The 57671-nt window shown below is 74.1% G+C and carries 52 protein-coding genes, 1 tRNA gene and 1 riboswitch (2 of these 54 cut by a window edge); of the genes, 19 read left to right on the top strand and 34 right to left on the bottom strand.

Annotated elements, in window-relative coordinates:
- From treS to glgB, 3 genes are all read left to right on the top strand, one after another.
- Positions 1-62, top strand: the final stretch of a protein-coding gene (treS, locus tag LG379_RS06360; protein WP_370634449.1) for a maltose alpha-D-glucosyltransferase. It extends 1738 nt beyond the left edge of the window; 62 of the gene's 1800 nt are visible here — the last part of the coding sequence; the start codon falls outside the window, past its left edge; it ends in the stop codon at positions 60-62.
- Positions 63-118: 56 nt separating this feature from the next.
- The gene (locus LG379_RS06355) at positions 119-1534 is read left to right on the top strand and encodes a phosphotransferase (RefSeq protein WP_225753742.1); all 1416 of its coding nucleotides are present in this window, start codon (positions 119-121) and stop codon (positions 1532-1534) included.
- An 88-nt stretch (positions 1535-1622) separates the two neighbouring features.
- Complete coding sequence (glgB, locus tag LG379_RS06350) at positions 1623-3839, top strand: 1,4-alpha-glucan branching protein GlgB (protein ID WP_225753741.1); 2217 nt, start codon at positions 1623-1625, stop codon at positions 3837-3839.
- A gap of 132 nt (positions 3840-3971) precedes the next feature.
- On the opposite strand, the gene LG379_RS06345 is transcribed toward glgB, so the two are convergent.
- From LG379_RS06345 to LG379_RS06335, 3 genes are read right to left on the bottom strand one after another with little or no spacing between them, the layout of a single operon-like run.
- Positions 3972-4922 carry a tetratricopeptide repeat protein gene (locus LG379_RS06345; RefSeq protein ID WP_225753740.1) on the bottom strand — a complete coding sequence of 317 codons (951 nt, stop codon included), beginning with the start codon at positions 4920-4922 and terminating at the stop codon, positions 3972-3974.
- Positions 4923-4948: 26 nt separating this feature from the next.
- Positions 4949-5956 carry a hypothetical protein gene (locus tag LG379_RS06340; RefSeq protein ID WP_225753739.1) on the bottom strand — a complete coding sequence of 336 codons (1008 nt, stop codon included), beginning with the start codon at positions 5954-5956 and terminating at the stop codon, positions 4949-4951.
- Positions 5953-7179, bottom strand: a complete 1227-nt coding sequence (locus tag LG379_RS06335; RefSeq protein WP_225753738.1) for a hypothetical protein — start codon at positions 7177-7179, stop codon at positions 5953-5955. The genes LG379_RS06340 and LG379_RS06335 overlap by 4 nt, the downstream gene beginning before the upstream one ends.
- A 212-nt stretch (positions 7180-7391) precedes the next feature.
- On the opposite strand from LG379_RS06335, the gene LG379_RS06330 reads away from it, so the two are divergent.
- Both LG379_RS06330 and LG379_RS06325 read left to right on the top strand, forming a co-directional pair.
- Complete coding sequence (locus LG379_RS06330) at positions 7392-9680, top strand: hypothetical protein (protein WP_225753737.1); 2289 nt, start codon at positions 7392-7394, stop codon at positions 9678-9680.
- Positions 9681-9705: 25 nt separating this feature from the next.
- Complete coding sequence (locus LG379_RS06325) at positions 9706-10116, top strand: hypothetical protein (RefSeq protein ID WP_225753736.1); 411 nt, start codon at positions 9706-9708, stop codon at positions 10114-10116.
- A gap of 57 nt (positions 10117-10173) precedes the next feature.
- Here the strand turns inward: LG379_RS06325 and LG379_RS06320 are convergent, their stop codons facing one another.
- The 26 genes from LG379_RS06320 to argS all read right to left on the bottom strand — a co-directional run bounded on the left by LG379_RS06320 (position 10174) and on the right by argS (position 36007).
- On the bottom strand, positions 10174-11001 hold the full coding sequence (locus tag LG379_RS06320; protein WP_225753735.1) for an alpha/beta fold hydrolase: 828 nt from the start codon (positions 10999-11001) through the stop codon (positions 10174-10176).
- A gap of 103 nt (positions 11002-11104) precedes the next feature.
- Positions 11105-11404 carry a hypothetical protein gene (locus LG379_RS06315; RefSeq protein ID WP_225753734.1) on the bottom strand — a complete coding sequence of 100 codons (300 nt, stop codon included), beginning with the start codon at positions 11402-11404 and terminating at the stop codon, positions 11105-11107.
- A 99-nt stretch (positions 11405-11503) separates the two neighbouring features.
- Complete coding sequence (locus tag LG379_RS06310) at positions 11504-12985, bottom strand: GH1 family beta-glucosidase (protein ID WP_225753733.1); 1482 nt, start codon at positions 12983-12985, stop codon at positions 11504-11506.
- 85 nt (positions 12986-13070) lie between these two features.
- Complete coding sequence (gene pdxH / locus LG379_RS06305; protein ID WP_225753732.1) at positions 13071-13778, bottom strand: pyridoxamine 5'-phosphate oxidase; 708 nt, start codon at positions 13776-13778, stop codon at positions 13071-13073.
- Between the two features lie 32 nt (positions 13779-13810).
- On the bottom strand, positions 13811-14506 hold the full coding sequence (nucS, locus tag LG379_RS06300; protein ID WP_225753731.1) for an endonuclease NucS: 696 nt from the start codon (positions 14504-14506) through the stop codon (positions 13811-13813).
- Complete coding sequence (locus tag LG379_RS06295; protein ID WP_225753730.1) at positions 14506-14931, bottom strand: DUF2550 family protein; 426 nt, start codon at positions 14929-14931, stop codon at positions 14506-14508. The genes nucS and LG379_RS06295 overlap by 1 nt, the downstream gene beginning before the upstream one ends.
- Positions 14932-14956: 25 nt before the next feature.
- Positions 14957-15238, bottom strand: coding sequence for a F0F1 ATP synthase subunit epsilon (locus LG379_RS06290; RefSeq protein WP_225753729.1), 282 nt, complete (start codon positions 15236-15238; stop codon positions 14957-14959).
- Between the two features lie 119 nt (positions 15239-15357).
- Positions 15358-16836 (bottom strand): F0F1 ATP synthase subunit beta, encoded by a 1479-nt coding sequence (gene atpD, locus LG379_RS06285; RefSeq protein WP_225753728.1) that lies wholly within the window; start codon positions 16834-16836, stop codon positions 15358-15360.
- 64 nt (positions 16837-16900) lie between these two features.
- Positions 16901-17791: a F0F1 ATP synthase subunit gamma gene (locus LG379_RS06280; RefSeq protein WP_225753727.1), complete on the bottom strand. Its 891-nt coding sequence runs from the start codon at positions 17789-17791 to the stop codon at positions 16901-16903.
- Positions 17792-17793: 2 nt separating this feature from the next.
- Complete coding sequence (atpA, locus tag LG379_RS06275) at positions 17794-19425, bottom strand: F0F1 ATP synthase subunit alpha (RefSeq protein ID WP_225753726.1); 1632 nt, start codon at positions 19423-19425, stop codon at positions 17794-17796.
- Between the two features lie 88 nt (positions 19426-19513).
- Positions 19514-20332: a F0F1 ATP synthase subunit delta gene (locus LG379_RS06270; RefSeq protein ID WP_225753725.1), complete on the bottom strand. Its 819-nt coding sequence runs from the start codon at positions 20330-20332 to the stop codon at positions 19514-19516.
- Positions 20332-20940, bottom strand: a complete 609-nt coding sequence (locus LG379_RS06265) for a F0F1 ATP synthase subunit B (RefSeq protein WP_225753724.1) — start codon at positions 20938-20940, stop codon at positions 20332-20334. The genes LG379_RS06270 and LG379_RS06265 overlap by 1 nt, the downstream gene beginning before the upstream one ends.
- A 5-nt stretch (positions 20941-20945) precedes the next feature.
- Positions 20946-21176 carry an ATP synthase F0 subunit C gene (atpE, locus tag LG379_RS06260; RefSeq protein WP_225753723.1) on the bottom strand — a complete coding sequence of 77 codons (231 nt, stop codon included), beginning with the start codon at positions 21174-21176 and terminating at the stop codon, positions 20946-20948.
- A 93-nt stretch (positions 21177-21269) separates the two neighbouring features.
- Entirely contained in the window at positions 21270-22067 is a 798-nt protein-coding gene (gene atpB, locus LG379_RS06255) for a F0F1 ATP synthase subunit A (protein WP_225753722.1), read from the bottom strand.
- A 194-nt stretch (positions 22068-22261) separates the two neighbouring features.
- Positions 22262-22735, bottom strand: coding sequence for a hypothetical protein (locus LG379_RS06250; RefSeq protein ID WP_225753721.1), 474 nt, complete (start codon positions 22733-22735; stop codon positions 22262-22264).
- A 10-nt stretch (positions 22736-22745) separates the two neighbouring features.
- Positions 22746-23945, bottom strand: a complete 1200-nt coding sequence (locus LG379_RS06245; protein ID WP_225753720.1) for a glycosyltransferase family 4 protein — start codon at positions 23943-23945, stop codon at positions 22746-22748.
- Positions 23942-24670: an L-threonylcarbamoyladenylate synthase gene (locus LG379_RS06240; RefSeq protein ID WP_225753810.1), complete on the bottom strand. Its 729-nt coding sequence runs from the start codon at positions 24668-24670 to the stop codon at positions 23942-23944. The genes LG379_RS06245 and LG379_RS06240 overlap by 4 nt, the downstream gene beginning before the upstream one ends.
- Positions 24671-24675: 5 nt before the next feature.
- Positions 24676-25617 carry a peptide chain release factor N(5)-glutamine methyltransferase gene (gene prmC, locus LG379_RS06235; RefSeq protein ID WP_225753719.1) on the bottom strand — a complete coding sequence of 314 codons (942 nt, stop codon included), beginning with the start codon at positions 25615-25617 and terminating at the stop codon, positions 24676-24678.
- A complete protein-coding gene (gene prfA / locus LG379_RS06230) occupies positions 25614-26699 on the bottom strand; it encodes a peptide chain release factor 1 (protein ID WP_225753718.1) in 1086 nt (361 codons plus the stop codon). Before prfA ends, prmC begins: the two co-directional genes overlap by 4 nt.
- A 118-nt stretch (positions 26700-26817) precedes the next feature.
- The gene (rpmE, locus tag LG379_RS06225) at positions 26818-27036 is read right to left on the bottom strand and encodes a 50S ribosomal protein L31 (RefSeq protein WP_225753717.1); all 219 of its coding nucleotides are present in this window, start codon (positions 27034-27036) and stop codon (positions 26818-26820) included.
- 140 nt (positions 27037-27176) lie between these two features.
- Complete coding sequence (gene rho, locus LG379_RS06220; RefSeq protein ID WP_225753716.1) at positions 27177-29207, bottom strand: transcription termination factor Rho; 2031 nt, start codon at positions 29205-29207, stop codon at positions 27177-27179.
- Positions 29208-29540: 333 nt separating this feature from the next.
- A complete protein-coding gene (gene thrB, locus LG379_RS06215; protein ID WP_225753715.1) occupies positions 29541-30488 on the bottom strand; it encodes a homoserine kinase in 948 nt (315 codons plus the stop codon).
- A 9-nt stretch (positions 30489-30497) separates the two neighbouring features.
- Positions 30498-31568 carry a threonine synthase gene (gene thrC / locus LG379_RS06210; protein WP_225753714.1) on the bottom strand — a complete coding sequence of 357 codons (1071 nt, stop codon included), beginning with the start codon at positions 31566-31568 and terminating at the stop codon, positions 30498-30500.
- 1 nt (position 31569) lies between these two features.
- Complete coding sequence (locus tag LG379_RS06205) at positions 31570-32868, bottom strand: homoserine dehydrogenase (protein ID WP_225753713.1); 1299 nt, start codon at positions 32866-32868, stop codon at positions 31570-31572.
- A gap of 92 nt (positions 32869-32960) precedes the next feature.
- Positions 32961-34331 carry a diaminopimelate decarboxylase gene (gene lysA / locus LG379_RS06200; RefSeq protein WP_370634448.1) on the bottom strand — a complete coding sequence of 457 codons (1371 nt, stop codon included), beginning with the start codon at positions 34329-34331 and terminating at the stop codon, positions 32961-32963.
- A complete protein-coding gene (gene argS, locus LG379_RS06195) occupies positions 34328-36007 on the bottom strand; it encodes an arginine--tRNA ligase (protein WP_225753712.1) in 1680 nt (559 codons plus the stop codon). Before argS ends, lysA begins: the two co-directional genes overlap by 4 nt.
- Before the next feature lie 111 nt (positions 36008-36118).
- Here argS and LG379_RS06190 point away from each other — a divergent pair, with 111 nt between their 5' ends.
- Both LG379_RS06190 and LG379_RS06185 read left to right on the top strand, forming a co-directional pair.
- Positions 36119-36781 carry a FadR/GntR family transcriptional regulator gene (locus tag LG379_RS06190; protein ID WP_225753711.1) on the top strand — a complete coding sequence of 221 codons (663 nt, stop codon included), beginning with the start codon at positions 36119-36121 and terminating at the stop codon, positions 36779-36781.
- Between the two features lie 47 nt (positions 36782-36828).
- Positions 36829-36901 (top strand) — tRNA-Arg (locus LG379_RS06185).
- 200 nt (positions 36902-37101) lie between these two features.
- Here the strand turns inward: LG379_RS06185 and LG379_RS06180 are convergent.
- Positions 37102-38028 carry an SDR family oxidoreductase gene (locus tag LG379_RS06180; RefSeq protein WP_225753710.1) on the bottom strand — a complete coding sequence of 309 codons (927 nt, stop codon included), beginning with the start codon at positions 38026-38028 and terminating at the stop codon, positions 37102-37104.
- Between the two features lie 217 nt (positions 38029-38245).
- Between LG379_RS06180 and LG379_RS06175 the strand changes: the two genes are divergently transcribed.
- The gene (locus tag LG379_RS06175; protein WP_225753709.1) at positions 38246-39370 is read left to right on the top strand and encodes a hypothetical protein; all 1125 of its coding nucleotides are present in this window, start codon (positions 38246-38248) and stop codon (positions 39368-39370) included.
- 79 nt (positions 39371-39449) lie between these two features.
- Here the strand turns inward: LG379_RS06175 and LG379_RS06170 are convergent, their stop codons facing one another.
- Positions 39450-39674, bottom strand: coding sequence for a BldC family transcriptional regulator (locus LG379_RS06170; protein ID WP_225753708.1), 225 nt, complete (start codon positions 39672-39674; stop codon positions 39450-39452).
- Positions 39675-39692: 18 nt separating this feature from the next.
- A riboswitch (cyclic di-GMP riboswitch) is annotated at positions 39693-39768 on the bottom strand.
- 283 nt (positions 39769-40051) lie between these two features.
- Here LG379_RS06170 and LG379_RS06165 point away from each other — a divergent pair.
- The gene (locus LG379_RS06165) at positions 40052-40507 is read left to right on the top strand and encodes an SRPBCC family protein (RefSeq protein WP_225753707.1); all 456 of its coding nucleotides are present in this window, start codon (positions 40052-40054) and stop codon (positions 40505-40507) included.
- Between the two features lie 65 nt (positions 40508-40572).
- Positions 40573-41832, top strand: a complete 1260-nt coding sequence (locus LG379_RS06160) for an aminotransferase class I/II-fold pyridoxal phosphate-dependent enzyme (protein ID WP_225753706.1) — start codon at positions 40573-40575, stop codon at positions 41830-41832.
- 68 nt (positions 41833-41900) lie between these two features.
- On the opposite strand, the gene LG379_RS06155 is transcribed toward LG379_RS06160, so the two are convergent.
- Positions 41901-42365 (bottom strand): Hsp20/alpha crystallin family protein, encoded by a 465-nt coding sequence (locus LG379_RS06155; protein WP_225753705.1) that lies wholly within the window; start codon positions 42363-42365, stop codon positions 41901-41903.
- A 306-nt stretch (positions 42366-42671) separates the two neighbouring features.
- Between LG379_RS06155 and adhE the strand changes: the two genes are divergently transcribed.
- The 3 genes from adhE to LG379_RS06140 all read left to right on the top strand — a co-directional run bounded on the left by adhE (position 42672) and on the right by LG379_RS06140 (position 47154).
- Positions 42672-45392, top strand: a complete 2721-nt coding sequence (adhE, locus tag LG379_RS06150; protein WP_225753704.1) for a bifunctional acetaldehyde-CoA/alcohol dehydrogenase — start codon at positions 42672-42674, stop codon at positions 45390-45392.
- A 251-nt stretch (positions 45393-45643) separates the two neighbouring features.
- On the top strand, positions 45644-46153 hold the full coding sequence (locus LG379_RS06145; protein WP_225753703.1) for a hypothetical protein: 510 nt from the start codon (positions 45644-45646) through the stop codon (positions 46151-46153).
- Positions 46154-46182: 29 nt separating this feature from the next.
- Positions 46183-47154, top strand: a complete 972-nt coding sequence (locus LG379_RS06140) for an aldose 1-epimerase family protein (RefSeq protein ID WP_225753702.1) — start codon at positions 46183-46185, stop codon at positions 47152-47154.
- Between the two features lie 41 nt (positions 47155-47195).
- On the opposite strand, the gene LG379_RS06135 is transcribed toward LG379_RS06140, so the two are convergent.
- Positions 47196-48044, bottom strand: a complete 849-nt coding sequence (locus tag LG379_RS06135) for a M15 family metallopeptidase (RefSeq protein WP_225753701.1) — start codon at positions 48042-48044, stop codon at positions 47196-47198.
- A 372-nt stretch (positions 48045-48416) separates the two neighbouring features.
- Here LG379_RS06135 and LG379_RS06130 point away from each other — a divergent pair, with 372 nt between their 5' ends.
- The 6 genes from LG379_RS06130 (at position 48417) to LG379_RS06105 (ending at position 56855) form a co-directional block, all read left to right on the top strand.
- Positions 48417-49154, top strand: a complete 738-nt coding sequence (locus tag LG379_RS06130; RefSeq protein WP_225753700.1) for a response regulator transcription factor — start codon at positions 48417-48419, stop codon at positions 49152-49154.
- On the top strand, positions 49154-50227 hold the full coding sequence (locus LG379_RS06125) for a HAMP domain-containing sensor histidine kinase (protein WP_225753699.1): 1074 nt from the start codon (positions 49154-49156) through the stop codon (positions 50225-50227). Before LG379_RS06130 ends, LG379_RS06125 begins: the two co-directional genes overlap by 1 nt.
- A gap of 112 nt (positions 50228-50339) precedes the next feature.
- Entirely contained in the window at positions 50340-51299 is a 960-nt protein-coding gene (locus LG379_RS06120) for an ABC transporter ATP-binding protein (RefSeq protein ID WP_225753698.1), read from the top strand.
- The gene (locus LG379_RS06115) at positions 51296-52120 is read left to right on the top strand and encodes an ABC transporter permease (RefSeq protein ID WP_225753697.1); all 825 of its coding nucleotides are present in this window, start codon (positions 51296-51298) and stop codon (positions 52118-52120) included. Before LG379_RS06120 ends, LG379_RS06115 begins: the two co-directional genes overlap by 4 nt.
- Positions 52121-52291: 171 nt before the next feature.
- Positions 52292-56158 carry a multifunctional oxoglutarate decarboxylase/oxoglutarate dehydrogenase thiamine pyrophosphate-binding subunit/dihydrolipoyllysine-residue succinyltransferase subunit gene (locus LG379_RS06110; RefSeq protein WP_370634459.1) on the top strand — a complete coding sequence of 1289 codons (3867 nt, stop codon included), beginning with the start codon at positions 52292-52294 and terminating at the stop codon, positions 56156-56158.
- A gap of 91 nt (positions 56159-56249) precedes the next feature.
- The gene (locus LG379_RS06105) at positions 56250-56855 is read left to right on the top strand and encodes a GDSL-type esterase/lipase family protein (RefSeq protein WP_225753695.1); all 606 of its coding nucleotides are present in this window, start codon (positions 56250-56252) and stop codon (positions 56853-56855) included.
- 9 nt (positions 56856-56864) lie between these two features.
- Here the strand turns inward: LG379_RS06105 and LG379_RS06100 are convergent, their stop codons facing one another.
- Positions 56865-57671: the 3' portion of a type IV pilus twitching motility protein PilT gene (locus LG379_RS06100; RefSeq protein WP_225753694.1), read on the bottom strand. 282 nt of this gene lie beyond the right edge of the window; only the last 807 of its 1089 coding nucleotides appear in the window; the start codon falls outside the window, past its right edge; it ends in the stop codon at positions 56865-56867.

Here is a 57671-nt window from a genome sequence, read left to right as displayed (position 1 = left end):
TCGGCTCGCGCGACTTCTTCTGGCTGACCGTCGACCCGCCGGGGACGCCCACGGACGGCTGACCGGCTCCCCACGCGCCCCGTCAGCCCTCGGGCGCGCACCGACCACCGGAGGTGGCATGACCCCGCCCAGCACCACGGACCACCCGCTCACCGCCCGCCCCCCGGCAGACGACGGCGTCATGGCGGCGCTCGAGTCGTGGCTGCCGGGTCGGCGCTGGTTCCCGGCGAAGGGCACCGCCGGCTCGTTCCAGCGCGTCGCCGTCCTGGACCTCGAGGACCCCGAGGGGCAGGGGCGCGTGGGGCTCCACCTGCTGCGCCTCCCGTCCGGCGCCCTGCTCCAGGTCCCTCTCGTCCTGCGGGCGGACGACGGCGGGCTGCCCGAGGCCGCCGTCGTCGGGCGCACGCCGGACGGCACGGTGGTCGTGGACGGCTGCCACGACCCCGCGTTCGTGCGGGCGTGGCTCGCTGCCGCGGAGCGGCCGGAGCCCGGGGACGCCGTGGGCACGCCCGACCTGACCGGCATGCGGGTGCTCTCCGGCGAGCAGTCCAACACCTCCGTGATCCTGCCGACGCTGGACCCGCCGGCCATCCTCAAGGTGTTCCGGGGCGTCAGCACCGGTGCCAACCCGGACGTGGAGGTGCCGCTGGCGCTCAGCGAGGCGGGGTGGCGCGGCGTACCGCGACCGCTCGCCTGGCTCACGGGTGCATGGCCGGCCGACCCGTCCCGGTCGGAGCCCGTCCCCGGGGACGCCGAGGCCACGAGGGCGGCCGAGACCGGTCACCTGGGGGTCCTCAGCGAGCTCGTCCTGGGCGCGGAGGACGGCTTCGAGCTCGCGTGCCGGTACGCGGCCGAGGGGGCGTCGTTCGGCGCCCTCGCCGAGGACCTGGGCCGCACGACGGCGCAGATGCACGCCGCGCTGCGGTCGGCCCTGCCGACGGCGTCCGCGGGGAACGCCCCCGCGCACGGCGTCGTGGCGGTGCTGCGCTCCCGGGCGGCGGCCGCCGTCGCGGCGGCCCCGGTCCTCGCGGACCGCGCGCCCGCGGTCGAGGGCCTGTTCGGCGAGGTCGAGCGCCTGACCGACCTCCCCCCGCTGCAGCGCGTGCACGGCGACTACCACCTGGGTCAGGTCCTGCACTCGGCCGACCGGGGCTGGTCCGTCCTGGACTTCGAGGGCGAGCCCTCCGCCTCCGAGGCGGAGCGGAACCGTCCCGACCTCGCGCTGCGCGACCTCGCGGGGATGCTGCGCTCCCTCGACTACGCCGCGGCCGTCGGTGGCGCCGCCTCCGCCTGGTGGGCCGAGGAGTCGCGCGCGCGCCTGGTCGACGGCTACCTCACGGAGGCCGGGGTGGCGGAGGGAGCCGCGGCCTCCACGGGCACGGCAGGGGCGGCCGCGGGCACCACGACCGGGCTGCTGCGCGCCCTCGAGCTGGACAAGGCGCTGTACGAGGTCGTCTACGAGTCGCGCAACCGGCCGTCGTGGGTGCACATCCCCCTGGACGGCGTCGACCGCCTCCTCGCGCGGACGCGCTGACAGGCCTGCAGGGCACGCCGCGGGACCATCACGATCAAGGGCTGACTCCTCCGTGCACGGCCGGGAGCAGCGTGGGAGGGTAAAGACCATGAGCACCAAGCCCCCGTCACCGGCCCAGCCGGCACCTCGGCACGTCGCCCGCGAAGAGCTCGAGGCCCTCGCCTCCGGCGCTCACGTCGACCCCCACCGGGTGCTCGGCGCGCACCTCGATGCGGGCAGCGTCACGGTCCGCGCGCTGCGCCCGCTCGCCGACGCGGTCGTGGTCGTCACCCCGGACGGCGAGCACGAGGCGCAGCACGAGCACCAGGGCGTGTGGGTCACCACCTTCGCCGCCGACGAGGTGCCCGACTACCGCCTCCGGGTCACCTACGGCGACCACGTCACCACCACCGACGACCCGTACCGCTTCCTGCCGACCCTCGGCGAGATGGACCTGCACCTCGTGGCCGAGGGACGCCACGAGGAGCTGTGGACCGTGCTGGGCGCCAACCCCCGCACGTACCCGAGCGTCCTGGGCGAGGTGCGGGGCACGTCCTTCGCGGTGTGGGCACCGAACGCCCGTGCCGTGCGGCTGGTCGGTGACTTCAACCACTGGCAGGGCGCGGCCCACGTGCTGCGCACCCTCGGCAGCAGCGGCGTGTGGGAGATCTTCGTGCCGGGCGTCGGCCCGGGCGCGCGCTACAAGTTCGAGATCCTCACCGCCGACGGGTCGTGGCGGCAGAAGGCCGACCCCATGGCCAAGGGCACCGAGGTGCCGCCGGCGACGGCCTCCGTGGTCGTCGAGTCGACGCACGACTGGCACGACGCGGCGTGGCTGGAGCGTCGCGCCGCCTCCGACCCGCACCACGGCCCCCTCAGCATCTACGAGGTGCACCTCGGCTCCTGGCGACCCGGCCTCAGCTACCGGGAGCTCGCCGACCAGCTGACGGAGTACGTGCTGGAGATGGGCTTCACCCACGTGGAGCTCATGCCGGTCGCCGAGCACCCCTTCGGCGGCTCCTGGGGCTACCAGGTCAGCTCCTACTACGCGCCGACGTCGCGCTTCGGCCACCCGGACGACTTCCGCTACCTGGTCGACCGCCTCCACCAGGCGGGGATCGGCGTCATCCTCGACTGGGTGCCCGCGCACTTCCCCAAGGACGAGTGGGCGCTGGGCCGGTTCGACGGGACGCCCCTGTACGAGCACCCGGACCCGCTGCTCGGGGAGCAGCCGGACTGGGGCACGTTCGTCTTCAACTTCGGCCGGAACGAGGTGCGCAACTTCCTCGTCGCCAACGCCACGTACTGGCTCGAGGAGTTCCACGTCGACGGCCTGCGCGTCGACGCGGTCGCGTCGATGCTCTACCTCGACTACTCGCGCAGCCACGGGCAGTGGCGCCCCAACATCCACGGCGGCCGGGAGAACCTCGAGGCCATCCGCTTCATCCAGGAGGCCAACGCCACGGCGTACCGCCGCACCCCGGGCGTCATGATGATCGCCGAGGAGTCCACCGCCTGGCCGGGCGTCACGACGCCCACGGACCACGGCGGCCTGGGGTTCGGCCTGAAGTGGAACATGGGCTGGATGAACGACACCCTCCGGTACGTCGCGGAGGAGCCCATCAACCGGCGCTACCACCACCACGAGGTGACGTTCTCCCTCGTCTACGCGTTCTCGGAGCACTTCGTCCTGCCCATCAGCCACGACGAGGTCGTGCACGGCAAGGGCTCGCTCATCGGCAAGATGCCGGGCGACGAGTGGCAGGAGACCGCCGGGCTGCGCGGCCTCCTCGCCTACCAGTGGTCGCACCCCGGCAAGCAGCTGCTCTTCATGGGCAGCGAGTTCGGCCAGACCGCCGAGTGGAGCGAGAGCCGCAGCCTGGACTGGCACCTGCTGCAGTACGACCGTCACGCCGGCGTCAGCCGGCTCGTGACGGACCTCAACCGTGTCTACCGCGAGGAGCCGTCGTTCTGGCGGCTCGACGCGGACCCCGCGGGCTTCGAGTGGATCGACGCCCAGGACGCCGGGCACAACGTCCTGTCGTACATCCGACGGGACGGTACGGGCCGCAGCGTCGTCGTCGTCGTGAACTTCGCGGGGACGGTGCACGAGGAGTACCACCTGGGCCTGCCGCACGGCGGGACGTGGCGCGAGGCGCTCAACACCGACAGCGAGGTCTACGGCGGCTCCGGCGTGGGCAACCTCGGCCGGGTCGAGGCGGTCGCCCAGCCGCGGCACGCGCAGAGCCACTCCGTGCGGCTGCGGGTCCCCGCGCTCGGCGCGATCTTCCTCGTCCCCGAGGACCAGGCGCCCTCGACCGCGTGAGACGAGGACGGGCCGGGGCGACGTGACGTCGCCCCGGCCCGTCCGTCCTTCTCCTGGCGGACGTGCGCCGCGGGAGTGGGTGCACCCTCGGCAGTCCACCCCGGTCGGTGCCCCCTGGTCAGGGCGCCCTGGTCAGTACAGCGCGCTCGCCAGCGCGCGACGCGCGGTCATGACGCGCGGGTCCGTGTCGCCGACCACGGCGAAGAGCTCCACCAGCCGGACCCGCGCCCGCTCGCGGTCGTCGCCCGCGGTGCGCCGGACCGTGTCTACCAGGCGGGTGAACGCGTCCTCCACCTTCCCGCCGAGGACGTCGAGGTCGGCGACCAGGAGCTGCGCCTCGACGTCCGTCGCGTCCGCGGCTGCGGCGGCCCGCGCCGTCGCCGGGTCGACGTCCTGCGTGCGGCGCAGGAGCTCCACCTGGGCCAGACCGATCCGGGCGTCCTCGTCGCGCGGGTTCTCCGCGAGCGCCCTGGTGTAGGCGGACGCGGCCGCGTCGAGGTCGTCGCGCTCGATGGCGTCGTACGCCTCCTGGTGCAGCGGCGGGAGCGGCGGCTCCTCGGGCTCCGGCGCCTCGCCACCGACGTCGACACGGCCGGTGACCCCGTTCGCCTCGGCCATCTGGAGCACCTGGTCCACGACGGCGCGCACCTGCTCCGCGGTGGCCTGCTCGAGCGGTGGCAGCGGGACCGCCTGCCCCTTCACCACGGCGACGACGGTGCTGCCGGACTGCGCGGACACCGCCTGCGCGACCTGCGGGCTGCGCTCGACGTCGATGCGGCCGACGAGGAGCCGGCCGCCCAGCTCGCCCGCGATCTGGACGAGGGTCGCGGTGACGGAGGTGCTCGCCGCGTCCCCCGCCGCCCACAGGGAGAGCAGCACCGGCACCTCGACGGAGCGCTGCACCACCTCCGGGAAGGTGGCCTCCGTGACGTCGACGACCACGCCGGCCGCGACGCCGTCGTCCCCCGCCGGTGCGGCGCCCGCGGGACCGCCGGGTGCCGGGGCGGGCGGGCGCCCGAGGGCTGAGAGGTCGACCGCGCCACGCACGTCGAGGCGCGGGCGGGGGCCGGTGGGCTGCGTCATGCGGGACTCTCCGGGAAGGTCGGGACTCAGGCTCCGGTGGCGCCGGTCAGCGAGAACTCGCCGCCGAGCAGCGTGACCTGCTCGTCGCTGCCGGCCGGCGGGACGTCGAAGGCAACGGTACCGACGAAGGTGAGCTCGAGGGACGAGGCGAGCGTCGTCGCGCCACCCAGGAAGGCCGCCGTCGCGGGGTCCACCGTGAGGGTGCTGTCCTGGAGGGCGATGGAGATCGTCAGCCGGAAGCCGCCGGTGACGATGGCCCCCCCGTCCGCGGTGCCGATCGCGACGGGGCCCTCCTCCAGCGGCATGATGCTCTCCGTGACGGTGCCCCCGTTCGCGGCGGTCTGCGCGTACGCCTGGCGCAGCCCTGTGAGGTTCTCCCGCAAGGGGTCCGCGCCGAACAGCCCCGCGTGCGGGGACGCGTCGCCGTTGGTCAGGACGTCCACGTAGCGCTGCATGAGCTCCGCGGGCGGCACGAGGACGTCCGTGGAGTCCGGCGGGACGGGCGCGTTGCCCACCTCGGGCTGTGCGGTCGGGGGCATCTGCGTCCCGGGGAAGAGGCGCACCCAGGCCCACAGCCGGTACGGGTCACGCGGCCCCTCCTGGACGAGGGTGAGCAGCAGCGGCGCCTGCAGGTCCGCCGGCGGCTCCGTGACGACGACCATCGTGCGCGGCCACTCGTCCGTCGCCGTGGTGACGATGGTCTGCGCGGCCTCGGGCAGCGGGGTGACGGCCCCCTCGGCGCCGGCCGCCGCGAGCGTGTACTCGGCGGTGCGCAGCGTCGCTGCGGGGCCAGTGACGCGGGTGGCCGCCGGGTCGACCGCCTTCGCGGCGTCCGCAGCCGCGACCGCCTCGGCCATCGCTGCGAGCACGTCCTCCGCCTGCTCCGGCGTGACGGAGGACGACGGCGTCGCGGGGACCGGCTCGGGGGACGGTGTCGGCAGCGGCTGGGCGCACCCGGCCAGCAGGGCCGCGCCCACCACGGCACCGAGCGCACGGGCGGGTGGGGGGACACGGAAGCCGTGACGGCGCGTCATCGTGCTCCTCCCTCGTCGTCGGTCCGTCGGTCGTCCGGGGTGTCGTCCGCATCCGGTCGGGCCGGGGCCTTCGGGGCAGCGGCGTCCGCGGTGTCGCCGCCCGACCCGCCGGTCGCCGCGTCACCACCGCCCGGCAGTCCCCAGGTCTGACGCCACGCGGACGGGGCGCGGGCAGGCGCGGGTGCCGACGGCGCGGGAGCGGGTGACGACGGGGCGGGAGCGGGTGCCGACGGCGCGGGGGGCGGCGACGCCGGCGCTGCGTCGTCCGGCTGCGCCGGCGCTGCGTCGTGCGGGGCCGGGGCCGCGCCGCTGGGGCGGGCCGGCGTCGGGCGCACCGGGCGCACCGGGGTGGTGCCCGGTGCCGCGTCCGCGGGCGGTCCACCCGTCGCCCGAGCGGGCCGGATGTCGGCCGGGGTCGGCGGGGCGACGGGCATCGGCGTAGTGGCCGACGGGTCGTCCGACGTCGCCGCGGCGCCGGCGGTCGTGCGCGTCTGCAGCTCCCGCATCTCCCGTCGTGTGAGCGGCCGGTCTCCCGCCGCAGCAGTCCCGTCGGCCTGCGCGCCGGAGCCTGGCGGCCGGCTGGTCAGTGCGGGGTCCGAGGCGCCCACCGACGCGACCGGGCGAGCCCGTCGCGATCGCAGCGCGAAGAGCAGCAGCACCAGGCCGGCGAGGAGCAGGAGGCCACCGACGACCAGCCCGGGGACCAGCCACGGGGTCGTGACGGTCTGCGGCCAGGACAGCGTGAGGGTGGGCTGGACGGCGGGGTCGACCGAGGCGACGAGGACGCTCCACCGTCCGTCCTGCGCCTCCCAGACGAGCTCCGCGGTCCCCTCGCCCGAGACCTCCTCGACCCACAGGTCGGAGCCGCGGGGGTCGGGAGCGGCGGCCTGCTCCGCTCCCCCGGCGCCGCCGTCGGTCGCGAGCGTCGTGCGGTCGGCCAGCCCGGTGACCCGGGTGACCGGGTCCTCGCCGACCCACCCCTCGACGTCGACGGTGCGGCCCAGCGCGACGGCGACGGTCGCGCCGTCGGCCTCGGCCCGGACCGTGACGTCGTCGGCCGCGAGGTCGAGGACCCCCGGGTCCGTCATGAGCAGGGTGCCGTCGGCCGTGGCCGACGCCGTGAGCGTGTCCGGCGCCCGCCAGACGGTGGCGGACGCCACGGCCAGGCCGGCGACGACGAGGCCCAGGACGCACAGGAGCGCCCCCAGAGCGCGCTGGAGCACGAGCAGATCCCTTCGGAGGTGACGATCAACCATAGGTCAGGCCCCTGTCCGTGGTCGCCTCGAGCGGGACGGGCCCCGTTCGGCGACCGTTACCCTGAGAGACGGTGCGGCGGCAGCCACCGCAGCACCGGCCGTCGTCCACGGCGCGGCAAGGCGCCCGTCCGGGCCGCCGCCGCCGCGCGGGAACACCCGAGCTTCGCCAGGAGGATGCAGTGCCCGACGAGCGTCCGATCTTCCCCGTCGTCATGCGGGGCTACGACCGCGTCCAGGTCGAGCAGCGACTGCAGACCCTGGAGAAGCAGCTCGGGGACGCCCGCGGGCAGGTCGAGCAGCTCGACTCGCGCGCCATGCAGATCGCGGGCGAGCTGTCCGAGGCGCACCGGCAGCTCCGCGAGGCGGAGCGGCCCACCTACTCCGGTCTCGGCTCGCGCATCGAGCACCTGCTCCGCTCGGCCGAGGAGCAGTCCTCCGACGTCGTCGCGCAGGCGAACGCCCAGGCGGCGGACTCGGTCGCACGGGCGAAGCTCGCCGCGGACCAGATGCGTGCCCGCGCCGAGAACGAGGTCGCCGAGATGCTCGCCACGGCCCGCCGCGAGGCCGAGGACCTGCGCAGCACGGCGGCGTCGGAGTCCGAGCATGCCGTGACGTCGGCCCAGCGCCGCGCGGAGGAGCTCGTCGGCTCGGCGGAGCGCGAGGCCGCCCGGATCTCCAGCGCCATCACGACCGAGGAGAGCGAGCGGCGCACCACGCTCGAGCGCGAGCTCGGCACGCTCCGGGCGACCGTGGAGCGGGAGACGACCGAGCTGCGGGTCGAGACGGAGCGCGCGGCGGCGGAGCTGCGCAGCACCACGGAGTCCGAGACGACGCGACTTCGCGAGGAGGCCGAGCACTACGCGGAGGACCTTCGGGCCACCGCCGACGCGGAGACGACGGACCTGCGTCAGCGCACCGCGGCGGAGACCGCCGACCTGCGTGCGGACGCCGAGGAGTACGTCGCGACGCTGCGGACGACCGCGGAGCGCGAGACGGGCGACCTGCGCCGCCGGACCGAGGCCGCAGCCGCACAGGTGCGGGCGGACGCGGCCGAGAAGGCCGACGCCCTCCGCGCCGCCGCGGAGCGTGACGCACGCGCTCTGGCGCAGCGGGCGGAGACCGAGGCCGCGGCGGTGCGGGCGGAGGCGGACCAGTACGCCGGGTTCGTCCGGGCGACGGCGGACCGCGAGGTCGCCGAGCTGCGGTCCACCGTCGCCGACGAGGTGGCCGCCCTGCGCGCGGCCGTGGGCGACGAGATCGCCGCCCAGCGCGCCGACGCGGACGCCTACGCCTCGGAGCTGCGCGTGGCGGCGGAGCGGGAGACGACCGAGCTGCGGGAGCGCACGGCGCGGGAGACGACGGACCTGCGTGCGACCACGGAGCAGGAGGCCGCCGAGCTCCGCGCGACGACCGAGCGGGAGACGGCCGAGCTGCGCTCGCTCACGCTGCGCGAGTCCACCGAGCTGCGCGAACGGACACGTCTCGAGGTCGACCGGCTCACCACGGAGGCGCAGCGTGCCGCCGCCGAGCTGACCGGCGCCGCCAAGGTGGAGTCGGACGCCCTGCGGGAGGAGGCCCGGCGCACGCTCGCCGAGGCCGAGCTCGAGATCGCGTCCCGCCGGGAGGCGTCCGAGCGGGCCGACGGCGAGCGCCACGAGGCCGCCCGGGCCGAGACCGAGCGCCTCGTCTCGGACGCCGAGGCCCACGCCGCCGACGCCGAGCGCCGCGTGGCGCTGGCCCTCGAGCAGGCGGAGAACATCCGCCGGGACGCGGACACGCACGCCAAGGAGCTGCTGTCGAACGCCCGGCGCAACGCGGACCGGGTCGTCGGCGACGCGCGCGAGCACGCCGAGCGCTCCCTGTCCGACGCCATGACCGAGGCGGAGCGGGAGCGGACGAGTGCCCAGCGGCAGGTCGAGGACCTCAACCGCCAGCGCGAGGCGATCACGAGCTACCTCGACGAGCTGCGGAACCTCCTGGGCCACGACCCCGTGCCGAACCGTCGCACCCTCGAGCGGGCGATCGACGCCGAGGCGCGGTTCGTCGCGACCGGTGTCCCCGCGGCGCTGGAGGACTCCGACGACGCCACGGCGGAGGTCGCCGAGGACGGCGCCGCCGCGACCCCCGCGCTCGGGGACGACGACGGTGCGGTGGCGGACGACGCCGCGGGGGGCGACGGCGACGACGCCGAGGAGTCGGACCGCGCCGACGCGTCCGCGGCGGACGACGAGGAGCCGACCACCACGGAGACGTCCGACGCCGCGCCCGCCGGGGAGGCCGGCGACGTCGCCACGGACGACGAGGGACCCGACGACGGCCCCGACGACGAGGGACCCGACGACGAGGGACCCGACGACGCCGGGCCCGACGCCGGGTCGCATGACGACGACGGCGCCTCGGTCCCCGCACCCCGCGCGAAGGACGCGACCGGCGCCCGCTCGACGGCCGCCCGCCGGTCCCGCGCCTGATCGACCGGCTGCGAGGCGCGACGTCATGGCCGACGAGGACTGGCGCAGCCGTCGCCGCGACGCGGCCGCGGCGCAGGCGGATGCGCTCGCGCAGCGCCAGGCCGCCGAGCACGCCGCCGCGCGTCGCCTCCTCGCCGACTTCGTCACCGAGGCCCGGCGGATCGGCGTCGAGCCGGTGCCGCTGCGCGCCCGGAGCTACGACGGCCGGCACCGGTACCGCACCCCGCTGGAGGGCTGGTACCTGCGCAGCAACGAGTCGGTGGCGGTCTCCACGGCGGGCGACTTCTACGTGCTGAGCGTCCCGGCCGGCGTGCGCGCGCTGCTGCGCGGGGTCGAGCCCGAGCCGGCCGACCCGCCGCTGGTCCTGGGTCGGGGCGGCCGGGACGGCGAGTCCGTCGACCTGGCCGACGCGCTGCGAGCGGCGCTCGAGCGGTAGACGGCTCTCGGCAGACCGGCGACGGCGCGGCCCGTCGGACCGTCGGACCGACCGCCCTCAGGCCTGCGCGCGACGCAGCAGGCCGGCGAGCGCCGCGGCGACCGGCTCCGGGCTCTCGTTCGACGTCATGTGGCCCGCCCGCGGCACGACCGTGAGCTCCACGTCGCGCAGCACGTCCACCATGTGCTCGGCCGCAGGGGGCGGCGCGAGCTCGTCCTCCTCGCCCACCACGACGACGGCGGGCCCGTCGAAGCCCGCGAGGACCTCGGTGCGGTCCGGCCGAGAAGCCATCGCGCGCTGCGCCCAGGCCACGGCGGCCGGGCCCTGATCCCGGATCCATCCCTCGATCCGGTCGACGAGGTCCGGGCGTGCCACCCGGTTGGTCGCGCCCAGCACGGCGGTGCGCATCCCGAAGACCGCGTCCACGCGCATCTCCGCCAGCACGGTGGCAGCGACGTCCAGCCGCCGCGCGCGCGCGGCGTCGTCGTCGGCGGTCGATCTCGTGTCGATGAGCCCGAGCCCGGCGACCAGCCCGGGATGGCGCTCGAGGAGCGCCATGGCCACGTACCCGCCCATGGACAGCCCCGCGACGACGGCGCGCTCGACGCCGGCGTCCTGCAGGGCGGCCGCGACGGCGTCGGCGGCGACGTCGAGCGAGGGCGCGTCCGTCGGCGCCCCGAGCGCCTCGGCGACGTCCTCCCCCGCCGGCGAGGCACCGAACCCGGGCAGGTCAGGTGCGAGGACCGTCGGGTCCCCCGGCAGCAGGTCGGTGACGTCCAGCCACATCCGGTGGTCCAGCGGGAAGCCGTGCAGAAGCACGAGCGGCAGCCGGTCCGGAGCGCCCTGTCGCAGCACGTGCAGCCGCAGCATGCCGTCCGTGGTCATGGTCCCTCCTCGGTGGCCGTCCGGCCGTCGTGGTCCGTCCCCGCACTCCGCCGCAGGCGACCGGGGCGAGCCTAGCGGCGGGACGGCCGGCGCCGCCGCCCGATCAGCGCCGGTGGTGCCGCGCCTGCCAGCACGAGGAGTGCCAGTGCCGGCGCCCCTCGACGGCGACCTCGGCACCCAGCAGCGCGTCGGCACGCCAGGCCACGACGTGCGGCGTCCCCGGCGTCACGTCCTGCCGGCAGCCCGGGCAGGTGTAGGTCTTGGCGCCACCCCGGACGTGCTGCACGGTCCACTCGCCGTCGGCCGCGGACTCGCTGCGTCGCCCACCGAGGGCGCGGTCGACGTCCAGCGCCTCCGGCGGCGCGCCGTACGGGCGCTTGCTCGACCGACGTCCCCTGGGCATGGGTGCATCCTCCCATCGCCGACGGCGGCGCCGGGCTCGGCCGGGCGCCGTCGTCGGTCGCGGGACGGGCGGAGCGTCGCCCGGCCGCCCCGCAGCGGGTCAGCGGGGCTGCGGGGAGGCCTCGGCGGTGGAGCCGACCTGGGCCAGGCTCGCGGCCTCCCCGGCCGGGACGAGGGTCCGGGTGCGCACGACCTCGCGGTACCACAGCGCGGAGTCCTTCCACGTCCGCTGCAGGGTGTCGTAGTCCACCCTGATGACGCCGAAGCGGCGGTCGTAGCCGTACGCCCACTCGAAGTTGTCCATGAGGGACCAGACGAAGTAGCCGCGGACGTCCGCGCCGGCGTCGCGCGCCCGGCCGACGGCCTCGAGGTGGTCGTGCACGTAGGCGACGCGACGGTCGTCGTGGACGCGGCCGTCCTCGGTGACCTCGTCCTCGAAGGCCGCGCCGTTCTCCGTGACCATGAGCGGCAGGGTGGGGTAGCGCTCGTGCAGCTCGAGCAGCACGTCGACGAGGCCCTGCGGCTCGATGTTCCAGCCCATCGCGGTGTGCGGTCCCGGCTGCGGCAGCCACTCGACCCGGTCGCACCCGACCCACGGGCTGTGCGACGAGGCCCCGTGGCCGTCGGCGCGCGCGGCCTCGGCGAGGTCGGCATCGCCGCCCAGGCGGCGTACGCGACCGGTCGAGTAGAAGTTCACCCCGAGCGCCGTCAGCGGCTGGCGGATCAGCTCGAGGTCTCCCTCCTGCACGAACGACCAGTCGGTGAGGTGCGCTGTGTCGGTCCGCACGCGGTCCGGGTAGGCGCCGTCGACCATCGGCCCGAGGAAGACCTCGTTGGCCACCGCGTCGACCTGGGCCTTGGCGTCGAGGTCCTCGGGCGCGTCGGTCGCCGCGCGGGTCACGTGGAGGTTCAGCGTGACGGACACGCGAGCGTCGTCACCGAGCACGTCCCGGATCGCCCGGACGGCCAGGCCGTGCCCGAGGTTGAGGTGGTGGACGGCGGCCAGCGACGCCGCGGCGTCCGTGCGCCCGGGCGCGTGCACGCCCGAGGCGTACCCGAGGAACGACGAGCACCACGGCTCGTTGAGGGTCGTCCACATCCAGACCCGGTCGCCGAGCGCCTCGGCGACGACACGCGCGTACCCGGCGAACGCCTCGGCGGTCGACCGGGCGGTCCAGCCGCCCTCGTCCTCGAGCGCCTGTGGGAGGTCCCAGTGGTACAGCGTGGCGACGGGCCGGATGCCGGCCGCCAGCAGCTCGTCGACGAGGCGGGAGTAGAAGTCGAGGCCCTCCGGGTTCGCCGCGCCGCGGCCGGCGGGCTGGATGCGCGGCCACGCGATGGAGAAGCGGTAGGCCTCGAGCCCGAGCTCCTTCATGTGCGCGACGTCCTCCGCCATGCGGTGGTAGTGGTCCGCCGCGACGTCACCGGTGTCGCCGTGCAGCACCTTGCCGGGCGTGTGGCTGAAGGTGTCCCAGATGGACGGGCCGCGCCCTCCTTCGTCGACAGCGCCCTCGATCTGGTAGGACGCGGTCGCGGCACCCCAGAGGAAGTCGGCGGGGAAGGTGCGCGGCGTGGGGGTCATGGCGAGGTCCTCAGACGGTGGGGCGGATGCGACGCCCCATCATGCCGCACCCGTGAGAGCGCTTTCACGTCCGTCCCACGCCCCGTCACGGCGCCAGGCGCTCCAGGGCCCACCCGTCGCCGGCGCGCCGGTAGCGCAGCCGGTCGTGCAGACGCGAGGCACGGCCCTGCCAGAGCTCCACCGTGTGCGGGACGACCCGGAAGCCACCCCAGTGGTCCGGCACCGGCACGTCGGCGCCGTGCGGGTACCGTCGCTCCAGCTCGGCGTACCTCTCCTCCAGCGCGGCCCGGTCCGGCACGACGGCTGACTGCTCGCTCGCCCAAGCGCCGAGGCGGGACCCGTGCGGCCGCGAGCGGAAGTACTCCTCCGTGTCCGCGCGGTCGACCTCCTCCACGTCCCCGCAGACGACGACCTGCCGGTCGATCTCGAACCACGGGAAGACGAGCGACGCGCGCGGGTTCGCCCGCAGCTCCCGCCCCTTGCGGGACAGGTGGTTCGTGTAGAGGACGAACCCCCGCTCGTCGAGGCCCTTGAGCAGCACCGTCCGGGCGGACGGTACACCGTGGACGTCCGCCGTGGCGAGCACCATCGCGTTGGGCTCCAGCAGACCGGCCGCCACCGCGTCGTCGAACCAGCGCCGGAACTGCACGACGGGGTCGGGGTCCACGTCGTCCTCGACGAGCACGTCCCGCTCGTACGACCGGCGCAGCGCGGCGAGGTCGGCGCGGCGCTCGTGCGGTGCCGCCGGCAGCGTGTCCCCGCCGCCGGCCGGGCGGTCGTCCTCGTCGCGCATGCGCTCATCGTGGCACGACGAGCATGCCGGGATCAGAACAGCCGGGAGCCCACGTCGTCGACGCCGCGCATCGCGTCGTAGTCGAGGACGACGCAGGAGATGCCGCGGTCCTGGGCCAGCACGCGAGCCTGCGGCTTGATCTCCTGAGCGGCGAAGACGCCCCGGACGGGCTGCAGGTGCGGGTCCCGGTTCAGCAGCTCGAGGTACCGCGTCAGCTGCTCGACGCCGTCGATGTCCCCGCGCCGCTTGATCTCCACCGCGACGGTGCGCCCGTCGGGGTCGCGCGCGAGGATGTCGACCGGTCCGATGGGCGTGGGGTACTCGCGGCGGACGAGGACGTGGCCGGACCCAAGGAGCCCGATCTGCTCCGCCAGCAGCGCCTGCAGGTGCGCCTCGACGCCGTCCTTGACCAGGCCGGGGTCGACGCCGAGCTCGTGCGCCGAGTCGTGGAGCACGTCGTGGAGGTCGATCTCGAGGCGGTCGTCGGACTTGGCGTGCTGGACGTGCCAGACGGCCGTGACGCCCGAGGCGGCGGCCTCGACGCTCGGCTCCGCGACGGCGAGCGAGCACGGCGGGCTCATCCAGTTGAGCGGCTTGTACGAACCGCCGTCGGAGTGCAGCAGGACGCTGCCGTCGGCCTTGACGACGATGAGCCGGGTCGCGAGCGGCAGGTGCGCGGAGAGCCGTCCGGTGTAGCGCGCGGCGCACCGCGCGACGACGAGCCGCACTAGATCACCCTTCCGACCGGACGGGGCCCGGACTCGAGCCACGAGACGAGACCGGCGAAGGCCGGGGCTGACATGAGCACTTGGAACTCGTCCTCCCCGTGGACGCAGCGCACGAGCAGCAGCGGTCGGCCACGATCGTCGACCTCGTCGAGGGGGACGCGCTCGACCAGCGTCAGCTCGTCCCGGGACCACGCGGCCGCCGGACGCGGGGCGAGCGAGAGGACGCGCCACCAGACCAGACGGGAGCTGGTGTACTGCGCGATGCCGTTGGACCACGCGCGGTCCTCGGAGTCGGGGCGCAGGCCGCAGGCGAACGACCCGACCCGGCGGGTCAGCGTCGACTGCCGTGACCAGAACATGGCCAGCAGAGTCGCGACGAGCAGCAGCAGGGCACCGAGGACCAGCAGCGCACCGGTGAGCTCCACGACGCAGGCCCCGTCGACGTCCCGGTCAGCGAGCGGAGGTCGTGGTGGGCTCCCCGTCGGCGTTGTCGACCACGACCGTCACCCGGTCGCCGTCCACCGACAGGAACCCGGAGTCGATGCGCACCTGCCGCACCTCGCCGGACGTGGGGGTGATCCGCACCGTGCCGGCACGGAGCGTGGCCAGCACGGGGGCGTGGCCGGGCAGGATGCCGATGTCGCCGTCGGCGGCCGGCGCGCTCACCATGCTCGCCTCGCCGGACCAGACCTTGTGGTCGGCGGCGACGAGGTCGACCTCCAGGTGTGCCACGGGTGTCTCCTCGTGTCGATGCGGATGGGGTGCGTCGGCGGTCCGTCCGGCCCGCCGCCGCGGGGTGCGCCCGGGGCCGGTCCAGCCGGCCCCGGGTCACCCACGGGGGCTGACCGCGGTCAGCCGATCTCCTTCTGGATGCGGGCCCAGTTCCGCTCCAGGTCCTCCAGGCCACCGATGTTGAAGAAGGCCTGCTCGGCGATGTGGTCGAACTCGCCGTCGGCGATCTTCGTGAACGCCTCGACCGTCTCGGTGAGCGGCACGGTGGACCCCGGGACGTTGGTGAACTGCGTCGCCATGTAGGTGTTCTGCGAGAGGAACTGCTGGATGCGACGCGCACGGGCCACGACGATCTTGTCCTCCTCGGACAGCTCGTCGACGCCGAGGATCGCGATGATGTCCTGGAGCTCCTTGTTGCGCTGCAGGATCGACTTCACGCGGGTGGCGGTCTCGTAGTGCTCCTGACCCACGTAGCGGGGGTCGAGGATGCGCGACGTCGACGCCAGCGGGTCGACGGCCGGGTACAGGCCGCGCGACGCGATCTCTCGGGAGAGCTCGGTCGTGGCGTCGAGGTGCGCGAACGTGGTCGCGGGCGCCGGGTCCGTGTAGTCGTCAGCGGGGACGTAGATCGCCTGCAGCGAGGTGATGGAGTGGCCGCGCGTGGAGGTGATCCGCTCCTGGAGCTGGCCCATCTCGTCGGCGAGGTTGGGCTGGTAGCCCACCGCGGACGGCATCCGGCCGAGGAGGGTCGAGACCTCCGACCCCGCCTGGGTGAAGCGGAAGATGTTGTCGATGAACAGCAGCACGTCCTGCTTCTGCACGTCCCGGAAGTACTCGGCCATGGTGAGGGCCGACAGGGCGACGCGCAGACGCGTGCCCGGCGGCTCGTCCATCTGGCCGAAGACGAGGGCCGTCTGCTTGATGACGCCCGACTCCGTCATCTCCTCGATGAGGTCGTTGCCCTCGCGGGTGCGCTCCCCCACGCCGGCGAACACGGAGACGCCGTTGTGGTTGTTCGCGACGCGGTAGATCATCTCCTGGATGAGGACCGTCTTGCCGACGCCGGCGCCGCCGAACAGGCCGATCTTGCCGCCCTGGACGTAGGGCGTCAGCAGGTCGATGACCTTGATGCCGGTCTCGAACATCTGGGTCTTGGACTCCAGCTGGTCGAACTTCGGCGGCTTGCGGTGGATCGGCCAGCGCTCGGTGACCTCGAGCGTCTCGCCCTCCTTGAGGTTGAGCACCTCGCCGGTCACGTCGAAGACGTGGCCCTTGGTGACGTCGCCGACCGGGACCGAGATCGGCGCGCCGGTGTCACGCACGACGGCGCCGCGGACGAGGCCGTCGGTGGGCTTGAGCGCGATCGCGCGCACCATCGAGTCGCCGAGGTGCTGCGCGACCTCGAGCCGCAGCGTGAAGGAGCTCTCGCCCTCGCCCTGCGAGCTGAGGTCGATGTCGACCTCGAGCGCGTTGTAGATCTCCGGGATGGCGTCGGTCGGGAACTCGATGTCGACGACCGGGCCGATCACCCGGGCGACCCGGCCCGTGCCCGGCCCGCCCGCGCTCGGGGCGACGGCGTCGGTGGTGGTGGCAGTCATGGTCTCTCTCGCTTCGCTCGACCGGAGCGTGCCCCGGTGGTGTGGTGCGGTGGTCTGGTCTGTGTCAGGAGGACGCCAGCGCGTCGGCGCCGGAGACGATCTCGCTGATCTCCTGGGTGATCTCCGCCTGGCGGGCCTGGTTGGCCAGTCGGGTGAAGGTGCGGATGAGCTCCTCCGCGTTCTCCGTGGCGGTGTGCATCGCGCGCTGGCGGGCGGCGAGCTCCGACGCGGCGGCCTGGAGCAGGAAGCTGTAGATCCGGCTCTGGACGTACCGCGGGAGGAGGGCGTCGAGCACGACCTCGGGCGACGGCTCGAAGTCGTACAGGGGCAGCGGCTCCGTCCCCGGCTCCGCGACCCCCTCGACGATCTCCAGCGGCAGCATGCGCACGACGCGGGGCGTCTGCGTGACCATGTTGACGAACTGCGTGTACACGACGTGCAGCTCGCCGACGCCCTCGTCACCCTCGGCGAGGAAGACCTCGAGGAGCGTGTCGGCGATCTCACGTGCGGTGTCGACCGCCGGGGCGTCGGAGCTCCCCGTCCAGCGTCCGGCCATCTCCCGCTTGCGGAAGGAGAAGTAGGAGACGCCGCGGCGACCGGTGACGTAGAGCACCGGCTCCTTGCCCTCGTCCCGCAGCTGCTCGATGAGCCGCTCCGCCTCGCGCAGGACGGACGCGGAGTACGCGCCCGCCATGCCGCGGTCGGCGGTGACGACGAGCACCGCGGCCCGTCGGTGCTCCGCCCGCTCCGTCGTCAGCGGGTGGTCGACGTCGGCGTGGGTCGCCACCGCCGAGACCGCCCGGGTGATGGCACGGGCGTACGGCGACGCCGCCTCCACGCGTCCGCGCGCCTTGCCGATGCGGGAGGCGGCGATGAGCTCCATCGCGCGGAAGATCTTCTTCAGCGACTGGGTCGACCGGATCCGCTGCCGGTAGACGCGCTGCTGACCCGCCACGCTCAGGCCCTCTTCTGCGTGACGATCTGCTCCTGCTCGACGTCCGCCGCCTCGCCGTCGGCCAGCGTCGCGGTCTCCACCTGCGCGTCGGACCCGTGCTGGAACATGCCGACGAACTCGTCGACGGCCTTCCCCAGCGCGTCCTCGGTCTCGTCGGTGAGCTGACCCGTGGACTCGATGGTCGACAGGACGTCCGTGTGACGGCGGAGGTGGTCGAGCATCTCGCGCTCGAACCGGCGCACGTCCTCGATGGCGACCTTGTCCAGCTTGCCCTTCGTGCCCGCCCAGATCGACGCGACCTGCTCCGAGACCGGGTACGGCGAGTACTGGGGCTGCTTGAGCAGCTCCATGAGACGCGCACCCCGGGTCAGCTGCTGACGCGACGCGGCGTCCAGGTCGGACGCGAACATCGCGAACGCCTCGAGCGAGCGGTACTGCGCCAGGTCGATCTTCAGCGTGCCGGAGACCTTCTTCATGGCCTTGACCTGCGCCGAGCCACCGACACGGGACACCGAGATGCCGACGTCGACGGCGGGCCGCTGGTCCGCGTTGAACAGGTCCGACTGGAGGAAGATCTGGCCGTCCGTGATGGAGATGACGTTGGTCGGGATGTACGCCGACACGTCGTTCGCCTTGGTCTCGATCATCGGCAGGCCGGTCATCGAGCCGGCACCCAGCTCGTCGTTCAGCTTCGCGCAGCGCTCCAGCAGCCGGGAGTGCAGGTAGAAGACGTCGCCGGGGTAGGCCTCACGGCCCGGCGGGCGACGCAGCAGCAGGGAGACCGCGCGGTAGGCCTCGGCCTGCTTGGACAGGTCGTCGAAGATGATGAGGACGTGCTTGCCCCCGTACATCCAGTGCTGGCCGATGGCGGAGCCCGTGTACGGCGCCAGGTACTTGAAGCCGGCCGGGTCGGACGCGGGCGCCGCGACGATCGTCGTGTACTCGAGCGCGCCGGCCTCCTCCAGCGCCCCGCGCACGGAGGCGATGGTCGAGCCCTTCTGCCCGATGGCGACGTAGATGCAGCGCACCTGCTTCGTCGGGTCGCCCGACTCCCAGTTGGCCTTCTGGTTGATGATCGTGTCGATCGCGATCGCGGTCTTGCCGGTCTGGCGGTCGCCGATGATGAGCTGCCGCTGCCCGCGGCCGATCGGGATCATCGCGTCGATGGCCTTGAGGCCGGTCTGCAGCGGCTCGTGGACGCTCTTGCGCGCCATGACGCCCGGCGCCTGGAGCTCGAGGGCGCGGCGGGCCTCCGTGGTGATCTCGCCGAGGCCGTCGATGGAGTTGCCGAGCGGGTCGACGACGCGCCCGAGGTAGCCGTCGCCGACGGCGACCGAGAGGACCTCGCCGGTGCGGCGCACCGTCTGGCCCTCCTCGATGCCCGTGAACTCGCCGAGCACCACGACACCGATCTCACGGACGTCGAGGTTCAGCGCGAGGCCGAGCGTGCCGTCCTCGAACTCGAGGAGCTCGTTGGCCATGGTGCCCGGCAGGCCCTCGACCTGCGCGATGCCGTCGCCGGCCAGCGTGACGCGGCCGACCTCTTCGCGGACGGCGCCCTGGGGCTCGTACGACTTCACGAAGCTGTCCAGCGCGGCCCGGATCTCGTCGGGCCTGATCGTCAGCTCAGCCATTGCTCTCTCCTGTCAGTGACCGCACCGGCGGTGCCGTCGTTCGTCCTTCGCGGGCCTGCGGGCCCGAGTACCAGATGGTGCGGGCCGCTCAGCCGGCGAGCCTGCGCCGCACCTCGTCCAGGCGGGCGACGACCGTCGAGTCCACGAGGTCGTCGCCGACGCGCACGCTGATGCCGCCGACCACGGCGGGGTCGACGGCGATGTTCACCGTGACCGGTCGCCCGTACAGGCGCTGGAGGATCTGCACGAGCCGGTCCTCCTGCTCCAGGCTCAGCGGCACCGCGGCCGTGACGTCGGCCACCAGCATCGACCGCCGCTCCGCCGCGAGCCGCCCGAGCTCGGCGAGCGCCGCGACCACGGACCGCTCCCGCGGGGTCCCGACGGAGCGGGACACCAGCTCGAGGGTCACGGGGTGCACCCGACCGGCACCGAGCAGGTCCACGACGAGCGCCCGCCGGTTCGCGGGGCTCGCACGCCGCTCCCGGAGCGCCTGGCGGAGCTCCCGGTTGCCGACGAGGACCCGCTCGAGGCGGAACAGCTCGTCCTCGACCTGCTCGAGCGAGCCGTCGCTCTGCGCCGCGGCGAGGTAGGCCTGGGACGCGAGGCGCTCGGCGGCCGTGGTCAGGTCCACCTCGGCGGTCCAGCGTGAGCGAGCCAGCCCCTGGACCACCTCGACGACCCGGTCGTCGACCTTGCCGCTCAGCAGCGTCGACGCGAGCCGAGCCTTGTCGTCCGCGCCGCGCGACGGGTCGCCGAGCGCCCGGCGCAGCGAGCCCGAGGCGTCGAGCGCGTCGACGACCGAGAAGAGCTGCTCGCCGAGCGTCCGCGCCTCCTGCCCGGCGCCCGCGAGGACGCCCTCGAACGCCGAGGCCACGGACTCGTAGGACGCAAGACTCGTGCCGCGCATCAGCCCTCCTGGCCCGCGGTGGTGGTCGTGGCGACGGCACCCACGCCGTCACGGCCGGAGGACGACTCGAGGTCGTCCAGGAACCGGTCGATGACGCGGCTCTGCCGAGCGGAGTCGGCGAGGGACTCCCCGACGATCCGGGACGCCAGATCGGTCGCGAGCGACCCGATCTCCGAGCGGAGCGCGACGGCCGCCTGCTGGCGCTCCGCCTCGATCTGCCGCTGCGCGTTCTCGAGGATCCGCGCAGCGTCGTCGGAGGCCTTGGCGCGGAGCTCGGCGATGATCGCCGTGCCCTCGACCCGGGCCTCCTCGCGGACGCGCGCCGCCTCGGCACGTCCCTCGGCGAGCTGCCGCTGGTACTCCGCGAGCGCCGCTGCAGCCTCCGCCTGGGCGTTCTCCGCCTTGGCGAGCCCGCCCTGGATCTTCTCGGTGCGCTCGTCGAGCACGGCCTGGAACTTCGGCAGGACGTACTTCCAGAACGCGAACGCGATGATCGCCGTGGCGACCAGCGACCAGATGATGTCGTAGTCCGCCGGGATGAAGAGGTTGATGCCTTGCACCTCCTCGCCCGGCTCCGCGGCGAGGACCGCCGCCACGTCGAGGTTCACGGGGATCACGAGAAGAGGAAGCCCGCGACCAGACCGAGGAGCGCGAGCACCTCGACGAACGCCACACCGATGAACATCGTGGTGCGCAGCTGGCCGGCGACCTCGGGCTGACGGGCGATGCCCTCGAGGGCCTTGCCGATGAGGATGCCGAGGCCGATGCCGGGGCCGAGCGTGCCGAGGCCGTAACCGATGGTCGCGACGTTGCCGCTGACCTCAGCGAGCGTGGTGCTGTCCACTAGGGGTGTTCCTTCCGTGAGGCGTCCGGGGACCCGGACGTCGTGTCGGTGCCCGCACTGGGTGCGCGAGGCGGTCGGACGATCAGTGCTGGATCAGTGCTCCTCCTCCACGGCCATGTTCAGGTACACGGCCGAGAGGAGGGTGAAGATGTAGGCCTGCAGCAGCGCGACCAGGATCTCGAAGAGGGTGAAGGCCACGCCGGCGGCGATCCCGAGGAGCGTCGCGACCTTGAGCGCGCCGCCCGCCTCGAGCAGGAAGAAGTGCGTCGCACCGAAGCAGAGCACGAGGATGAGGTGTCCGGCGATCATGTTCGCCGTGAGTCGCAGGGCGAGCGTCGCGGGCCGGAAGATGAAGACCTGGAGCGCCTCGATCGGCGTCACGAGGCCGTAGAGGGGCTTGGGCAGCCCCGGCGGGAACAGGTTGTTCTTGAGGTAGCCGCCGACGCCGAACTTCCGCATGCCCACGGCGAGGTACATGACGTACACCCAGGCGGCGAGGACGAGCGGCATGCCGATGAGCGACGTGCTCGCGATGTTGAGGAACGGGACGACGCCGGTGATGTTCATGAAGAACACCGCGAAGAAGATCGTCGTCAGCATCGGCAGGAAGCGGCGCGCGTTGTGCCCGAGCGTCTCCTCCGCGATGTTGACCCGGACGAAGTCCAGCGCCATCTCCGCCATGTTCTGGCCACGGCCCGGGACCAGCGAGGCCCGGCGGGCGGCGAGGACGAAGAGCAGGACGATGGCGGCCGTCGCGATGAGGCGGACCAGGATGATCCGGTTCATCTCGAAGGGGGTGCCCTCGAAGGCGAACGCGGCCGGGAAGAACTCGCCGATCGAAGGGGGCGAGAAGCCGCCGCCCTCACCGGAGGCAGCGAGAACCTGGTTCATCGCGACGGTGATCAGAGCAGACTCCCGGGATCGTGGCGCGAGGGCGACCAGGCACGGGCGCACCGTCGGACCGATGTCGAAGAGGATCGCGGGAATCGTAACGCATGCGTCACCTCCCGGAGGACGGCCGTCCGCACTTCGTGAAGATCTTCACAACCCGCGCCAGGGACCAAGGACCCAGGTCGAGCTGCCGGTCAGCGGGCCTCCCCGGCGTCCGGGCGGGCGTCGGCGGCGGACGGCTCGACGTACGGCACGCGGCCCGTCGCCACCGCCCGGTAGTCGACGTACACCGACCCCAGGACGGCCACGAGGACGACGACGACGAGCACCTCGCGGTCGTAGAACGTCATGCCGTCCAGCACGGCCAGGAGGACCACCAGCAGGATCATCTTGAGCAGCCACGCGCCCAGCACGACGATCCCCGTCGTGGCCGCCGGGGCGTCCGCGGTGCGGAGCATGCTGAGCACCGTCGTGCCGCTGAAGACGAGCGCGACCCCGGCCCCGATGAGGGCGCCCCACACGCCCGGCGTCCCCTCGAGCAGCCAGCCGACGACCGACCCGCCGACCGCGACGACGGCGACCAGGACCAGCATGTCGCGCAGGGCCCGCCGCAGCACGGCGCGGACCGCCTGCGTCGTCACCGTCGGCGTGTGGTCGGAGGTGGTCATGCGTGGCTCCTCAGGAGGGTCGGGAGGGGTGCGGGCCGGCGGGCGGGTGGGCGCCGGGTGCCTGCTGGACCGGTGGTGCGTGCTGCGCGGACGGCTCCGGCTCGACCGCGGCCGACCGGGACCGGCCGCGTCCCACCGGACCCAGCGTCACGGCGAGGGCGAGCGCCGCGGCGCCGCCGACGACCCACAGCGTGGTCCGGACGGACCAGACCACGAGCGCCGCACCCCCGAAGGAGAACAGCGCGGTCCACATGTACATGATGAGGACGGCGCGGCGGTGGGAGTGGCCGAGCTGCAGCAGGCGGTGGTGCAGGTGCCGGCGGTCGGGGTGGAAGGGGCTGCGCCCGGCGCCGAGCCGGCGGATCACCGCCAGGCCCATGTCCAGCAGGGGCAGCATGAGGACGGCGACGGGCAGCAGGATCGGCAGGAACGCGGGGACGGCCTGCCGTGCGGAGACCGCCACGGTGTCGATCTGTCCCGTGACGACGATCGTGGCAGCCGCGATCGTGAGGCCGATGAGCATCGACCCCGAGTCGCCCATGAAGATGCGCGCGGGGTGGAAGTTGTGCGGCAGGAAGCCCAGGCACGCGCCCACGAGCACGGCGACGACGAGTGTCGCGAGGTTGGAGTAGTCGGTGCTGCTGGCCTGCGTGGTGAGCAGGTAGGTGTAGACGAAGAACCCGGTGCCGCCGATGGCGATGAGCCCGGCGGCGAGCCCGTCGAGCCCGTCGACGAAGTTCACGGCGTTGATGGCGACGACGACGGTGAGCACGGTCGCCACCAGGGAGAAGTAGCTCGAGCCGATCGTCAGCGTGTCCGCGAACGGGATGGCGTAGAGCTGGATCCCGCCGAAGGCGATGAGGCCGGCGGCGAGCACCTGGCCGACCAGCTTGGTGAACCAGTCGAGGTCCCACACGTCGTCGGCCGCCCCGAGGAGCGTCACCGCACCGGCACCGGCGAGGATCGCCCACGCGGACGACGACGAGGTGAAGACGCCCTCGAGGAACGGCATCCGGGACGCGAGGACCATCGCCACGGCCATCCCGAGGAACATCGCCACGCCGCCGAGCCGGGGCGTCGGGATGACGTGGACGTCACGGTCCCGCACGGCCGTGATCGCTCCGGTCCGCAGCGCGACCCACCGTGCCAGCGGCGTGAGCAGGTACGTCACGGCCGCCGAGACGAGCATGAGCAGCAGGTAGACCCTCACGACGCCGGCTCCACGCGGTCGGGCGCAGGGGCGTCCGTCCCCGGCGCGTCCCCGGCTTCGCCGGCGTCGGCGGCGTGGCCGGCGTCGCCGCCACCGGCGCCGTCGAGGTCGAGGACCGGCGTCACCCGGCGCAGCGCGTCCAGGCCGACGGCGCCCGCGCGCAGCAGGCGCGGCACCGGTCCGGTCGCGTCCACGACGGTCGACGGCTCACCGCCCGCCAGCTCCCCCGCGTCGAGCGCGAGCTGGGCCGCACCCACGTCCAGGGCGTCGTCCAGCCGCCCGCTCGCCGGGGTGCCGGTGCGGTGCGCACCGGTGACGGCGAGCGGTCCGGTCCGGCGCAGCAGGGCCAGCGCGGCAGGGTGGTCCGGCATCCGCACCGCGACGGTGCGGCCGTCGTCGCCCAGGTCCCACGCCAGGGACGGCTGGGCGTGCAGCACGAGGGTGAGGGCGCCCGGCCAGAAGGCCTCCAGGAGCGCGCGGGCGGGCGCGGGCACGTCGGCGCACAGGCCGTCGACCGTGCGCTGGTCGGGCACCAGCACGGCGGGCGGCACCCCGGCAGGACGGCCGGTGGCGTCCCGGAGCGCGGCGACCGCGAGGGGGGTGAAGGCCTCGGCCGCGAGGCCGTAGACGGTGTCCGTGGGGACCACGACGAGCCCGCCGCGCCTCAGGACGTTCACCGCCTCGTCGAGCCCGGGGCCCCAGGAGCCCGCGTCCCGGCTGTCCATCACCCTCACGACGGTGAGTCTCGCACGACGGCCCGACCGCTCCGGCGGGCGAGCAGCATCCGGTCCCGACCCGTCAGGTCGGTCCCGGTGGTGATGTCCTCGAACGCGCCGTCGGCCATCGCCCGCGCCGCGGACGCCTGGACCTCGGCGTGCTCCATGACGAGCAGGCCGCCGGTGCGCAGCAGCCGGGCGGCGGTCCGCACCACCCCCCGGGGGACGAGCAGGCCGTCCGCTCCCCCGCCGTACAGCGCCAGGTCCGGGTCGTGGTCGCGCACCTCCGCGTCGAGCGGGACCGCGTCGGGCGGGATGTACGGCGGGTTGGCCACGACGACGTCGACGGCGCCCTCCAGGTCGGCGAGCACGTCGTCGGCGGTCGCGTCGGCCACGACGAGCCGCTCCGGGCGCACCCCCGCCCGGTCGGCGTTGCGCCCCGTCAGCGCGACGGCCTGGGCCGACAGGTCGACCGCGACGACCCGGGCGGCGGGTACCTCGAACGCCACCGAGACCGCGATGCCGCCGGCACCGCAGCAGAGGTCCACGACGAGGGGCGGACGGCCGGACGCGGCGACCGCCGCGGCCTCGTCGACCGCCCGCTGCGCCACGCTCTCGGTCTCCGGTCGCGGCACGAAGACGCCCGGCTCCACGGCGAGCACGACGTGCCGGAACCCGGCCTCGCCGACGATGTGCTGCAACGGCTCCCGCCGACGGCGCCGCTCGACCACCTCCGCGTACCGGGCGCGGAACCCGGCCGGCTCCAGCCCGGCCAGGGCGGGCTCGAACCGCGGCACGCCGAGGACGAAGGCTGCCAGCGCCGCGGCGTCGTGGTGCGCCGACGGCACCCCCGCGTCGGCCAGGAGGTCGCCCGCGGCCGCGACGACGCGCCGCAGCGACGGGGCGCCGTCGGCGCCGGGGACCGACGGCGAGGGGACCGGGTCCGGTGCGGTCACGAGGAGGACCCGGCCGCCTCGGCGAGCCGGGCGGCGTCGTCGGCGTCGATCGCGGACCGGACGACCGGCCCGAGGTCGCCGTCGAGCACCTGGTCGAGGTTGTAGGCCTTGTAGCTCGTGCGGTGGTCGACGATCCGGTTCTCGGGGAAGTTGTACGTCCGGATGCGCTCGGAGCGGTCGACCGTGCGGACCTGCGAGCGACGGGCCTGCGACGCGGCCGCGGCGGCCTCCTCCTGGCGGGCGGCCAGGAGGCGCGCGCGCAGGATCCGCAGCGCCGCCTCCTTGTTCTGCAGCTGCGACTTCTCGTTCTGGCAGGAGACGACGATCCCCGTGGGCAGGTGCGTGAGGCGGACGGCGGAGTCCGTCGTGTTGACGGACTGCCCGCCCGGGCCCGAGGACCGGAAGACGTCGACGCGCAGGTCGTTCGGGTCGATCGCGACCTCGGCGACGTCTTCCACCTCGGGCAGGGCGACGACGCCGGCCGCCGACGTGTGGATCCGGCCCTGCGACTCCGTGACCGGCACGCGCTGGACGCGGTGCACGCCGCCCTCGTACTTGAGGTGGGCCCAGACGCCGTCCTCGGGCGGGACCGTGCCGCGGGCCTTGACCGCGAGCGTCACGTCCTTGTAGCCGCCGAGGTCCGACTGCGTCGCCTCGAGCACCTCGGTGCGCCAGCCCTGCCGCTCGGCGTAGCGGGTGTACATGCGCAGGAGGTCGCCGGCGAACAGCGCCGACTCCTCCCCGCCCTCCCCCGCCTTGATCTCGAGGAGGACGTCCCGCGCGTCGTCGGGGTCGCGCGGCACGAGGGCGCGACGCAGGGCCTCCTCCGCACGCGCGGCGGCCTCGCGCAGCGCGGGGAGCTCCGCGGCGAAGGACGCGTCCTGGGTGGCGAGCTCGGCGGCGGCCGTCGCGTCCCCCTCGGCCTCCTGCCACGCGCGGAAGGCGGCGACGACGCGCCCGAGCTCGGCGTACCGCCGACCGAGGGAGCGGGCCAGGGCGGGATCGGCGTGGACGGCGGCGTCGGCGAGGCGCGCCTCGATCTCGGCGTGCTCGGCGATCAGCGGACCCACCGCGTCGATCATGGCGTGCTCCTCGTCGTCGACCCCCGCACCGGCCGGGGACGCGCGGACCCCGGACACGACAGCGCCGGCGGGACCGCGGGACGGTACGTCCGCTGCGGTCCCGCCGGCGCGGGAGGCGTTACTTGGCGTCGGCCTTCTTGCCGTAGCGCGCCTCGAACCGGGCCACGCGGCCGCCGGTGTCGAGGATCTTCTGCTTGCCCGTGTAGAACGGGTGGCAGGCGGCGCAGACGTCCGCGTGGATCTGGCCGTTCTTCTGCGTGCTGCGCGTCGTGAAGGTGTTCCCGCAGGTGCAGGTCACCGTCGTCTCGACGTACTCCGGGTGGATGTCGTTCTTCACGGGGGTTCTCCTCAGGTCACGGGTCTCCGGGTCGGGGACGGGATCGTCCACGGGAACCGGAGGCCAAGGGGACAGTCTGCCAGAACGCCGGTGGGCCGCGGAAACGTCCCTCCGTGGCGCCCCCGGTGCCGGCCGGCGCGTCAGTCGTTGCCGTGGTGCCCCGGGGCACTGGGCGTCGTCTTCTGCACCTGGAGCAGGAACTCCACGTTGGAGCTGGTCTCCCGGAGCTTCGACAGCAGCAGCTCGATGGCCTGCTGCTGGTCGAGCGCGCTCATGACGCGGCGGAGCTTCCAGTTGATCTTCAGCTCGTCCGCCGGCACGAGGATCTCCTCGCGCCGGGTCCCGGAGGCGTCCACGTCCACGGCGGGGAAGATCCGCTTGTCCGCCAGCGACCGGGAGAGCTTGAGCTCCATGTTCCCGGTCCCCTTGAACTCCTCGAAGATCACCTCGTCGGCCTTGGACCCGGTCTCGACCAGGGCGGTCGCGAGGATCGTCAGCGATCCCCCGTGCTCGATGTTGCGCGCGGCACCGAAGAAGCGCTTCGGCGGGTACAGGGCGCTCGAGTCGACGCCGCCCGACAGGATCCGCCCCGACGCGGGGGCGGCGATGTTGTACGCGCGCCCCAGCCGGGTGATCGAGTCCAGCAGGACGACGACGTCCTGGCCCAGCTCCACGAGGCGCTTCGCCCGCTCGATGGCCAGCTCGGCCACGGTCGTGTGGTCGTCCGCCGGTCGGTCGAAGGTCGAGGCGATGACCTCCCCCTTGACCGTGCGCTGCATGTCCGTGACCTCCTCGGGCCGCTCGTCGACGAGCACGACCATGAGGTGGACCTCGGGGTTGTTCGTGGTGATCGCGTTGGCGATCGCCTGCAGCACGAGCGTCTTGCCGGCCTTGGGCGGGGAGACGATGAGGCCGCGCTGGCCCTTGCCGATCGGGGCCACGAGGTCGATGACCCGGGTGGTGAGGATGTTCGGCAGGGTCTCCAGCCGCAGGCGCTCCTGCGGGTACAGCGGCGTGAGCTTGCCGAACTCGGCCCGCGCGCGCGCCTGCTCCGGCGACGTGCCGTTGACCGAGTCGAGCCGGACCAGCGCGTTCACCTTGCTGGTGCGCCCCTGAGCCTGCTGCTCGCCCTCGCGCGGCTGACGGACCGCGCCGACGATCGCATCGCCCTTGCGCAGACCGTTCTTCTTCACCTGGTTCATCGACACGTACACGTCGTTGTCGCCCGGCAGGTAGCCGCTCGTGCGGACGAACGCGTAGTTGTCCTTGATGTCCAGGATGCCGGCGACGGGCAGCAGGACGTCGTCCTCGCCGACCTCCGGCTGCTGCTCGTCCAGACCGCCGAGCTCGTCACGGCCACCGCGGCCGCGCCGCTTGTTGCGGTCACGGTCCCGGTAACGCCCGCGACGACGGCGTCCGCCGCCCTCCTCGTCGAACTCGTCGCGGCGCGGCTCCGGCAGCCGGACGTCGCGCGTCTGCTGCCCGCGCTGACCGGCGTCCCGCTGGCCGGCCTCGCGGTCGACCCCGCCGTCACGCGGGCCCGCGTCACGCTGTCCGGCGTCGCGCTGCGTCGCCTCCCGCGGCGGCGCCTCGCCGCCGTCACGGCCACGGCGCTGACGACGCCCGTCCACGGTGACCAGGCGCGCCGCCTCGGCGGCCCGCGCCGCCCGCTCGTCCGGGCTCTCGCCCGCGGCCTCGGCGGCACGACGCTCGGCGTGTGCCGCGATGTCGCCCAGGTCGAGCGTCGGACGCTGCTCCGTCTCGGTCGCGCCCTGCGGCGCCGATGCGCCCTCCGGCTCACCGCTCGGCCGGCTCGCGCGGCGGGACCCGCGCCGGGCCGGTGCGGCGGGCGCGTCGTCGGCGGGCGCGCTCGTCGTGGGCGCTGCGGCCCCCGACGCCTCACCGGCACGCGGGGCGGTGGCGTCCTGCGTGCCCGGCCTCGTGTCCTGCGCGGGGCGCGAGGCGCGGGCGGCGCCCTTGCCGCCCTCACGCCGCTCGCGGATGGCGCTGAGGAGGTCGCTCTTGCGCATGCCCTTCGTCCCGGTGACGCCGAGCTCGGCGGCGAGCGCCTGGAGCTCGGGCAGACGGAGGGTGGAGAGGGCGCCTGAGCGCTGCGCGGGCGCGGTCGTCGCGTCCTGGCCCCGCTCGGCGGCCTCGATGGTCTCTGTCACGAAGGATCCTTCCCCCTCGTCCGGCGGCCCGAGTCCGTGTCTGGAGGTGGGGTCCGCGTGGGTGTCACGCCCGTCGACGGGCGCCGTGCTGAGCCACGAGCGGTCGTGCGCCGACGAGGGCGGGACCAGGTGGTGGCGGTTCTCCCCTGCGGCGTGCGGCGCTGGTTTTCACCGAAGGGCACGCGTCGACGGTTGTCTGCGTCGACGGTCCGGCCAGATGTCCGACAGCTCCGACTGCGGTCGCCGGGGGATGCCACCACGGTACCACCGTTGCCCTGCGCGGCTGGTCACCGCGCCGTGGTTCACCCGGACGGCGCCGCAGGCACCGACACCTCAGGAGGGCAGCCTGGTCGCCGTCGCGCCGCCGTGGTCGAGGCCGGGCCGCAGGACCCGCCAGCCGTCCGCCGTCCGGCCGCGCCCGTCACGGGGGCCGAGGACCGCGTCGAGCACCCGTGACCCGGCGTCGCCGTCGGACGCCCGCTCCAGGACGAGGACCGACGGACCCGCGCCCGAGACGACGGCCGCGGCGCCCGCGGCGCGCAGGCGTTCCACGACGGCCCAGGTCTGCTCCATGACCGGCGCGCGGTACCGCTGGTGCAGGCGCTCGGACGTCGCCTCGGCCAGCAGGTCCGGACGGTGGCACAGGGCGTGCACGAGCAGTGCGGCGCGCCCGGCGGTGTAGGCGGCGTCGCCGTGCGGCACGGTGGCGGGCAGGACGCCCCGCGCCGTCCGCGTGGCGCACCGCTCGTCCGGGACCAGCACGACCGGGACGACGTCGTCGTGGACCGGCAGGACCGTCGCTCGCGGGCCCTCCGTGCCGGACCACGCGATCGTCACGCCACCCAGCAGGGCGGGAGCCGCGTTGTCCGGGTGCCCCTCCAGGCGGGTGGCGAGCTCGAGGACGGTCGCGTCGTCCAGCGCCGTGGGCTCGGCGATGAGCATGCGCGCGGCCAGCAGGCCCGCGACGACCGCGGCGGCGGACGAGCCCATGCCGCGGCCGTGCGGGATGTGGTTCGTGCAGGTCAGGTGCAGGCCGGTGAGCGGCGCACCGACGTGCTCGAGCGCCAGCCGCAGGGCGCGGACGACGAGGTGGTCCTCCCCCGTCGCGACCTCGCCGGCTCCCTCGCCGGAGACCTCGACGGTCACCTCGGCGCTGCCCAGCGCGCGCACCTGGACGAGGTCGTGGTGGGCCAGCGCGAGCCCCATCGTGTCGAAGCCCGGGCCGAGGTTCGCGCTGGTCGCCGGGACGCGCACCTGCACGTGGTCGTGGCCGAGACGCATGCCGGGCCCTCAGTCGAGCCCGAGCGCGTGCGCGATCGAGACGACGTCCGCCTGGACCCGCTCGGGGAGCACCTCGCTTCCGTCCGCGGTACGCAGGGCCCACTGCGGGTCCTTGAGCCCGTGGCCGGTGACCGTCACGGTGATCCGGGCGTCCCGGGGGACACGTCCCTCGCCGGCGAGCCGGAGCAGGCCCGCGACACCCGCGGCGGACGCGGGCTCGACGAACACGCCGACGCGCGCCGCGAGGAAGCGGTGGGCCGCGAGGATCTCGTCGTCGGTCACGGACTCGATGAGGCCGCCGGAGGTGTCGCGCGCGTCGACGGCCTGCTCCCACGACGCGGGGTTGCCGATGCGGATGGCGGTCGCGATCGTCTCCGGGTGCGTGATCGGGTGACCCGCGACGATCGGGGCGGCGCCGGCGGCCTGGAAGCCCCACATGGCCGGGGTCCGGCTCGCAGGACCGTCCTGCGCGTACTCGACGAAGCCCTTCCAGTACGCGGTGATGTTCCCGGCGTTGCCGACCGGCAGCACGTGGATGTCGGGCGCGTCGCCGAGGGCGTCCACAATCTCGAACGACGCCGTCTTCTGCCCCTCGATCCGGTCCGGGTTGACGGAGTTCACGAGCTCCACCGGGTACACGTCCGCGAGCTTGCGTGCCGCGACGAGGCAGTCGTCGAAGTTCCCGTCCACCTGCAGCAGCCGGGCCCCGTGCGCGACGGCCTGGCTCAGCTTGCCCATGGCGATCTTGCCCTCGGGGACGAGAACGGCACAGGTCATCCCGGCAGCGGCCGCGTACGCCGCGGCGGACGCCGACGTGTTGCCCGTCGAGGCGCACACGACGGCCTTCGCCCCGCGCGCCGCGGCGGCGGAGATCGCCGTCGTCATGCCGCGGTCCTTGAACGAGCCGGTGGGGTTCATGCCCTCGACCTTGAGGCTCACCCGCGCCCCGACCTCCTCCGACAGCGCGCGCGCCGGGACCAGCGGCGTCCCGCCCTCACCGAGCGTCACGACCGTGTGCTGGACGTGCCGGGGCAGCCGGTCCGCGTACTCGGCGATGACCCCGCGCCACTGGTGCGCCATGTCAGGCTCCTTCGACTCGCAGCACGGAGACGACCGCGCGCACGACGGCAAGGTCGGCCAGGGCGTCGACCGTCGACGCGAGCGCCGCGTCGGGCGCCGCGTGGGTCACGACGAGCAGGTCCGCCTGCTCGCCGTCGGCCCGGGCCTGGCGCACGGTCTCGATGGACACGCCGTGGTCGGCGAAGACGCGGGCGGCCTGCGCGAGGACCCCGGGCCGGTCGTCGACCCGCGCCTGCACCTGGTAGCGCGTCACGGCCTCCCCGACCGGTCGCGGGAGGAGCTCCGCATGCCGCGACTCGACCGGTCCCTTGCCGCCGAGGACCCGGTGCCGTGCCACGGTGACGAGGTCGCCGAGGACCGCGCTCGCCGTGGGCGCACCGCCCGCGCCGCGCCCGTAGAACATCAGCTCGCCGGCGGCCTCCGCCTCGACGAAAACGGCGTTGTACGCACCGCGGACGCTCGCGAGCGGGTGCGTCGTGGGCACGAGGGCGGGGTGGACCCGGACGACGACGCCGTCGTCCCCGGCCCGCTCGGCGATGGCGAGCAGCTTGACGACGTGACCGGTCTCCGCCGCGAGCGCGACGTCGTCGGCCGTCACGGCCATGATCCCCTCGCAGTGCACGTCGCCGACGCTCACCCGCGTGTGGAAGGCCAGGGACGCCAGGATCGCGGCCTTCGCGGCGGCGTCGTGGCCCTCGACGTCGGCCGTCGGGTCCGCCTCGGCGTAGCCCAGCTCCTGCGCCTGGGCCAGCGCGTCGTGCAGGCCGAGGCCGTGCGTGGCCATCTGGTCCAGCACGTAGTTCGTGGTGCCGTTGACGATGCCGAGGACCCGGGTGACCCGGTCACCCACGAGCGACTCGCGCAGCGGCCGCACGAGCGGGATGGCACCGGCGACGGCGGCCTCGAGGTAGAGGTCGACGCCGGCGGCGTCGGCGGCTGCGTAGAGCGTGGGCCCGTCCTGCCCGAGCAGCGCCTTGTTGGCGGTCACCACCGAGGCGCCGGACGAGATGGCGCCCAGGAGCAGCGTGCGCGTCGGCTCGATGCCGCCCATGACCTCCACGACGACGTCGGCGCGTCGCACGAGCCCCTCGGCGTCGTCCGTCAGCAGGGAGCGGTCCACGACGGGGTCGCGCGGCGCCTCGACGTCGCGGACGGCGATGCCGACGAGCTCCAGGGGTGCACCGACGCGGGCCGCGAGCTCGGCGCCGTCCGTCAGGAGCAGCCGTGCCACCTCGGTCCCGACGACGCCGCAGCCCAGCAGGGCCACCCGGACCGGTCCACTGGCTGTCACCGTTGCCACCTCTCGTGTCGTGCCGCACGACCGCCGTGCGGCGCCACCCTGCCCCATCGCCCTGCCGCGACGCCGTCACGGCCAGGATGTGGTCCAGCCGCTCAGCCCACGTCGAGCGCGAGCAGGTCGTCCTCGGTCTCGCGACGTACCAGCACGCTGACCTCGCCGTCGCGCACGGCCAGGACCGGCGGGCGTGGGACCAGGTTGTAGTTGGAGGCCATCGAGCGCCCGTAGGCGCCGGTCGCGGGCACCGCGAGCAGGTCCCCCGCGCGCACGTCGGCAGGCAGCAGGACGTCGTGGACGACGACGTCGCCGCTCTCGCAGTGCTTTCCGACCACCCGCGCGCGCACGGCTCCGGGCCCCCCGTCGCGACTGACCACCGCGGCGGAGTACCGCGCGCCGTACAGCGCAGGACGCAGGTTGTCGCTCATCCCGCCGTCGACGGAGACGTAGGTGCGCGTGAAGGCGCCGTCCTCCTCCTCGACGACGACGGGCTTGACCGTGCCCACGCTGTAGACCGTGACCGTCGTCGGACCGACGATCGCGCGACCGGGCTCCACGGACACGCGCGGGACGGACGTGCCCAGCTCCGCGCACACGTCCGCGACGGCCCGCGCCATCTCGACGGCGACGCGCGCCGGGTCCAGCGGCGCCTCGCCCGGCAGGTACGCGATGCCGTAGCCGCCGCCGAGGTCCACCTCCCGGACCAGGTGACCGGTGCGCTCGGCGAGGCGGGCGCGCAGCTCGAGGATCCGCCGGGCTGCCACGGCGAACCCGGACGCGTCGAGGATCTGGCTGCCGATGTGCGAGTGGATGCCGACGAGGTCCAGGTCCGGCCGGCCGAGGACGGCCTCCAGGGCCTCCAGCGCCTGACCGCCCGCGATCGACAGGCCGAACTTCTGGTCCTCGTGGGCGGTGGAGATGTACTCGTGGCCCCCGGCGTGCACGCCGGTCGTCACCCGCACCATGACCGGCGCACGCACGCCGGCGGCCGCGGCGGCGTCCGCGACGCGGTCGACCTCGAGCAGGGAGTCCACGACGAGCCGGCCGACGCCGGCATCCAGGGCCCGGGCGATCTCCGTGTCGGACTTGTTGTTCCCGTGCAGGCCGATGTGGTCACCGGGGACACCGGCACGCAGGGCGACGGCGAGCTCGCCGCCCGTCGCGGTGTCGATGCGCAGGCCCTCCTGGACCGCCCACCGCGCGACAGCGGTGCTCAGGAACGCCTTGCCCGCGTAGTAGACGTCGACCTCGGTCCCGATAGCGCCGAAGGCGCGCTCGAACGCCTCGCGGAAGCCGCGGGCGCGGCGGCGGAAGTCCGCCTCGTCCAGCACGTAGGCCGGCGTCCCGTGCTCGGCCGCGAGCGCCCGCAGGTCGACGCCGCCGATGCTCACGGAGCCGTCGGCGGCGACCGTCGTCGTCGCCGGCCACAGGTCGGGGTCGAGCGGGCGGTCGACGGGTCGGTCGGTCACATGCGCTCCGGGGCGCTGACGCCGAGCAGGTCCAGGCCGTTCGCGAGGACCTGGCGGGTCGCGTCGTTGAGCCACAGGCGCGTGCGGTGGACGTCGTCGACCACCTCGTCCCCGAAGGGCGTGACGCGGCGCTGGTCGTACCACTTGTGGTACGCGCCGGCGAGCTCCTCGAGGTACCGGGCGACGCGGTGCGGCTCGCGCAGCTCGGCGGCCTGGGCGACGACCCGGCCGAAGTCCCCGAGGAGCGCCAGGAGCGTGCCCTCGGTGACGTGGTCCAGCAGGGACGGGTCGAAGCCGTCCTCCCGGCGGACGCCCAGGTCCGCGGCGTTGCGCCCGACGTTGACCGTCCGTGCGTGGGCGTACTGGACGTAGAAGACGGGGTTCTCGTTCGTGGCGCGCGCCAGCAGGTCCAGGTCCAGGTCGATCATGCTGTCCGTGGAGGACCGGGCGAGGGAGTAGCGCGCGGCGTCCACCCCGACCGCGCCCACGAGGTCGTCGATCGTCACGATCGTCCCCGCGCGCTTGCTCATCCGCAGCGGCTCCCCGTCGCGGACGAGGTTGACCAGCTGGCCGATGAGGATCTCGAGGTTGACCCCGGGGGTGTCGCCGAAGGCGGCGCACATGGCCATCATCCGGCCGATGTAGCCGTGGTGGTCGGCGCCCAGCATGATGACGACCCGGTCGAACCCGCGCTCGCGCTTGTCGAGGTAGTACGCCAGGTCCCCGGCGATGTACGCGGGCATCCCGTCGGAGCGGACGATGACCCGGTCCCGGTCGTCGCCGAGCTCCGTCGTCCGCAGCCAGACCGCGCCGTCGGCCTCGAACACGTGCCCCAGCTCGCGCAGCCGCGCGATCGCCCGCTCCACGGCCCCGGAGCGGTGCAGGGAGTCCTCGTGGAAGTACACGTCGAAGTCGACCCGGAAGTCGTGCAGGGCCTGCTTGATCTCCGCGAACATCAGCTCCACGCCACGGGAGCGGAAGACCTCCTGCGCCTCGTCCTCGGGGAGGGACAGCGGGTCCGGCTCGCCCGCGGTCGCCGCGTCGGCGAGGACCTGCGCCGCGATGTCGCCGATGTACTGGCCGCCGTACCCGTCCTCCGGGGCGTCCTGCCCCCGGGCGACGGCCAGCAGGGAGCGGGCGAAGCGGTCGATCTGCGCGCCGTGGTCGTTGAAGTAGTACTCCCGGGCGACCTCGGCGCCACTGGCCTGGAGCATCCGGGCGAGCGAGTCCCCGACGGCGGCCCAGCGGACCCCGCCGATGTGCAGGGGGCCGGTCGGGTTCGCCGACACGAACTCGAGGTTGATCCGCTGCCCCTCGAGCGTGGTGTTCCGGCCGTACGCCGGGCCGGCCTCCACGACGGTGCGGGCCAGCTCGCCGGCGGCGGCGGTGTCGAGCGAGATGTTGAGAAACCCCGGCCCGGCGACCTCCACGGCCGACACGCCTGAGACCGAACGGAGCCGCTCGGCCAGGACGTCCGCGAGCGCACGCGGCGGCACGCCCGCCTTCTTCGCGAGCTGCAGCGCCACGTTGGTGGCCCAGTCGCCGTGCTCGCGCTGCCGGGGACGCTCCACCGCGACCGATGCCGGGACGTCGTCGGCGGCGAGGCTCACCGCACCGTCGGCGACGGCGGAGGTCAGGACGGCGTGCAGCGCCTGGGACAGCTCAGCGGGGGTCACGACGGAAGCCTACCGAGCACGCGGAGCGCCGCGGCGGGGCGCCCACCGGGGCGAAGATGCGCCGGAGGCCCGCGGGGGTGTTGAATCCCCCCACAGCGAACGGGAGGTCGGATGACTCGCCGCACGAACCTCATCGACCTTGCCGTCGGACGCCTGCGCCAGCAGATCACCTCCGGTGCCTGGCAGGTCGGCATGCGCATCCCCGCAGAGCCTGAGCTCACCGAGCTCATCGGCGTGGGCCGCAACACCGTGCGGGAAGCGGTCCAGTCGCTGGTCCACGCCGGCATGCTGGAGCGGCGTCAGGGCTCGGGCACCTACGTCATCTCCAACTCCGAGCTCGGCACCGCGATGGGGCGTCAGATCGCGGGCGCGCACCAGCGGGACGTCCTGGAGGTCCGCCGCAGCCTCGAGGTGGAGGCCGCCCGCCTCGCCGCCGTCCGCGCCACCGCGGAGCAGGTCGAGGAGCTCCGCTCGGTCCGCGACCGCCGGGCCGCGGCCTACGCGAGCGGCGAGCTGGACCACATGGTCGAGGCCGACCTCCTCCTGCACCGCACCATCGCCCAGGCCGCGCAGAACCCCGTGCTGCTCGCGCTGTACGAGAACCTCCTCGACGCCATCACGGAGAACATCCGCTTCAACTTCGAGCACCCCGTCCACGACGACGACTCCCACCACGACCTCGTCGAGGCGATCGCGGCCGGCGACGCCGAGGCCGCGATGCGGGAGGTGGACGAGTACCTGTCCGAGTTCATCGGGGACGTCCAGGTCGGCTGACCGGGTCAGGACCGACGTCGCGGGGCTGGTAATGTTCTGCGCGCCCCGCCCGCGTAGCTCAGGGGATAGAGCGTCTGCCTCCGGAGCAGAAGGCCGCAGGTTCGATTCCTGCCGCGGGCACCCACGAGAGCCCCGGTCACCCCACGGTGCCCGGGGCTTCGTCGTCCCCCGTCGAAGCAGATCAGGGCAGCGATCGGGACCAGCTGCGCCAGTCCTTCCGCCCGCGCCAGCGCCCGCCACCAGCTCGCCGACGCCACCCGCGACGGGCGTTGGGCCACCGCCCTGGCCCCCCTGGACGACACCGACCTGCGCCCGCCTCGTCATACGGGGGCGGTCGAGCTGGCCGCCATGAGCTCGGCGAGGACCGTGGAGACCGGTGTCGCCGGCAGGTCCGGGAAGCGTTCCCGCGTCCGGGTGTCGTCGGCCGGCGGCAGCACGTCCATGGCCAGCGCTGCGGCGGCCTGACGCCCGAGCTCGGGGCGCACCCGGCCCACGGTCGTCACGATCGTGTGCAGCACCGGCCGGGGGACGCGTCGGGGGTGCCCGAGGATGCCTCGCGCGATCATGATCTCCCCCGCCAGGCGGCGGAGGGACCACGACTCGGGCCCGCACAGCTCGAGCACCTCCCCGCGCAGCGTCGGGTCCACCGTCGCGCGCACCACCAGGGCGGCCACCTCACGCACGTCCACCCAGGGGATGGGGTTGTCAGCGCGTCCGAAGACGGTCAGCCGGCCGTTGCGCCCCGCGGTGCCCTCCAGCAGGTCGATCCAGGCTTGCGCGAAGGCGGCGCCACGGACGACCGTCCACGGGACCCCGCTGCTACGCAGGTGCTGCTCGGCGGCTGCCTTCATCCGCGCCAGCTCCATGGGGCTGTCGGTCGCGGCGCCGGTCATGGAGACCAGGACGACGTCCGCACCCTGCTCCCGGGCGACGTCCACGAGCGCGCGATTGCCGTCCCGGTCCACGGATGCCGGGGTCACCCCGCCGGGCCCGATGAAGCCCTGGACCGTCGACACGACCACCTCAGCCCCTGTCAGGGGCTCGACCAGCGTCCGGGGGTCGCGGACGTCCGCCCGCACCACGTGGATCCGGGCGTCAGGTGGACCGGGTCGGGCGGTGAGGCCACGGCTCAGGGCGCGAACCTGGTGCCCCTGGGCTGCGAGCTCCGCGGCGACCCGGCTCCCGAGGAAGCCCGATCCTCCTGCGACGACGACGAGCATGTCGAGCGACCCCCTCCCGAAGAGCACGACGACTGGTCCCAGTCGACGCCTGGCCGGGGCGGGCCGCGAGGGCCCTAGGTCACACGCGGCACCTGTCGACCCTGATCCCGCACGCACCGGGGACTTCCCGCACGGCCCGGGAAGGTCACCCACCCATGGCGCCCGGAAGGGCTCGGGACGTTCGTCGCAGGCGCCCGACGCTCCGGCGGGTTGCATGGGTGGGCCTCTGTGACGGGAGAACAGCATGACGAGCATCCACCAGGACCCGGTCGTGGGCGGCGCGCCCGCGCCCCTGGTCCCGCACTCGCTGCGCATCGACGGCGTCGGCGCCATGCTCAACGCCGAGCTCGCCGACGACCCGGTGTACGACGGCGTCGAGCTGCAGTCGTTCGACGACGACACCCACGGCACGGGGATGCTCGTGTTCCTGTCACGGCGCGCGGACCGCAGCGTCGACTACTACGTGCAGCGCGGGCTGCGCCTCGACGCCGCCGGTTACCGGATCGGTGGGGGGACCCGGTCCTGGACCGAGACGGAGTTCGACGTCGCCCGGCTCCAGGTCGCAGCGGACGGCGTCCTGGCCGAGGTGCGGTTCACCGACGTGGACGGGCGCGCGGTCGAGGTGCACGTCGACGACCGCGACGGACGGCCGCGCCGCCGCGCTCGCCTGCTCGCGCCCGTGAGCGCCGGGATCGTGCAGCCTGGTTCCCTGCTGATGGTCTGGATGGGCGGCTTCGACCTGGTCCGCGTCGCGGGCCGAGCGCCCGTCATCCGCATCGGCGGACGCACCGCGAGCATCGGACGGCTCCCCGGCGCCCTGCTGCACCGGCGTCACCTCGTCAAGTACGCGACGGCGCTGTGCTCCGTGGAGCTGGACCGGGACGGGGACGCCCCTGCCGGTGCCGGCGGCACCGGCGAGGTGGAGGTCACCGCCGACGGGTCCGCCGTCCGCCGCGTCACCGCCGCACGGGACGGTCACGCCGCCCGGGTGACGTTCGACCCGCCGTTCCCCGACCTGCGCACCCTGCCGGACGGGAACCGCTCGGGTGGACGGTGGACCATCGAGATCGACGGGAGCCGAGTCACCTGGCGGCGCATGGTCGGCCGTGCGCCGCGGCGACGTGGCGGACGTCAGCCTGGACCGCCTGGAGCGCTGGAGACCCCGCGGCCTGCCGCTGCTCATGCGGGTCGTCACGACGGTCGTGCCCGTCTTCCGACGGTGGCCGACGACGTACGAGTGGCACGGGGCGGTGGATCTTGCGCGCGCCGGCTGCCACGGCGCATGGCGTCGTACCGGCGGCGACGACGGCGCCGCATACCGCCGCGCGACGGGCAGCTGACCGGTCGCGACCGCCGGTCACCGCGGTGAGCGGACGCCCTCACGGACGACCGAATGCCCCCGTCGGCGGACGGGGGCATCGGTCGAACCGGCTGGGACGGTCGGGCCGTCAGTCCTCGAGGCGCGGCTGCGGGACGCCGTGCAGCAGGCTGCGGACCTCGGCCTCGCTGTAGCGGCGGTGGCCACCGAGGGTGCGGATGGCGGAGAGCTTGCCGGCCTTGGCCCAGCGCGTCACCGTCTTCGGGTCCACGCGGAACATGCTGGCGACCTCGGCCGGGGTGAGCAGCGCACCCGGGGCGTCGGTACGGTCCTGCTGGGAGGTCTGAGGCGACATCGCGCACTCCTTCGTCGTTCGGTGAGCCCGGCCGACCCTTGGGGTCCCGTTGGCTTTGCGTCCCCACCTCGCGGTGGGTTTGCCCTTTTCGCTGACAAGGACACGTTGACACAATCCGGACATCTGCGCAATGCCCTGCGCCGCCTGTCATCGCACTGTCACCCGATCGCCGCAGCCCGGGTGCACGACCGGCCCCGCGCGCCGTCGTCGCGGTCACACCCGTCATCACCGGCCGTCCCTGGCGGGCCGCCGCACGCCACCACCCTGGCCGTCCTCGACGCGCGAGCCCGTGGGTCGCGACCTAGCGTGGTGGCGACGCGCTGCGCCGCAGACCGCGACGCCGCGCGCGCCCCGACCGTCGAGACCAGGAGGTACCCATGCCGAGCGTCCAGGAGTCCATCGACGTCGACGTCCCGCTGTCGACCGTCTACAACCAGTGGACCCAGTTCGAGGACTTCCCCCACTTCATGGGCGGCGTCGAGCAGGTCACGCAGGTCAGCGACACGCTGACCCACTGGAAGACCTCGATCGGCGGCGTCGAGCGTGAGTTCGACGCCGAGATCACCGAGCAGCACCCGGACGAGCGCGTCGCGTGGAAGAGCATCGACGGCAAGACCCACGCGGGCGTCGTCACGTTCCACCGCCTGAGCGACACCAGCACGCGTGTCATGGTCCAGATCGACTGGGAGACCGAGTCGCTGGCCGAGAAGGCCGGCGCGGCCCTCGGCGTCGACGACCGGCAGGTGAAGAAGGACCTCGCGCGCTTCAAGGAGTTCATCGAGGCCCGCGGGGCCGAGACCGGCGGCTGGCGGGGCGACGTCGAGCACCCCTGACCGCTGCACCTGCGTGACCGACGGGCGTCCCTGAGGGGGCGCCCGTCGCGCGTTACGGTGCCGGGATGAGCCCGGCACCCGAGGACCTCAGCACCGACGACGCCGCGGTGCGCCCGTCGCCCCTGCCGCCCGAGGGTGCGGAGCTCGTGCGCGGGCTCCGGCACGGCGGCAGCCTCAAGTGGACCGGGGTGGACGCGGAGATCGCCGCGTGGGTCGCGGAGTCGGACCTCGGCACCGCACCCGCCGTGCGCGACGCCGCCGCCCGGGCCGTGACGGCGGGCCTGACCGGCTACCTGCCGCCCCGTCTGCGCCGGGAGCTCGGCGAGGCGACGGCGGACTGGTACGACCGGCGCTACGGCTGGCGGCCGCGGCCCGAGCGGGTCCACCCCGTCGCGGACGTGCTCGAGGCGCTGCGCGTCACCGTGGACCACCTCACCCGCGCCGGCTCCCCCGTCGTCGTGCCGACACCGGCGTACATGCCGTTCCTCACCGCGCCCCGGCAGTGGGGGCGCGAGGTGCTGGAGGTCCCCATGGCGACGGACACTGCCCGCGGCCACGTCCTGGACCTCCACGCCGTCGCCGCCGCGTTCCGCGCCGGCGGGCAGCTGCTCGTCCTCACCAACCCGCACAACCCGACCGGCCGGGTCCACACGACCGCCGAGCTCGAGGCGCTCACGGCCGTCGTCGAGCACCACGGCGGCCGCGTCTTCTCCGACGAGATCCACGCTCCCCTGGTGCACGAGGGCCACACGCACGTCCCCTACGCCTCGACGAGCGCGGCGGCGGCCGCGCACACCGTCACGGCGACGTCCGCCTCCAAGGCCTGGAACGTCCCAGGGCTCAAGTGCGCCCAGGTGCTGCTCACGGCGGACCACGACGTCGCGGCGTGGCGTCGCGTGGACCACCTCGCCACGCACGGGGCATCCACGGTGGGGGTGGTCGCGAACGTGGCGGCGTACCGCGACGGCGCCGCCTGGCTGGACGGCGCCCTCCGCGAGCTCGGGACCCACCGCGACGCGCTCGTCGAGGGCCTGGTCGCCGGCGGGGCCACGGACCTCGACGAGCGCGCGGGCACGGGCTCCCTCCTGACGCACCGCAGCCCGGAGGGCACCTACCTCGCGTGGCTCGACCTCCGGCCGGCCTTCGCGGCATCGGGTGTCCCGCTTCCCCTCGACCTGGGCGGCTGGCTGCGCCGACGGACCTCGGTCGCCGTCGTCGACGGGGCGCTGTGCGGGGTGGCGGGCGCTGTCCGCGTGAACCTCGCGATGCCGCGACCCCTCGTGGTGGAGGCGGGTCGCCGCATCGCCGCCGCGCTGCCGCGCTGAGCACAGGCTGAGCACAGGACGACGAGGCCGGGGGCACCGGCCCCGTCGTCCGTCACCGGCTCACCGCGTCACGCCGACGCGCCCTCCTCGGTGCGCGAGCCGATCGCCGTCGGCGACGACGTCCCGTGCTTGATCTCGACGCGCCGGGGCTTGGCCTCCTCGGCCACCGGGATCGTCAACGTGAGCACGCCGTCGACGTAGCTGGCCTCGATCCTGTCGAGGGCGAGGCCGCGCCCGACGGTGAGCTGGCGGACGAACGTGCCGTTGGCGCGCTCCCGCGCGAGCCACTGCACGTCGGACTCGGTGCGGCCCGAGCGCTCGGCACGCACCGTGAGGGTCCGGTCCTCCACGCTGACGTCGATGCTGCCGGGGTCCGCCCCGGGCAGGTCGACGTGCATCACGTAGTGATCGCCGGCCCGGTACAGGTCCATCGGCATCGCCGGGACCGTCGGCACCTCGGCCGCGCGCGTGGCGCCGAGGAGCTGGTCCATCCACCGCGCCGTGTCGGTGAAGGGGTCGTACCGCGTAGCCATGGTCGCAACACCTCCTCCCGGGGGTGCTCCGGACCGTCCGGAGCACGGTGCAGGTCCCTGGTGCGGCCTCCGTGTCCGCCCCAGGCGGCTACACCTCTGGTTTAGCACTCGCACCCGTCGACTGCCAAGAGGGGCCGTGCGCTCCGGGACCTCCGTCCCGGCCACGCCCCTGCGGGACCGACGGCCCGCAGACGTGGGACGACGTCGGGACCTTGGACACAGGGGCGCACCGCACGCCGCACCTAGCGTCGGTGACGGGTCAACGGCGATCCACCACCCGTACACCGAGAAGACCCGGAGCTTCCCGTGAGCCGATCAGCCCGACCCAGCCCCGCCGCGGAGGCCGCGACCCCTGTCGCACCCGCCGACGCGATCGACGGCCTCGTCGCCGGCGCCCTCAAGGCGCTCGGCCAGTACGCGACGTACACGCAGGAGGACGTGGACCAGATCGTCCGCAAGGCCTCCGTCGCGGCCCTGAACCAGCACGGCGTGCTCGCGAAGCTCGCCGTCGAGGAGACCCGTCGCGGCGTCTTCGAGGACAAGGCCGTGAAGAACATCTTCGCGTGCGAGCACGTCACCCACCGCATGGCCGAGACGAAGACCGTCGGCATCGTCGCGAGGGACGACCTGCACGGCATCGTGGAGATCGCCGAGCCCGTGGGCGTCGTCGCCGGCATCACGCCGGTGACCAACCCGACGTCGACCGCGATCTTCAAGGCCCTCATCGCCCTGAAGACCCGCAACCCGATCGTGTTCGCCTTCCACCCCTCGGCGCAGCGGTCGTCCGTGGCCGCGGCTCGCGTCGTGCGGGACGCCGCCGTCGCGGCGGGGGCCCCCGAGCACTGCATCCAGTGGGTCGAGCAGCCCTCCATCGAGGCGACGAACCAGCTCATGAACCACCCGGGGGTCTCGCTCATCCTCGCCACGGGCGGCAACGCGATGGTGCGCGCGGCCTACTCGTGCGGCAAGCCGGCGCTGGGCGTCGGGGCGGGCAACGTGCCGGCGTACGTCACCAAGCAGGCCAAGCTCAAGCGCGCCATCAACGACGTCGTGATGTCCAAGTGCTTCGACAACGGCATGGTGTGCGCCTCGGAGCAGGCCGCCATCCTCGACACCGAGATCTACGACGACGCCATGGCGGAGTTCGCGCGGCTGCACGCCTACCGCTGCTCGCCCGAGGAGAAGGGCAAGCTCGAGGAGCTCATCTTCGGCGTCCGTGCGGACGGCACCAGCTGCAGCGGCGCCAAGCTGAACCCGGCCGTCGTGGGCCAGAGCCCGCAGTGGATCGCGGAGCAGGCCGGGTTCTCCGTCCCCGCCGACACCTCGATCATCCTCGCCGAGGTCTCCGAGGTCGGCCCGGCCGAGCCCCTCACGCGCGAGAAGCTCTGCCCCGTCCTGGCGGTGCTGCGCGCCGAGACCACGGAGCACGGCATGCAGCTCGCCGAGCAGATGGTCGAGTTCGACGGCCTGGGGCACTCGGCCGCCATCCACTGCGAGGACAAGGACCTCGTGGAGGAGTACGGCAGCCGGGTCAAGGCGGTCCGCGTCATCTGGAACTCGCCGTCGTCCCAGGGGGGCATCGGCGACATCTACAACGCCTTCACCCCGTCGCTGACGCTCGGCTGCGGCTCCTACGGCGCCAACTCCGTCTCCAACAACGTCTCGGCGGTCAACCTGGTGAACATCAAGCGGATCGGTCGGCGCAACAACAACCTGCAGTGGTTCAAGGTCCCTGCGAAGACGTACTTCGAGCCGAACGCCATCCGCTACCTCGAGGACATGCCCGACGTCCGTCGCGTCACGATCGTCACCGACGAGACGATGACGAAGCTCGGGTTCGTCGACAAGATCCTCGACGTCCTGGCGCGCCGGCCGGAGAAGGTGGCGCTGCAGATCCTCGACCAGATCGAGCCCGAGCCGAGCATCCGCACCGTGGACCGCGGCGCGGAGCGCATGCGGGAGTTCAACCCCGACACGATCATCGCGCTCGGCGGCGGCTCCCCGATGGACGCCGCCAAGGTGATGTGGCTGCGCTACGAGCACCCCGAGGTCGTCTTCGCCGACATGCGCGAGAAGTTCTTCGACGTCCGCAAGCGGGCGTTCAAGTTCCCCACGCTCGGGGACAAGGCCAAGCTCGTCTGCATCCCGACGACGTCGGGCACGGGCGCCGAGGTGACGCCCTTCGCGGTCATCACCGACCAGGACACCGGCGTCAAGTACCCCCTGGCGGACTACGCGCTGACGCCGACCGTGGCGATCATCGACCCCGCGCTGACCGGCAAGATGCCCGCGTCCCTGGCCGCGGACTCGGGCTTCGACGCCCTCACGCACGCGACCGAGGCCTTCGTCTCCGTGTACGCCAACGACTTCACGGACGGCATGGCCCTGCAGGCGATCCGCCTCATCTTCGAGAACCTCGAGGCGTCGGTGCACGGCGGCGAGGAGGCCACGGGCGCGCGGGAGAAGATGCACAACGCCGGGACGATCGCGGGCATGGCGTTCGGCAACGCCTTCCTCGGCATCGTCCACGCCATGGCGCACACGATCGGGTCGTCGTTCCACCTGGTCCACGGCCGGACGAACGCGACGCTCCTGCCGCACGTCATCCGGTACAACGGCACCGTCCCGACGAAGCTCACCAGCTGGCCGAAGTACGAGTACTACGTGGCGCCGGAGCGGTTCCAGGAGATCGCGAAGGTCCTGGGCCTGCCGGCGGCGACGCCCGAGGAGGGCGTGGAGTCCTACGCCCGGGCCGTCGAGCGGCTGCGCGACGCCGTGGGCATCCCCGCGTCCTTCCAGGCGCAGGGCGTGGCGGAGCGCGACTTCATCGGCAAGCTCGACGACCTCGCGATGCGGGCCTACGAGGACCAGTGCGCCCCGGCCAACCCGCGCATGCCGATGCTGGACGACATGAAGGACCTCATGACCGCGGCGTACTACGGGACGTCGCTGCAGGACGTGCGCTCCCGGCGCACGGCGGTGCAGGACGTGGAGCCGTCCACCCAGGAGACGGTGTCCGCCTCCTGAACCGCTGGGCCGGCCGTCCGGTCGCGCGGACGGCCCCCCACCGCGGCCCCCGACCCACCCGGGTCGGGGGCCGCGTCGTCGTGCCCGAGCCGCGTCGTCGTGCCGCGGGCCGACGGCGACCTCGACGCACCGCGGGACGGCCGCGCGGCCGCGGGACCGACGCGACACACTGGTGCGCGGGACCGGGCGGGCCGGTCGACCGGCCCGGTCGCCGCCCCCGCCACAGAGCACGACGACGAGGAGCCGACGCCATGAGCCGCCACGACCAGCCCGCACCACCGCCGAGGACGCACCTGGGTCGCGCCGCGCGCCGGGCGCTGCGTCCCGCGGCCGCGCTGGCCCTCGCGGCAGCGCTCGCGGCGTGCGGGGAGGGCGAGGGTCCGGTGGACGTCGACGTCGACTGGAGCGGTCTCGGTGAGCAGGTCGAGCAGCTCGCCGACGACGCCCGCGGGACGGCCGAGGACGTCCGCGAGGACCTCGCCGGGGCCGAGGTCGACGAGGAGGTGCGGCAGCGGACGGAGACCGCCGTCACCGAGGCGGAGCAGGCCGTCGCCGACGCCCAGGCGCGCCTCGAGCAGCTCCAAGAGGGCGCCGCGCCGGCCCCCGAGGACCTGGCCGAGGCCGAGCGTGCGCTGACCGACGCGCGGGAGAACCTCGAGTCCGTCGCCCAGGACGCCGAGGGCAGCGTGCGGGAGGGCCTGGAGCGGCTGTCCGGCGAGATCGACGGCCTCATCGACAGGGTCGGCGAGGCGTCCTCGTGACGGCCCCGCGACCGCTAGCGTCGGGAGACGTGACCACAGCCTCCAGCGGCACGCCCGCGTTCGCGTCCACCACGCCGGCACCCCTGTCGGGCCACCAGATTTACCTGGCCCTGGACGACCAGCAGGCCACCGTCACTGACGTCGGCGCGAAGCTGCGCCGCTACGCCGTCGGCGGCCGCGACGTCGTCGTGCCGTTCGACGAGGACGTCGTCGCGCCCGCGGGCCACGGTGCGGTCCTGGCGCCCTGGCCCAACCGCCTGCGCGACGGCCGGTACTCGTGGGACGGCGAGGAGCTCCAGGTCGCCATCACGGAGCCGGAGCGCGGCACAGCGCTGCACGGGCTCGTGATGTTCCAGCGCTGGCAGCCCGTCGCCGTGGACGACGCCGCCCACCGGGCCGGCGCCGCCACCACCCTCGAGCTCCGGATGGCGCCCGGCGCCGGCTACCCCTTCGACGTCCTCCTGCGGATCACCTACCGGCTGACGGCGAGCGGGCTGCACGTGCAGGCGTCGGCGACGAACCTGGGGACCCGTGCCGCGCCGTACGGCATCGGCTTCCACCCGTGGCTCTCGCCCGGGGAGGGCAGCCTCGACGACTGCACCATCCGGATCGACGCCGCGACGCACGTGACGGTCGACGACCGGCTCCTGCCGACCGGCACGGAGCCCGTCAGCGGCATGTACGACCTCCGCGAGCCCCGACCGGCCGCCGAGGTCGACGTCGACGACGCCTTCGTCGACGTCCTGCGCGACGAGGACGGGCTGTCCTGGATCCGGCTGACCGGTGCCGACGGGCGGACGGCCGCCGTGTGGATGGACGAGTCGATGGACACGTGGCAGGCCTGCACCGGCGACCACCTCAGCGTGGTCGAGTGGCGGCGCACCGGGCTCGCCGCCGAGCCGATGAGCTGCATCGCCGACGCCTTCCGGACGGGTGAGCGGCTCGTCCGCCTCGAGCCGGGCGCGACGCACGAGGTCACCTGGGGCGCGGCGCTGCTCTGACCGCGCCGGCGACCGAGGGCCTCAGCGGGTGACCGACGACCTCAGCGGGTCCAGTCGGTGCCCATCGCCTCCGTGCCGGGCACGTACTCCCAGTGCCACGGCTCGTACGGGCCGGAACCGCCACGGCGCGCCCACGGCGGGTTGGCCCAGCCGAAGACGGGGCCGTTGGTGCGCAGCCAGGCCATGACGTCCGAGCTCGCCGTCTCCGCGCTGCACAGGTCGATCGCGAGGCCCCAGCCGTGGTTGCTGCGCCCGGGAGTGGCGGCGAGCCCGGGCTTGGTGACGGCGATGCGGCGCTGGACGCTCAGCGGACGGTAGGAGTCCGTCATGCAGAGGTCGCGGTCGAACGCCGCGCGGAAGTTGAGGTTCAGCTCGCTCAGCGCCACCGCCGCGTCTCCGCGCAGCGAGTGCTCGGGGTCCCACAGCGTGCACAGGTCCGACGAGGGGATCTGGCCGTTCGGTGCCGTCGCGCGGGCGGATCCGTCGCAGCCCGGCAGCGCCTCGCGCTCCATCGAGCGGCTGACGGGCTCGACGACCTGACGCGGCGCGGCACCGGCGGCCAGCAGGGTCGTCGGCGTCGCGACGGGCAGGGTCGAGGACAGCACCTCGTACGTGGTGGGCAGGCCGGTGGTGCCCGTCACGACGGACGCGGCCTCCAACGGGGCGACGTCGGCGCCGGAGGTGGCGTCCACGACCGGGAAGGCGATCGTCGCGGCGGCCAGGGTGCCGAGGACGGCGGTGCGGGGACCCCAGCGCAGCACCCACGGCGGCACCGGGCGGCGGTCGCGCCCCCGGCCGGAGCCGCGGCGGCCGCCACGCTCGGCGGAGGCACGGAGGTCGCGTCGGGAGGTCGCCGGAGCGGCGGTCGAGCGGACCTGCTCGGGCTCCACGACACCTCCGGGCACTCACGGCTGACTCGGGCAGCCTCGGGCACTGCAGGACGCCGACGTCGCTCCGGACGCGCGAGGGCGCGGACCAGGTGGTCGTCGGTGGCCCCGCGAGGGGCCGAGGGGTGACCGCACCGGAGCGGCGCGAGCGCGGGCTGGGGGCCACGCTCCTCTGCGGTCACGAAACAGTAACGGACGCCACCCCCCGCGACCAAGCCCCTGCGGCCCGCGTCCTCGTGAGCGTCGTCACGGTCCCGGTCCCTTGACGGCGCCCGGTACGCCCGGGTCCGACGCCCGCGTCGCCCGCCACGGCCCTCGCGTGCGCCGCCCGCCACGTCCCTCGGGCGCCGGATCACCTGTGCCACGCTGGGGACCATGAACGCTCCCCGCGCACCGGAGGTCCGGACCGGCGGCGACCCCGCGTCCGTCGTCGTGCTCGTGGTCGAGGACGAGCCCGCGATCGCCACCGCGATCGCCCATCGCATGGCGGCCGAGGGCTGGCGCGTCGAGGTGGCCTCCGACGGCCCGTCCGGCGTCGCGTCCGCCGCCCGCCTCACCCCTGACGTCATCGTGCTGGACGTCATGCTGCCCGGCTTCGACGGGCTCGAGGTCTGCCGACGCGTGCAGGCCGAGCGGCCGGTCCCGGTGATCATGCTGACGGCGCGTGACGACGAGACCGACATGCTGGTGGGCCTCGGCGTGGGTGCGGACGACTACATGACGAAGCCGTTCTCGATGCGGGAGCTCGTCGCGCGGACGCGGGCGCTGCTGCGTCGCGTCGAGCGGTCGGCCCAGCTCGCGGGGACGACGGCGCCGGAGGCGGCGATCGTCGCGGGCGACGTCGTCGTCGACCGGGCCCAGCGTCGGGTCTCGCGGTCGGGCGAGCCGGTGCACCTCACGCCCACCGAGTTCGACCTCCTCGTCACGCTCGCCGTCAACCCGCGCACCGTCCTGACCCGTGAGCGCCTGCTGGCGGAGGTGTGGGACTGGGTCGACGCGAGCGGCACGCGCACCGTGGACTCGCACGTCAAGGCGCTGCGCCGCAAGCTCGGTCCGGACCTCATCCGGACGGTGCACGGCGTCGGCTACGCGTTCGAGCCCGCGGGGTCCTGATGCCGCCCCGCCACGCGGGGCGACTGCCCGACGTGCGCCCGCTCGACCGCTTCACGTCGATCAAGATCAAGCTCGGCGTGCTGGTGACCGCCACCGTGACCCTCGCGGCGTTCGTCACCTGGGCGGGCCTGTACAACGCCCTGGGACCGAGCCGGACGCTCCCGCTCGCCGTCGTCTTCTCCGTCCTGGCCGTCCAGATCCTCGCGCACGGCATGACGGCGCCGTTGCGCGAGATGACCTCCGCGGCCCGCGCGATGGCGGGCGGCGACTACTCGCAGCGGGTGCGGGCCACGAGCCGCGACGAGGTCGGCGAGCTGGCGGACGCGTTCAACCGCATGGCGGAGGACCTCGAGCACGCCGACACGCTGCGGCGCGAGATGGTCGCCAACGTGTCCCACGAGCTGCGGACACCGGTGGCGGCGCTGCGTGCGCAGCTGGAGAACATGGTCGACGGCGTGACCGACCCGGACCCGCGCGCGCTGGAGCAGGCGCTCGCGCAGGTGGAGCGTCTCGGCCGGCTCGTGACCTACCTCCTGGACCTGTCCCGCGTCGAGGCCGGCGCGGTGGCGCTCGACGTGCGGGAGGTGCCGTTGCGGGACTTCCTCGAGGAGGCCGCCGGTGGCGTCCGACCCATCGCCGCGGTCAAGGACGTCGACATCGTCGTCGACGTGGAACCGGCGGGCCTGGCGGTGCCCGCGGACGGCGAGCGCCTGCACCAGGTCGTCACGAACCTCGTCCAGAACGCCGTCCGCCACTCCCCCGAGAGCGCGGAGGTGCGGGTCGCCGCGCGCCGCCACGGGCGGGAGGTGCACATCGACGTCGTCGACGAGGGGCCGGGCATCCCGCCCGCCGACCGCGATCGGGTCTTCGAGCGCTTCCAGCGGGGCAACGCACCCACCCAGCCGGGCGCCCTGAGCACCGGCGGGACCGGCCTGGGCCTGGCGATCGTGCGGTGGGCGGTCAGCCTGCACGGCGGCACGGTGGAGGTGGCCGACTCCGCCACGGGCTGCGTCATGCGCGTGCGGCTGCCCGTGGGCGGCCACGTGCGCCGGGGCCCGCGCACGTCGGCGTGAGCGGCACGGAACCGCTGCGCACCGCCGTCGTGCCGCGGGATGATCACCCCGGTGCCGCGGCGACGGCGGGCCGGCAGCTCCGGTGCGGTGACGACAGGGAGAGGGGGCGGAGATGACGCAGGTGGGCGAGGCGGCAGGGCCGTGGGCGGTCGACCGGACCGTCGACGACGAGGGCGTGGTCGAGGTCCGCGGGCTGTCGAAGTCGTTCGGGACGGTCCGCGCCGTGGACGACCTCTCGTTCCGTGTCCTTCCCGGCCGCGTGACCGGCTTCCTCGGCCCGAACGGCGCCGGGAAGACGACGACGCTGCGCATGCTCCTGGGGCTCGTGCGGCCCACGGCCGGCAGCGCCACCATCGGCGGGCGCCTCTACCAGGACCTGCAGCGGCCGCAGCGCGTCGTCGGCGCCGCGCTCGAGGCGGCGAGCTTCCACCCCGGCCGGACGGCGCGGGACCACCTGCGCGTCTACGCGCCGCAGGTCGCCGTCCCCGACACCCGGTGCGACGAGGTGCTGGCGCTGGTGGGACTGGACCAGGTGGCGCACCGCCGGGTGGGTGGCTTCTCCCTCGGCATGCGTCAGCGCCTCGGTCTCGCGACGACGCTCCTGGGCGACCCGCGGGTCCTCGTGCTCGACGAGCCGGCGAACGGCCTCGACCCGGAGGGCATCCGGTGGCTCAGGGACCTCCTGCGCCACCTGGCACGGGAGGGGCGGACCGTGCTGGTGTCCAGCCACGTGCTGTCCGAGGTGCAGCAGACCGTCGACGACGTCGTCATCATCGCCCGCGGTCGCCTCGTCCACGCCTCCCCGCTGTCCGGCCTCGCGGCCCTCACGCGGACCGGGGTGCGGGTGGCCTCGCCCGACGCCGACGCCCTGCGGCGCCTCGCCGACGAGGTGTGGGCGGGTCGCTGGCGGGAGGTGCCCGGCCGCCCCGGCGCCCTGGAGGTGGACGACGTCGACGCACCTGCCGTGGGCCGAGTCGCGTTCGCCGCCGGTGTGGAGCTGCACGAGCTGACGCCGACCGTCGTCGGCCTGGAGGACGTGTTCCTGCGCCTCACCGGGACGGTGACGGCATGAGCGCGGCGCTGCGCACGGAGTACCGCAAGATCGTCACCACGCGGCTGTGGTGGGTGCTGCTCGCGACGACCGGTCTCTACATGGCGTTCCTCGGCGGCGTGCTCGCGTTCGCCCTCGCGCTCGGGGACGGCGCCATGACCGGCATGCCCACCGGCGGGGACGCCGCCGCGCCGCCCCCGCTGGACGACCGGTCGGTGGCCCTGGCCATCTACACGCTCGCCCCGGCCCTGGGCTACGTGTTCCCCGTGGTGGTGGGGGCGCTGTCGGTGACCGGCGAGTTCCGGCACATGACGATCACCCCCACCCTCCTGGCCGAGCCACGCCGGTCCGTGGTGCTCGCCGCCAAGCTCCTCGCGAGCGTGCCGGTCGGCCTGCTCTTCGGCGTGGTCGGCACCGTGGCCGCCACGGGGGCCGGCGCCGCCGTGCTCGGCGCCACGGGCCACGACCCGATGCTCACCGACCCCGAGGTGCTCACCACGCTGGCGCGCTCGGTCCTGGCCCTGACGGTGTGGGCCGTCGTCGGCGTGGGGTTCGGCAGCGCGCTGACCAACCAGGTCGCCGGGATCGTCGTCATCCTCGCGTTCACGCAGCTCGTCGAGCCCACGGTCCGCATCTTCCTCGGGGCGGTCGAGTGGGGCGCCGGGGTGGCGCGCTGGCTCCCCGGCGCGGCGGGCGAGGCGATCGCCGGCTCGAGCTTCTACAGCGCCACGGGCATCGGGCAGCTCCTTCCGTGGTGGCAGGGCCTGCTCGTCCTGGTCGCCTACGGGGTCGTCCTGGCCGCCGTCGGCCGCGCGACGACCTTCCGGCGCGACGTCACCTGAGACCTCCCCAGGACGTGGCACGCCGCCGTGTGGCCTAGGGTGGATGTCCGAGAGAGGGCCGTCACAACGGCCCTAGGTCCCGCAGTGGAAGAGGGCGATCCTCGCGTGTCCCAGAAGGCGCAACCGGATGCAGCGGCGCAGTTCGGAGCGAACCAGTGGCTTGTCGACGAGATGTACGAGCAGTACCTGGAGGACAAGGACGCGGTCGACCCCGCGTGGTGGGAGTTCTTCGAGGACTACCGCCCCGCCTCGGAGGTCAACGGCTCCGGTGACGGCCGCACGGCACGCCCCTCGGCCACCCCCGCTCCGCGCCCCTCGGCCACCTCCGCGCCGCGCCGCCCGACGCCCGCCCCGACGGCACCGCGTCCGGACGCCCCGCCGACGTCGCCGGGCACCCCGAGCGGCTCGGACGCCCGGAGCGACTCGAACACCCGTGAGACGCCCCACGAGGCAGCGACGTCGGACACGCCCGACGCCCCGCGCCCTGCGCCGACCACGCCCGACGAGCGGCCGGCGCCCGCCGCCCAGGCCCGCCGCTCCCCCGCCCAGGCGACGCCGACGACGCCCCGTGAGCCGGTCCACGACGCCGCCGCGGCACCCGTCGCGGCCGCCCAGCCGGCGACCGCCCCGTACGCCGAGCAGCCCGCCTCCCGGCTGGAGCAGCGCGACGTGCCCGTGCCGGCCGTCGAGCGCCTGCGCGGTCCGGCGGCGCGCGTCGTCCAGAACATGGAGGCCAGCCTCCAGGTCCCCACCGCGACGTCGGTGCGCGCGGTCCCGGCCAAGCTCATGGTCGACAACCGGATCGTCATCAACAACCACCTGGCCCGCACGCGCGGCGGCAAGGTCTCCTTTACCCACCTCATCGGGTACGCGGTCGTCGAGGCGCTCGCCGAGATGCCCGAGATGAACGCCGGGTACACGCTCCAGGACGGCAAGCCCGCCGTCGTCCAGCCGGGGGCCGTCAACTTCGGCCTGGCCATCGACCTGGCCAAGCCGGACGGGTCCCGTCAGCTGCTCGTGCCCAGCATCAAGGGTGCGGACCGGATGGACTTCGGCCAGTTCGTCGGCGCGTACGAGGACGTCGTGCGGCGCGCGCGCGGCGGCAAGCTCACCACCGAGGACTTCGCGGGGACGACGATCACCCTGACCAACCCCGGCACGATCGGGACCGTCCACTCGGTGCCTCGCCTCATGGCCGGCCAGGGCGCCATCGTCGGCGTCGGCGCCATGGACTACCCCGCGGAGTTCCAGGGCGCCTCCGACGAGCAGCTCGCCCGGCTCGGCGTCTCCAAGGTCCTCACGCTCACCTCCACGTACGACCACCGGATCATCCAGGGCGCCCAGTCGGGCGACTTCCTGCGCGTCGTCGCGGCGAAGCTCCTGGGCGAGGGCGGCTTCTACGACCGCGTCTTCGCCGCGGTGCGGGTCCCCTACGAGCCCGTGCGGTGGGTGCGCGACAACACGGTCGACGCCGACACCGAGGCGGCCAAGCCCGCCCGGATCGCGGAGCTCATCCACGCGTACCGCTCCCGCGGCCACCTCATGGCCGAGACGGACCCGCTGGCCTACCGGCAGCGCCGGCACCCCGACCTCGACATCCAGAACCACGGACTCACGCTGTGGGACCTGGACCGCGTCTTCCCGACGGCCGGCTTCACGGGCAAGCCCAAGGCCAGGCTGCGCGAGATCCTGGGCCTGCTGCGCGACTCCTACTGCCGCACGATCGGCACCGAGTACATGCACCTGCAGGACCCCCGGCAGCGCCGGTGGCTGCAGGAGCGCCTCGAGGCCGGGTACGCGCGCACGCCCCGCGAGGACCAGCTGCGGATCCTGCGCCGGCTCAACGCCGCGGAGGCGTTCGAGACCTTCCTGCAGACGAAGTTCGTCGGTCAGAAGCGCTTCTCGCTCGAGGGCGGCGAGTCGCTCATCCCGCTGCTGGACGGCGTCCTCTCCCGCGCCGCCGAGAGCGGCCTGGACGAGGTCTGCATCGGCATGTCCCACCGCGGTCGCCTCAACGTGCTCGCGAACATCGCCGGCAAGAGCTACGGGCAGATCTTCGCGGAGTTCGAGGGCAACCAGGACCCCAAGAGCGTCCAGGGCTCCGGCGACGTCAAGTACCACCTGGGCACCGAGGGCACGTTCACCGCGGAGTCCGGCGCCACCACCGGTGTCTACCTCGCCGCGAACCCGTCGCACCTGGAGGCCGTGGACCCGGTCCTGGAGGGCGTCGTCCGCGCCAAGCAGGACCGGATCGACCTCGGCGGCGACGGGTTCTCCGTCCTGCCGGTCCTCATCCACGGCGACGCGGCGTTCGCCGGACAGGGCGTCGTCGTCGAGACGCTCAACCTCGCGCTGCTGCGGGGGTACCGCACCGGCGGGACCGTCCACGTCATCGTCAACAACCAGGTCGGCTTCACCACCGGGCCGTCGTCGTCGCGCTCGACGTACTACACGACCGACGTCGCCAAGGGCCTGCAGGTGCCGATCTTCCACGTGAACGGGGACGACCCCGAGGCGTGCGTCCGGGTCGCGGAGCTCGCGTTCGAGTTCCGCGAGGAGTTCGCCCGCGACGTCATCATCGACATGGTCTGCTACCGCCGGCGCGGCCACAACGAGGGTGACGACCCCTCGATGACCCAGCCGCTGATGTACAACCTCATCGAGGCCAAGCGCTCGGTCCGCAAGCTCTACACCGAGTCGCTCGTCAGCCGTGGTGACATCACGGTGGACGAGGCGGCGCAGGCGCTGCAGGACTACCAGGCGCAGCTCGAGCGGGTCTTCACGGAGACGCGCGAGGGCTTCACACCGCCGGCGAGCGCCGAGCCCGTCGCGGGGCTGGAGCGGCCGGAGTCCCAGCTCGAGGACGCCGGGACGATGGTCGGCTGGCGCACCGCCGTCGCCCCGGAGGTCCTGCACCGCATCGGCCGGGCGCACGTGCGCCCGCCCCAGGGCTTCACCGTGCACCCCAAGATCGAGCAGCTGCTGAGCAAGCGCGAGCAGATGTCCCGTGAGGGCGGGATCGACTGGGGCTACGGGGAGCTCCTCGCCTTCGGCTCCCTGCTGCTCGAGGGCACCCCCGTGCGCCTGGCGGGGCAGGACTCCCGGCGCGGCACCTTCGTGCAGCGGCACGCCGTCCTGCACGACCGCCGGACCGGCGCAGAGTGGACCCCGCTGCTGTACCTCGCGAGCGACCAGGCGAAGTTCTGGGTCTACGACTCGTCCCTGTCGGAGTTCGCCGCGCTCGGGTTCGAGTACGGCTACTCCGTCGAGCGACCGGACGCTCTGGTCCTGTGGGAGGCGCAGTTCGGCGACTTCGTCAACGGCGCCCAGACCATCATCGACGAGTTCATCTCCTCGTCCGAGCAGAAGTGGGGCCAGCGCTCCTCGGTCGTCCTCCTCCTGCCCCACGGCTTCGAGGGCCAGGGCCCGGACCACTCCTCCGCCCGCGTGGAGCGGTTCCTCCAGCTGTGCGCGGAGGAGAACATGACGGTGGCGATGCCGAGCACGCCCGCGTCGTACTTCCACCTCCTGCGCCGCCAGGCGTACGACCGGCCGCGCCGCCCGCTCGTCGTCGCGACGCCGAAGTCGATGCTGCGGCTCAAGGCGGCGGCGTCGTCCGTGGACGAGTTCACGACCGGCACGTTCCGCACGGTGATCCCCGACGCCCACCTCGGGGCCGACCGGCCGGTCGACCGCGTGGTCCTGAGCGCCGGGAAGGTGTACTACGACCTGCTCGCCGAGCGCGTGAAGCGCGGCGACGACCGCACGGCGCTGGTCCGCCTGGAGCAGGTCTACCCGCTGGACGTCGACGCGCTGCGCGAGGCGCTCTCCGGGTTCGGCGACGCGCACGTCGTCTGGGCCCAGGAGGAGCCGGCCAACCAGGGCGCGTGGAGCCACCTCGCCCCCCGGCTGCGAGAGGTCCTCGGCAGGGACGTGGCCCTCGTGTCCCGGCCGGCGTCCGCCTCGCCGGCGGCCGGGTCCGCGAAGACCCACGGCCGGGAGCAGACCGCCCTCGTCGAGGCCGCGTTCACCCGGTGACGGCCACGGACCGGCGGCGGGCGTCCAGCGCGCCGCCGCCGGTCCGCCGCGCGTCTGCACCAGACTGGCCGCACGACCGACAGGAGGACAGGTGACGGACCGCGCGCTGCGCATCTGCGTCGTCGGTGACGAGCTCGTCGCCGGCTTCGGGGACCCCAAGGCCCTGGGCTGGGTGGGCCGGGTCGTCGCCCGCACGCCCGCGGACCCGCCGCCCCTCGTCATGCCGCTCGCGGTCCCCGGCGAGACGACGACGGCGCTGAGCGCCCGGTGGGAGGCCGAGACCGCACCGCGGCTGGGCCAGGACACCGCCGTCGAGCCGCGCCTCGTGGTCGGGCTCAGCCACGCGGACCTCAGCAGCGGCATCTCCCTGGCCCGCAGCCGGCTCAACCTCGCCAACGTCCTCGACGTCGCCGAGCAGCGCCGCATCCACACCTTCGTCGTCGGTCCCCCGCCGACCACCCGCGAGGAGACCGGCCGGCAGGCGGAGCTCTCCGCGGCGTTCGCCGACGTGGCCCGGCGCCGTCAGGTCCCGTACGTCGACACCTTCACCCCGCTCGTGCAGCACGAGCAGTGGCTCATGGACCTCGCCGGCGGCGACGGCCGCACGCCCGGGCAGGCCGGGTACGGCCTCATGGCCTGGCTCGTCCTGCACGGCGGCTGGCACCGCTGGCTCGGCCTGCCCGACGACGAGGCCTGAGCCCGCGCGTCAGTGGACGACGCCGGCCCCCCGCAGCTGGACCGTGAGGTCCTGGGGCTTGGTGGACACGGTGAGCGCGTCCTCGTAGGTGATGACCCCGTCGCGGACCAGCTGGAAGAGGTGCTGGTCGAACGTCTGCATCTTGTAGAACTCGCCGTCCGCGATGAGGTCCTCGATCGGCGGGTTGTCGTACGGCTCCTGGATCGCCTCGGCCGTGCGGCCGGTGTTGACCATGACCTCGACGACGGCGGCCCGGCCCTGGCCGTCCGCACGCCGCACGAGGCGCTGGGAGACGATCCCGCGCAGCGCCTGCGCGAGCGCGTGCCGGATCTGCTTCTGCTCGTGCGGCTGGAAGAAGTCGACGATGCGGTTGATCGTCTCCTGCGCGTCGATGGTGTGCAGCGTCGACATGACGAGGTGGCCGGTCTCCGCCGCGGACAGGGCGGCGCGCACGGTCTCCACGTCGCGCATCTCGCCGACGAGGATGACGTCGGGGTCCTGGCGCATGGCGGCACGCAGGGCGACCGTGAAGTCCGCCGTGTCGTGGTGCACCTCCCGCTGGGAGATCATCGCCTTCTTGTCCGAGTGCAGGATCTCGATGGGGTCCTCGATCGTGACGATGTTGACCTCGCGGTACGTGTTGATGAGGTCGACCATCGAGGCGAGCGTCGTCGTCTTGCCGGAGCCGGTCGGACCGGTGACGAGGATGAGGCCGCGAGGCTCCAGCGCCAGCTCCCCCACGACCTCCGGCAGGGCGAGCTCCACCAGCGTCTGGGCACCCTGGGACACCCGGCGGAAGACCATCCCGATCGTGCC

It is taken from the genome of Actinotalea sp. Marseille-Q4924 (genome assembly GCF_916618755.1).
Lineage (GTDB): Bacteria > Actinomycetota > Actinomycetes > Actinomycetales > Cellulomonadaceae > Actinotalea.
This window is presented reverse-complemented; position numbering and strand designations above follow the sequence as displayed.

Coding starts and splice junctions, on each gene's coding strand:
- LG379_RS06160 (WP_225753706.1), top strand. CDS start 40,573: ATGAGCCCGGCACCCGAGGACCTCAGCACCGACGACGCCGCGGTGCGC.
- LG379_RS06170 (WP_225753708.1), bottom strand. CDS start 39,674: ATGTCGCCTCAGACCTCCCAGCAGGACCGTACCGACGCCCCGGGTGCG.
- prfA (WP_225753718.1), bottom strand. CDS start 26,699: ATGATCGACGCGGTGGGTCCGCTGATCGCCGAGCACGCCGAGATCGAG.
- LG379_RS06270 (WP_225753725.1), bottom strand. CDS start 20,332: ATGCGCGGCACGAGTCTTGCGTCCTACGAGTCCGTGGCCTCGGCGTTC.
- LG379_RS06310 (WP_225753733.1), bottom strand. CDS start 12,985: ATGACCCCCACGCCGCGCACCTTCCCCGCCGACTTCCTCTGGGGTGCC.
- LG379_RS06240 (WP_225753810.1), bottom strand. CDS start 24,670: ATGGACAGCCGGGACGCGGGCTCCTGGGGCCCCGGGCTCGACGAGGCG.
- thrC (WP_225753714.1), bottom strand. CDS start 31,568: ATGGCGCACCAGTGGCGCGGGGTCATCGCCGAGTACGCGGACCGGCTG.
- pdxH (WP_225753732.1), bottom strand. CDS start 13,778: ATGCGCGACGAGGACGACCGCCCGGCCGGCGGCGGGGACACGCTGCCG.
- LG379_RS06340 (WP_225753739.1), bottom strand. CDS start 5,956: ATGACGCGCCGTCACGGCTTCCGTGTCCCCCCACCCGCCCGTGCGCTC.
- atpB (WP_225753722.1), bottom strand. CDS start 22,067: ATGAACCAGGTTCTCGCTGCCTCCGGTGAGGGCGGCGGCTTCTCGCCC.
- LG379_RS06125 (WP_225753699.1), top strand. CDS start 49,154: ATGCCGCCCCGCCACGCGGGGCGACTGCCCGACGTGCGCCCGCTCGAC.
- atpD (WP_225753728.1), bottom strand. CDS start 16,836: ATGACTGCCACCACCACCGACGCCGTCGCCCCGAGCGCGGGCGGGCCG.
- LG379_RS06325 (WP_225753736.1), top strand. CDS start 9,706: ATGGCCGACGAGGACTGGCGCAGCCGTCGCCGCGACGCGGCCGCGGCG.
- LG379_RS06165 (WP_225753707.1), top strand. CDS start 40,052: ATGCCGAGCGTCCAGGAGTCCATCGACGTCGACGTCCCGCTGTCGACC.
- LG379_RS06250 (WP_225753721.1), bottom strand. CDS start 22,735: ATGACCACCTCCGACCACACGCCGACGGTGACGACGCAGGCGGTCCGC.
- LG379_RS06320 (WP_225753735.1), bottom strand. CDS start 11,001: ATGACCACGGACGGCATGCTGCGGCTGCACGTGCTGCGACAGGGCGCT.
- atpA (WP_225753726.1), bottom strand. CDS start 19,425: ATGGCTGAGCTGACGATCAGGCCCGACGAGATCCGGGCCGCGCTGGAC.
- LG379_RS06110 (WP_370634459.1), top strand. CDS start 52,292: ATGTACGAGCAGTACCTGGAGGACAAGGACGCGGTCGACCCCGCGTGG.
- LG379_RS06355 (WP_225753742.1), top strand. CDS start 119: ATGACCCCGCCCAGCACCACGGACCACCCGCTCACCGCCCGCCCCCCG.
- LG379_RS06145 (WP_225753703.1), top strand. CDS start 45,644: ATGAGCCGCCACGACCAGCCCGCACCACCGCCGAGGACGCACCTGGGT.
- thrB (WP_225753715.1), bottom strand. CDS start 30,488: ATGCGTCTCGGCCACGACCACGTGCAGGTGCGCGTCCCGGCGACCAGC.
- LG379_RS06190 (WP_225753711.1), top strand. CDS start 36,119: ATGACTCGCCGCACGAACCTCATCGACCTTGCCGTCGGACGCCTGCGC.
- LG379_RS06175 (WP_225753709.1), top strand. CDS start 38,246: ATGACGAGCATCCACCAGGACCCGGTCGTGGGCGGCGCGCCCGCGCCC.
- LG379_RS06345 (WP_225753740.1), bottom strand. CDS start 4,922: ATGACGCAGCCCACCGGCCCCCGCCCGCGCCTCGACGTGCGTGGCGCG.
- LG379_RS06155 (WP_225753705.1), bottom strand. CDS start 42,365: ATGGCTACGCGGTACGACCCCTTCACCGACACGGCGCGGTGGATGGAC.
- LG379_RS06120 (WP_225753698.1), top strand. CDS start 50,340: ATGACGCAGGTGGGCGAGGCGGCAGGGCCGTGGGCGGTCGACCGGACC.
- LG379_RS06130 (WP_225753700.1), top strand. CDS start 48,417: ATGAACGCTCCCCGCGCACCGGAGGTCCGGACCGGCGGCGACCCCGCG.
- LG379_RS06115 (WP_225753697.1), top strand. CDS start 51,296: ATGAGCGCGGCGCTGCGCACGGAGTACCGCAAGATCGTCACCACGCGG.
- glgB (WP_225753741.1), top strand. CDS start 1,623: ATGAGCACCAAGCCCCCGTCACCGGCCCAGCCGGCACCTCGGCACGTC.
- LG379_RS06315 (WP_225753734.1), bottom strand. CDS start 11,404: ATGCCCAGGGGACGTCGGTCGAGCAAGCGCCCGTACGGCGCGCCGCCG.